Origin of the sequence: Aeromonas sp. 602200, from assembly GCF_049173895.1 — a bacterium.
GTDB classification, from domain to species: Bacteria; Pseudomonadota; Gammaproteobacteria; order Enterobacterales; family Aeromonadaceae; genus Aeromonas; species Aeromonas veronii_A.
In genome coordinates this window covers 115,343-163,720 of record NZ_JAAKSL010000009.1, presented here as the reverse complement: position 1 = coordinate 163,720, position 48,378 = coordinate 115,343, and the positions used below count along the sequence as shown (strand labels likewise).

Here is a 48,378-nt window from a genome sequence, read left to right as displayed (position 1 = left end):
GCAGTTGAGGCAGTTGAGGCAGTTGAGGCAGTTGAGGCAGTTGAGGCAGTTGAGGCAGTTGAGGCAGTTGAGGCAGTATCAAAATCTCTTAAAAGAAAAGCCGGGACAAGCCCGGCTTTTTCTTTATCACTCAGCAGCTGCTTCAGCAGCGGCCGGGCGGTCTACCAGCTCAATATAAGCCATAGGGGCGTTGTCGCCAGCACGGAAACCGCATTTCAGAATGCGAGTATAACCGCCGGCGCGCTCCAGGTAGCGCGGGCCCAGTTCATTGAACAGCTTAGCCACGATCGCGTTATCGCGAGTGCGGGCAAATGCCAGACGACGATTAGCAACGCTATCAGTCTTGGCAAGGGTGATCAGCGGTTCAACTACACGACGCAGCTCTTTTGCCTTAGGCAGAGTCGTCTTGATGATCTCATGACGAACCAGGGAGCTGGCCATGTTGCGGAACATAGCCTGACGATGGCTGCTGTTCCGGTTCAGTTGACGACCACTCAAACGATGGCGCATGACCTTATCCTTCTAACTAAATCTGTGAAACCCGTAATCTGGATTACTCGTCAGCGATGCTGGCGGGCGGCCAGTTCTCAAGGCGCATGCCAAGAGACAGACCACGGGAGGCCAACACGTCCTTGATCTCAGTCAGGGACTTCTTACCGAGGTTAGGAGTTTTAAGCAACTCAACTTCGGTACGCTGTACCAGATCACCAATATAGTGGATAGCTTCTGCCTTCAGACAGTTCGCAGAACGAACTGTCAGCTCCAAATCATCGACAGGACGCAGCAGAATCGGATCAAACTCGGGTTTCTCTTCTTTCTTCTCGGGCACGCTGACATCGCGCAGATCCACGAAGGCTTCCAGTTGCTCAGCCAAGATAGTGGCAGAACGACGGATGGCTTCTTCAGGATCCAGAGTACCATTGGTCTCCATGTCGATAACCAGCTTGTCCAAGTCGGTACGCTGTTCCACACGTGCTGCCTCAACATTGTAGGCAATACGAACGATGGGGCTGAACGCAGAGTCCAGCAGCAGGCGACCAATAGGACGCTCTTCATCATCGTTGTGAACACGAGCAGAAGCAGGCACATAACCACGACCGCGCTGAACTTTCAGGCGCATGCTGATTTCAGCATTGGCACCAGTCAGGTGGCAGATTACGTGCTCCGGGTTTACGATCTCGACTTCATCACCGTGAGTGATATCACCTGCGGTAACGGGGCCTGTTCCAGACTTGGTCAGGGACAGAGTTACCTCGTCCTTGCCTTCCAGCTTCACAGCGATACCTTTCAGGTTGAGCAGGATTTCAAGAATGTCTTCCTGTACACCTTCTTTGCTGCTGTACTCATGCAGTACACCGTCAATTTCGACTTCAGTAACTGCACAACCGGGCATAGAAGACAGCAAAATACGACGCAGGGCGTTACCCAGCGTGTGACCAAAGCCACGCTCAAGTGGCTCAAGAGTCACTTTCGCATGAGTCGGGCTAACTTGCTCGATGTCAACTAGCCGCGGTTTAAGAAAATCTGTTACAGAACCCAGCATTGTGTCCTCTCTTTAGAAGCTAGCTTTACTTGGAGTAAAGCTCGACGATCAGCTGTTCGTTAATGTCGGCAGACAGGTCGGAACGCTCCGGCAGGCGCTTGAAGGCACCTTCCATTTTAGCGGCATCAACCTCTACCCAAGTCGGCTTCTCGCGCTGACCAGCAACCTCAAGGGCAGCTTTGATACGCGCTTGCTTCTTAGCCTTCTCACGAACGCAGATCACGTCCTCAGGGGAAACCTGGAAAGAAGGAATGTTCACAACGCGGCCGTTTACCATGATGGCCTTATGGCTCACCAGCTGACGAGATTCAGCGCGGGTAGCACCGAAGCCCATGCGGTATACGACGTTGTCCAGACGACCTTCCAGCAGCTGCAACAGGTTTTCACCGGTGTTACCCTTTTGACGGGCAGCGTCGCGGTAGTAGTTGCGGAACTGTTTTTCCAATACGCCGTAAATACGACGAACTTTTTGTTTCTCGCGCAGTTGTACACCGTAGTCGGACAGGCGGGGCTTACGAGCGCCGTGCTGACCAGGAGCGGTGTCAATCTTGCACTTAGAATCAATCGCGCGAACACCAGACTTCAGGAAGAGGTCTGTGCCCTCACGACGGCTAAGCTTAAGCTTAGGACCGATATATCTTGCCATCTTCTTTCTCCAACAATCCTAGACCAAGTAGCTACCAGCGTTACACGCGGCGCTTCTTGGGAGGACGACAACCGTTGTGCGGGATCGGAGTCACATCAGTAATGTTAGTGATGCGGAAACCAGCCGCGTTCAGGGCGCGGATGGAAGACTCACGACCGGGACCCGGACCTTTGACCATGACTTCCAGGTTCTTGACGCCATATTCTTTGGCCATCTCACCAGCGCGTTCAGCAGCTACCTGAGCAGCGAACGGGGTGGACTTACGAGAACCACGGAAACCGGAACCACCAGAAGTAGCCCAAGACAGAGCGTTGCCCTGACGGTCAGTAATGGTCACGATTGTGTTGTTGAAAGATGCATGAACGTGCGCAATACCGTCGCTCACTTGCTTTTTAACGCGCTTGCGAGCACGAGTCGGAGTTTTAGCCATTTTCTACCTTCCCGTTACTTCTTGATAGCCTTGCGCGGACCCTTACGGGTACGAGCGTTGGTCTTGGTACGTTGACCACGAACAGGCAGGCTACGACGGTGACGCAAACCACGGTAGCAACCCAGATCCATCAAACGCTTGATGTTCATGGAAATCTGACGACGCAGGTCACCTTCAACGGTGAATTTACCTACTTGTTCACGCAGACTCTCGATCTGAGCTTCGTCCAGGTCTTTAATTTTCACATTCTCAGCGATACCGGCTGCGGCACAGATGGCCTTGGAGCGGGTACGACCGACGCCATAAATAGCAGTCAAAGCGATGACTGCATGCTTATGGTCAGGAATGTTAATGCCAGCGATACGGGCCACTATTCACTCCTACATATAGTAGATTACGACCACCACAAAGCCCGTGAGCGGATACGTGGCGGTCAACCAATACACAACAAAAGTTGGCTGGCTATAGTAGCCAGCACAACTATTTGTTGCAAGTACTAACCGTAAAAAATTAGCCTTGGCGCTGTTTATGCTTTGGCTCGCTGCAAATCACACGCACCACACCGTGACGCTTGATGATTTTGCAGTTACGGCAGATTGCCTTAACGGAAGCACGAACTTTCATTGCTTAACTCCGTAACTACGCCGACCTTTAGCGGCCGTAGCCCTTCAGGTTGGCCTTCCTCAGGACGTCACCATATTGATGAGACATCATATGGGTTTGTACCTGAGCCATGAAGTCCATGATAACCACCACAATAATCAGCAGCGAAGTGCCACCGAAGTAGAACTGTACGTTCCAGGCAGTCATCAGGAACTGGGGTACCAGACAGATAAAGGTTATATAGAGCGCACCTGCCAATGTCAGGCGAGTCATAACCTTATCGATATAACGTGCTGTCTGCTCGCCCGGGCGGATCCCCGGGATAAAGGCTCCACTCTTCTTCAGGTTATCTGCTGTCTCGCGGGGGTTGAACACCAGCGCGGTATAGAAGAAACAGAAAAAGATAATGGCTGCTGCATACAGCATCTCGTAAAGCGGCTGACCCGGCTGCAGGACCATAGAGACCTGTTGCAGGATATCAGCGACTTTACCCTCACCCTGACCAAACCAGGAGGTAATGGTCCCCGGGAAGAGGATGATACTGGATGCGAAAATCGCAGGAATCACACCAGCCATATTCACTTTCAACGGCAGGTGTGTGCTTTGCGCAGCAAATACCTGGCGGCCTTGTTGACGCTTGGCATAGTTAACGACGATACGACGCTGACCACGCTCCACGAACACCACAAAGTAAGTCACTGCGAAAACAATCAAGCCCAGCAACAACAACAGCAGGATGTGCAATTCCCCTTGACGTGCCTGTTCGGCCGTAGCGCCAATGGCATGCGGCAGACCAGCAACGATACCTGTGAAAATAATCAACGAGATACCATTACCAATCCCACGCTCGGTAATCTGCTCACCCAACCACATCAAGAACATGGTACCGGTGACCAGACTCACAACCGCTGTGAAATAGAAGCCCAAACCCGGATGAGTCACGAGTCCTTGCATCATATTCGGCAGACCGGTTGCAATACCAATGGCCTGGAAAGTTCCCAAAACCAGCGTGCCCCAACGGGTATATTGGCTAATCTTGCGACGGCCGGATTCACCCTCTTTCTTGAGTTCAGCAAGAGCAGGATGAACCACTGTCAGCAGCTGGATAATGATCGACGCCGAAATGTACGGCATGATCCCCAACGCAAGAATAGAAGCACGCGATAGTGCACCACCACTGAACATGTTGAACATCTCAATGATGGTGCCCTTCTGTTGCTGGAACAACTCGGCCAGTACGGCGGCGTCAATACCAGGAATCGGCACATAAGAGCCTGCACGGAAAACGATAATCGCCCCGAGAACGAAGAGCAGACGGCTCTTTAGTTCACTCAGACCACCCTGTGCTTTAACATCCAATCCTGGTTTCTTAGCCATTGTACTGATTATTCCTCGATTTTACCGCCAGCGGCCTCGATGGCTGCACGTGCACCTTTGGTGACGGACAGACCACGAACGGTCACAGCACGGTCAATGTTGCCAGACAGAACAACTTTAGCGAACACGATGTTCTTGGTCAGAACGCCGGCTTGCTTCAGAGTGCTCACGTCGACTACATCACCTTCTACCAGGGCGATTTCGTTCAGGCGCACTTCGGCAGATACCAAAGATTTGCGAGAGAAGAAACCGAACTTCGGCAGACGGATTTTCAAAGGCATCTGGCCGCCTTCGAAACCGTTGCGGACTTTACCGCCACCGGAACGAGAGGTTTGACCTTTAACACCACGACCACCGGTCTTGCCCAGACCAGAACCGATACCACGGCCCGGACGGTGCTTAACGCGCTTGGAACCAGCGGCCGGAGACAGAGTATTCAGACGCATGCTTAGCCCTCCACCTTAACCATGTAATAAACCTGGTTGATCATACCACGTACGCAAGGAGTATCTTCCAGCTCAACGGTGTGACCAATGCGACGCAGACCCAGACCACGCAGAGTCGCCTTGTGCTTTGGCAGACGGCCGATAGAGCTGCGAGTTTGAGTTACTTTTACAGTGTTAGCCATGTCGCATTACCCCAGAATTTCTTCAACGCGCAGACCACGCTTGGCAGCGATCTGTTCCGGTGACTGACCGTGAACCAGAGCGTCTACAGTTGCGCGAACAACGTTGATTGGGTTGGTGGAACCGTAGGTCTTAGCCAGCACGTTGTGGATACCAGCAACTTCCAGAACGGCACGCATGGCGCCGCCTGCGATGATACCAGTACCTTGAGAGGCCGGCTTCATGAACACGGTGGAACCGGAGTGAACACCTTTCACCGGGTGGTGCAGGGTGCCGTTGTTCAGTTCAACCTTGTTCAGGTTACGCTTGGCCTGTTCCATTGCTTTTTGAATAGCAGCCGGAACTTCACGGGCTTTACCGTAACCGTAACCTACACGGCCGTTACCATCACCCACCACGGTCAACGCGGTGAAGGACATGATACGACCACCTTTAACAGTTTTCGAAACACGGTTTACTGCAATGAGCTTTTCTTGCAGTTCGCCGGCTTGAGATTCGACTTTAGCCATCTTCGACTCCTAGCTTAGAACTGAAGACCAGCGTCACGTGCGGCAGCTGCCAGGGCAGCGATGCGACCGTGATACTTGAAACCGGAACGATCGAAAGATACGTTCTGAACGCCTTTGGCAATAGCACGCTCAGCGATAGCTTTACCTACAGCGGTAGCCGCATCTGCGTTACCGGTGTATTTCAGAGCTTCACTGATGGCTTTCTCTACTGTGGAAGCAGAGGCCAGAACTTCGGAACCGTTGGCTGCAATAACCTGCGCATAGATATGACGCGGGGTACGGTGAACAACCAGACGGGTAGCTCCCAGTTCCTGCATCTTTTTCCGAGCACGAGTAGCACGACGGAGACGAGCTGCTTTCTTGTCCATAGTGTTACCTTACTTCTTCTTAGCTTCTTTAGTACGCACTTGCTCGTTGGCATAGCGTACACCCTTGCCCTTGTAGGGCTCCGGAGCGCGGTAAGCACGGATATCGGCGGCGACTTGGCCAACCAGCTGCTTGTCGACACCACGCAGAACGATTTCTGTGGCAGTCGGGCACTCAGCGGTCACACCAGCCGGCAGCGCATGCTCTACCGGGTGAGAGAAGCCCAGAGCCAGCGCAACAGCATTGCCCTTGATGGAGGCTTTATAACCTACACCAACCAGCTGCAGCTTGCGCTCGAAGCCTTGGGTAACACCGATTACCATGTTGTTGACCAATGCACGGGCAGTACCGGCCTGAGCGTCAGCACCAGCGATGCCGTCGCGCGGGGCGAACTTCAGTACATTGTCTTCTTTGGTCACTTCTACACCGGCGTGAATAGAGCGAACCAGGGAACCTTTACCACCTTTGATGGACAGTTCCTGGCCGTTCAGAGTCACCTCTACGCCAGCAGGAATAGTGACGGGTGCCTTAGCAACACGAGACATTTCCTACCTCCTATTAAGCGACGTAGCAGATGATCTCACCGCCCATGCTTGCTTTACGGGCAGCACGGTCAGTCATCACACCTTTAGACGTGGACACGATAGCAACACCGAGACCGCCCATAACTTTCGGCAGATCAGTAGTGCGCTTGTAAATACGCAGGCCGGGACGGCTCACGCGTTGGATCAGTTCTACAACTGGCTTGCCCTGGAAATATTTCAGTTCAATTTCCAGTTCCGGCTTCACGTCACCAGCTACGGAGTAGCCAGCGATGTAACCTTCTTCTTTCAGCACTTTGGCGATAGCCACTTTCAGCTTGGAAGAAGGCATGGAAACCGCAACTTTGCTCGCCGCCTGACCGTTACGGATGCGGGTCAGCATGTCCGCGATCGGATCTTGCATGCTCATAAGTCTAACTCCCGAGATTCGTTACCAAGAAGCCTTCTTCAGGCCCGGAATTTCGCCCTTCATGGCATGCTCACGCACCTTGATGCGAGACAGGCCAAACTTGCGCAGGAAACCGTGCGGACGACCAGTAATATTGCAACGGTTACGCTGGCGGGACGGACTGGAATCACGGGGCAGCTGTTGCAGTTGCAGTACAGCATCCCAACGCGCTTCTTCAGAAGCGTTCATGTCAACGATGATAGCTTTCAGCTCGGCACGCTTGGTCGCGTACTTGGCTACCAGCTTGGCACGCTTTGCTTCGCGCGCTTTCATGGATGTTTTAGCCATAACCCTAACCTTACTTGCGGAATGGGAAGTTAAAGGCAGCCAGCAGAGCACGGCCTTCTTCATCGGTATTCGCGGAAGTGGTGATGGTGATATCCAGACCACGGACGCGATCGACTTTGTCATAGTCGATTTCCGGGAAGATGATCTGCTCACGCACGCCCATGGAGTAGTTACCACGACCGTCGAACGCTTTAGCATTCAGGCCACGGAAGTCACGGATACGCGGTACGGAGATGCAGATCAGCCGTTCCAGGAACTCCCACATACGCTCGCCACGCAGGGTTACTTTACAACCTATCGGGTAGCCTTCACGAATCTTGAAGCCCGCAACAGATTTGCGAGCTTTGGTGATCAGCGGCTTCTGACCGGAAATGGCAGCCATATCGGCAGCAGCATTTTCCAGCAACTTCTTGTCAGAGATCGCTTCACCAACACCCATGTTCAGGGTGATTTTCTCGATCCGAGGGACTTGCATGATAGTCTTGTAACCGAACTGCTTTGACAGTTCATTTACTACATCGGATTTGTAGTAATCATGCAGTTTCGCCATCGTTAAACTCCAATTACTTCACAAGTTCGCCGGTGGATTTGAAGAAACGAACTTTTTTGCCGTCTTCAATCCGGAAACCAACGCGGTCAGCTTTGCCAGTGGCAGAGTTGAACAGCGCTACGTTTGATACATCGATGGGGGCTTCTTTGGTGACGATACCGCCAGCCTGACCCAGTGCGGGTACCGGCTTCTGGTGTTTCTTCACCTGATTGATGCCTTCCACGATTACCTTACCTTTAGCAATCAGAACCTGAGTGACTTTGCCACGCTTGCCCTTGTCTTTGCCGGTAAGAACAATCACTTCGTCTTCGCGACGGATTTTAGCTGCCATCGTTCGACTCCTTACAGTACTTCGGGTGCCAGGGACACAATCTTCATGAACTTCTCATTACGCAGTTCACGGGTCACCGGGCCAAAAATACGAGTACCGATTGGCTGTTGGTTGTTGTTAAGCAACACAGCCGCATTGTTGTCGAAACGGATGACAGAGCCGTCCGGACGACGAACGCCTTTACGGGTGCGTACGACCACCGCGTTATACACATCACCTTTCTTCACTTTACCGCGAGGAATGGCTTCCTTGATGGAAACCTTGATGATGTCGCCGATGCCGGCGTAACGGCGGTGCGAGCCACCCAGAACCTTAATACACATTACACTGCGAGCGCCGGAGTTGTCGGCAACACCCAGCATACTTTGCATCTGGATCATCTTAGTGCTCCGCTTTGTTTACTTCTTATCCCTAATGGGATCTGGCTGCCTTCAAAAGGCGCGAAACTATAACACAGGATTTTCAGAAAAGGTAGCCTAAAAAACAAACGGCCCCTGAAAGGGGCCGCTTGGACTACAAAGTACCGATTAGGCCTTTTCTACAACGGCAACCAGGGTCCAGGACTTGGTCTTGGACAGCGGGCGGCATTCGCGGATTTCCACGAGGTCGCCAGCTTTGCATTCGTTGTTTTCGTCATGCACGTGCAGCTTGGTAGTGCGCTTGATGATCTTACCGTAGATCGGGTGCTTTACCTTGCGCTCGATAGCAACAGTGATGGACTTGTCCATCTTGTCGCTGATTACACGACCTTGCAGAGTACGGATCTTGTCAGTCATTACGCACCTGCCTTCTCAGTCAGTACAGTCTTGATACGTGCGACGTCACGACGCACTTGTTTCAGAGTGTGAGTCTGAGCCAGCTGGCCGGTGGACGCTTGCATGCGCATGTTGAATTGCTCACGCAGCAGGCCCAGCAGCTCCTGGTTCAGTTCTTCGACGCTCTTTTGACGCAGATCTTGGGCTTTCATCACATCACCGTCTTAATTACGAAAGTGGTCTGAACAGACAGCTTAGCTGCGGCCAGGGCAAACGCTTCACGCGCCAGAGCCTCAGGTACACCGTCCATCTCGTACAGAACCTTGCCAGGCTGGATCGGGCAAACCCAGTATTCCACGTTACCCTTACCTTTACCCATACGAACTTCGAGGGGCTTTTCGGTGATGGGCTTGTCCGGGAACACACGGATCCAGATCTTACCTTGACGCTTAACGTGACGGGTCATGGCACGACGGGCTGCTTCGATTTGACGAGCAGTCAGTTGACCACGGGATGTCGCCTTCAGGCCAAAGGTACCGAAGGATACTTCGTTACCAGAGGTGGCCAGACCGCGGTTACGACCCTTGTGGGTCTTGCGGAATTTAGTACGCTTAGGTTGCAACATTTACCGAATCTCCTTACTTAGCAGCGCGGCGCTTGTTGTCACGCTTGGGCTTTGCAGGAGCTTGCTCTTGAGCAGCGGCAGCGTTAACAGCAGCCAGACCGCCCAGAACTTCGCCCTTGAAGATCCAAACTTTAACGCCGATCACACCGTAAGTGGTGTGGGCTTCAGAAGTTGCGTAGTCGATGTCGGCACGCAGGGTGTGCAACGGCACACGACCTTCACGGTACCATTCGGTACGCGCGATTTCAGCGCCGCCCAGACGACCGGAAACTTCCACTTTGATGCCCTTGGCACCCAGGCGCATTGCGTTCTGTACGGCGCGCTTCATAGCACGACGGAACATTACACGACGCTCCAGCTGGGAAGTGATGCTGTCGGCAACGAGTTTGCCATCCAGCTCCGGCTTGCGGACTTCGGAAATGTTGATCTGAGCAGGCACGCCAGCAATAGTGGCTACAGCTTTGCGCAGCTTCTCAACGTCTTCGCCTTTCTTACCGATTACAACACCCGGACGAGCGGTGTGAATGGTCACACGGATGCTCTTGGCCGGACGCTCAATGGTGATCTTGGACAAGGACGCGTTTTTCAGTTCCTTGGTCAGGAACTGGCGTACTTGAAAATCGCTGTACAGGTTGTCAGCGAAGTCTTTGGTGTTCGCGAACCAGGTAGAATTCCAAGGCTTGGTAATACCCAGGCGAATGCCATTAGGATGTACTTTCTGACCCATTGCTTATCTCCCAGCCTTAGCGTCGGATACCACTACAGTGATGTGAGCGGTACGCTTGAGGATACGATCCGCACGACCTTTGGCACGCGGACGGATGCGCTTCATGGAGGGACCTTCGTCGACCATGATAGTAGCAACACGCAGCGCGTCGATATCGGCGCCTTCGTTGTGCTCAGCGTTTGCAATGGCAGATTCCAGCACTTTCTTAACCAGCACTGCAGCCTTTTTCGGGCTGAAGGTCAGGATATTCAGAGCCTTGTCTACGGACAGACCACGTACTTGATCGGCTACCAGACGAGCTTTCTGGGCAGAAGTACGGGCATAACGGTGTTTAGCGATAGCTTCCATCATTTATCCCTTAGCGCTTCTTAGCCTTCTTATCAGCAGCATGGCCGCGATAAGTACGAGTCGGTGCGAATTCACCCAGTTTGTGACCGATCATTTCTTCGGTAACGAAAACCGGAACGTGCTGACGACCATTATGGACAGCGATGGTCAAACCGATCATGTTCGGGATGATCATTGAACGACGGGACCAGGTTTTAACCGGCTTTTTATCCCCGCTTTCCACCGCTTTCTCTACCTTCTTCAGCAAGTGCAGGTCAATAAATGGACCCTTCTTGAGAGAACGTGGCATGGTGATTCCTCTATGTTAACAATTACTTGTTACGACGACGTACGATGTACTTGTCGGTACGCTTGTTCTTACGGGTCTTGAAGCCTTTAGCCTTCTGGCCCCATGGGGACACAGGCTGCATGCCCTTGTTACGACCCTCACCACCACCGTGCGGGTGGTCAACCGGGTTCATCGCCATACCGCGAACGGTCGGACGAATACCACGCCAGCGGTTTGCACCGGCTTTACCCAGTTGACGCAACATGTGCTCGGAGTTACCGACTTCACCGATGGTAGCGCGGCACTCGGCCAGAACTTTACGCACTTCGCCGGAACGCAGACGCAGAGTTACATAGTTACCTTCACGAGCCAGGATCTGGATGAAAGTACCAGCGGAACGAGCCAGCTGGGCACCTTTACCAGGCTTCATCTCTACAGCGTGAACGGTAGAACCAACCGGGATGTTGCGCATCGGCAGGGCATTACCTACCTTGATGGCTGCATCAGCACCAGAAGCGATCGCGTCACCAGCTTTCAGGCCTTTCGGAGCCAGGATGTAACGACGCTCACCGTCTGCATACAACACCAGAGCGATGTTAGCGGTACGGTTAGGATCGTATTCCAGGCGCTCTACTTTAGCCGGGATACCGTCTTTGTCGCGCTTGAAGTCGACGATACGGTAGTGCTGCTTGTGACCACCACCGATATGACGGGTAGTGATACGGCCGTTGTTGTTACGACCACCGGACTTGCTTTTGCTGTCCAGCAGAGCGGCGAAGGGCTTGCCCTTGTACAGCTCTTGATTGACGATCTTGACGACGTGGCGGCGGCCCGGAGAAGTAGGCTTGCACTTAACGATTGCCATTTTTGAGAACTCCTCTTACTCGGCTGCGCCCATGAAGTCGATGTCCTGACCAGCTTTCAGGGTCACATAAGCCTTTTTCCAATCGGAACGACGGCCTACGCGTGCACCTGCGCGCTTGGTCTTACCCTTCATGTTCAGGGTACGGACGGTCTCAACTTCGACCTCGAACAGTTTCGCAACTGCAGCTTTGACTTCCGCCTTGGTAGCATCAACAGCAACTTTGAACACGATAGTGTTCTGCTTTTCTGCAACCATGGTGCTCTTTTCAGAGATGTGCGGAGCCTTCAGAACTTTCAGCAGACGCTCTTCACGGATCATGCCAGCATCTCCTCGATTTGCTTAACTGCGTCAGCAGTCATCAGAACCTTGTCGAAAGCGATCAGGCTGACCGGGTCGATACCGGCAACGTCACGCACGTCAACTTTGTACAGGTTGCGAGCAGCCAGGAACAGGTTCTCATCGACTTCAGCAGTCACGATCAGAACGTCAGTCAGTTCCATTTCTTTCAGCTTGGCGATCAGTTCTTTGGTCTTCGGAGCTTCGATGCCGAACTTCTCAACAACGATCAGGCGCTCTTGACGTACCAGCTCGGACAGAATGCTACGGATAGCGCCGCGGTACATCTTCTTGTTTACTTTCTGGCTGTGATCTTGCGGCTTAGCAGCAAAAGTCACACCACCGGAACGCCAGATGGGCGAACGGATGGAGCCAGCACGGGCACGACCAGTACCCTTCTGACGCCACGGCTTTTTGCCGCCACCAGACACTTCAGAGCGAGTCAGCTGCGCACGAGTACCCTGACGGGCACCAGCGGCATATGCAACGACGACCTGGTGAACCAGAGCTTCGTTGAATTCGCGCCCGAAGGTAGTCTCGGAAACTTCAAGAGCGCTCTTGGCGTCTTTCATTACCAATTCCATTACTATCTCCTCAGACGTTACGCTTTGACGGCAGGTTTGACGATCACGTTGCCGTTGGTTGCACCCGGTACTGCACCTTTGATGAGCAGCAGGTTGCGTTCAGCGTCAACACGAACCAGTTCCAGGTTCTGAGTCGTTACACGCTCAGCACCCATGTGACCAGCCATCTTTTTGCCCTTGAATACACGACCCGGAGTCTGGTTCTGACCGATAGAACCCGGAACGCGGTGAGACAAGGAGTTACCGTGGGTCATATCCTGGGTGCGGAAGTTGTGGCGCTTAACAGTACCAGCAAAGCCCTTACCTTTGGATGTGCCGGTAACGTCTACCAGCTTAACGTCAGCGAGAAGATCTACTTTCAGCTCGCTACCAACAGTGAAAGTTTCACCGTTGTTCAGACGGAATTCCCACAGACCGCGACCGGCTTCTACACCAGCTTTGGCGAAGTGGCCAGCTTCCGGCTTGGTCACACGGCTGGCTTTCTTGGCGCCAGTGGTAACCTGAATAGCGTTGTAGCCGTCGGTTTCTACAGATTTGACCTGAGTTACACGGTTAGCTTCAACTTCGATAACAGTCACCGGGATAGAAACGCCATCTTCAGTGAAGATGCGAGTCATACCCACTTTGCGACCTACAAGACCGATTGTCATTGTTATCAACCTCTTTCCGTAATTAACCCAGGCTGATCTGGACGTCTACACCAGCTGCCAGATCCAGACGCATCAGGGCGTCTACGGTCTTGTCAGTCGGCTCAACGATGTCTACCAGACGCTTGTGAGTGCGGATCTCGTACTGATCACGCGCATCTTTGTTGACGTGCGGGGAGATCAGGACGGTGAAGCGCTCTTTGCGAGTCGGCAGCGGAATAGGACCGCGAACCTGCGCGCCAGTGCGCTTAGCAGTTTCAACGATTTCCGCAGTGGATTGATCAATCAGGCGATGATCAAAAGCCTTCAGGCGGATACGGATTCTTTGGTTCTGCATTGACAGAGCTCCAATAGATAAAAGAACATAAATCAACACCGCCCGACCGAGATTTCTCCCGCCAGAGGTGTGATTTTTCACGTTTCCCCCCATATCGGGAGGACTGTATGGCTGGCTCCTGTAAACAGGAAACTCAGCAGCAGACATATCGTCTGGCTTACCTCATGGGTAAGCGGAGGGGATTATACGGATTTTTCAAATTTGCGCAAGGGAGAACGAACAGATTATGCGCAGTTTTATGTGACAGATGGATCTCGCCTACGGCAACACACTCTGCTGCCGACACCAGGGTAACGACAATGTTACAAGCAGGCTGGTAGACTGTTCGCTTGCCTCTGTCAGTGGAACGACATCCCATGCTCAAAGATCAAAAGAAAGCCTATCAGTATGGCCTTTGCGCCGTTGCCCTCTGGTCGACGGTCGCCACAGCCTTCAAGATCTCCCTCGCCTATTTCGAACCTGTGCAACTGTTGCTTGTGGCCGCCTTCACCTCAACTCTCACGCTGACAGCCGTCGTCGCCAAACAGGGCAAACTGCCGCTGCTGAGGAGCTACATCAAAGCCCGCCCTTTCTACTACCTGACTCTGGGCGTGCTGAATCCCTTTCTCTATTATCTGTTGCTGTTCAAAGCCTATGATCTGCTGCCTGCCCAGCAGGCACAGACCCTCAACTACACCTGGGCCATTACCCTCAGTCTGCTGGCCGTTCCCTTCCTCGGCCAGAAGCTGCGTCGGCGCGATGGCGTCGCTATCGTGCTGGGGTATTTTGGCGCACTGGTGATCGCCACCAGAGGGGATGTATTCGGCCTCCATTTCGACAGCCCCCTCGGCGTGACGCTGGCGCTGGTCTCGACCCTCATCTGGGCCAGCTACTGGATCCTCAACACCCGCAATCAGGGCGATCCTATTGTCAGCCTGTTGCTCGGCTTTATGATCAGCCTGCCTTTTATCGTCGTGGCGACCTGGTTGCTCTCCGATTTTGCCATGACCGCCTGGCAGGGATGGGCTGGAGCCATCTATGTGGGACTGTTCGAAATGGGTTTCGGTTTCGTGCTCTGGCTGATGGCGCTGCGCCATGCCACCAACACGGCCCCCATCAGCAACCTCATCTTTATCTCGCCGTTTGCCTCACTGGTGCTGCTCAATCTGCTGATCGGCGAAGCCATCCATCCGGCCACCCCCATCGGGTTGGCGCTCATCGTTGCCGCCCTGCTGATCCAGCAGCTCAAGTACGGCAAACGCTATCGAGCATCAGTCGAAACCAAGAGCTGACCATGCAAAAGGGCGTATCCACGGATACGCCCTTCTCTCAATCCATCCACTCCTGTGGCTGATGTTTCGGCAGCCGCATCTCGACCAGCAGGCCGCCGAGATCCGAGCTTCCCAACCGGATAGTGCCGTGGTGCTGGGCGACTATCTTGGCCACGATGGCCAACCCCAGCCCACTACCGCCGACGGTCCGCGCCACATTCCCCTGAGTAAAAGGCTTGAGCACCCGGGAATAGTCCTGCTCCGGAATGCCGGGGCCATCATCGGAGAGGCGCAAGCGCACCCAGTGCCCATCGTCCTTGAGCTCGGCATGCAAGCGGCTCGCCCCATAACGCTGCGAGTTGCTTGATAGGTTGTTCAACACCCGCCGGATACTGACCGGATTGCAGGCCACCCGCACCGCCTCTTGCGGCAGCGCCAGATCGACCTCCAGCCCCTGCTCCGAGTAGATCAGCAAGGTATCATGCACCAGCTGGGTCAGGTCGATAGGCTCAAAATCCTGCCCCTCGTCCGGGCGGATGTAGTCGATGAACTGATCGATGATGGCATTGGACTCATCAATGTCGGCGTTGATGCTCTCCTTGAGGTACTCGTCACCGGAGGACATCATCTCGGTGGCCAGCCGGATACGGGTCAGCGGGGTTCGCAGATCGTGGGAGACCCCCGCCATCATCAGGTTACGCTCTTCGATCAGGCTCTTGATGGAGTGCGACATATGGTTGAAGGTGCGGGTCAGCCGCCGCACCTCCCTTGAGCCCAGCTCCCCCAGCGCCTCGGGGAAATGGCCCCTGGCAACAGCAACGGCACCAGCCTCGAGATCCTCGAGCGGGCGCACCAGCTGCCGGGCAAAGCGCCAGGCCGCAAACAGGGTGATCACCAGCAGCACGCTCAGATAAATGATGAGGGGTTCGATATCGTCATCTTCAATCTCGGTCAGCGGGATCCGCACCCAGATTTTGCTGGCCTGCGGCGGCTGGATCCAGATGATGTAGTGATCCTGGATCTCGACCCGCACCTTGGCCGGGCCACCCAGTTCGCGGCTGATATTCTCCTCCAGATAGGGGTACGGCTTGGCATCGTTGAAGCCATGCTGCACCGCCTCGCTCTGGGTATAGATGTCGGTACCGGTCGTCACATAGACCAGCGCCTCGGCATCTTCACTCAGCGCCAGTTGTTCGGTGTTGACCGGAAAGATCAGCTTGACCTGATTGGCCAGCAAGTGACTGATCTGCTTGACGGTCGGCGCCAGCAGATAGTTGTAGAAGGTGACGTAGGAGACCGCTTGATAGACCACCAGGACGGCGGCCAGAAACCAGAGCATGCGGGAAAACATGCTGCCGACTTTTTTCATGCACCGTCACCATCTGGCACGAACACATACCCCAGACCCCAAACGGTCTGCAGGTAGCGGGGCTGGGCCGGATCCTGTTCCAGCAGGCGGCGCAGGCGAGAGACCTGCACGTCGATGCTGCGCTCGGTGGCGGTGTATTCGCGGCCACGGGCCAGATTCATCAGCTTGTCGCGGGAGAGCGGCTCGCGCGGATGGCTGACCAGCACCTTGAGCACCGCAAATTCACCGCTGGTGAGCGCCATCGGCTCGCCATCCCGGCTCAGCTCGCGGGTCGCGAGATTGAGTTGAAAAGCTCCGAAGTTGACCACCTTTTCTGCAGCAGAGGGAGCCCCCGGCAGCTCGACGGTATGGCGGCGCAGTACGGCACGGATCCGCGCCAGCAGTTCGCGGGGGTTAAACGGCTTGGGCAGATAGTCATCAGCCCCCATCTCGAGCCCGACGATGCGATCCACTTCATCCCCCTTGGCGGTGAGCATCAGCACCGGGATCTGGTTGCCCGCTTCCCGCAGACGGCGGCAGATGGAGAGCCCATCCTCCCCCGGCAACATCAGGTCGAGCACCATCAGGCTGAAGTTTTCACGAGTCAGCAAGCGATCGGCCTGCTCGCCATTGGCCACGCCGCGCACTACGAATCCCTGCTCGGTGAGATAGCGTTCCAACAGGGAACGTAATTTCAGGTCATCGTCCACGACCAGGACCTTGTATTGCTGCTGACTCATTGCTTTGCCTCTTCATTCTTTAGCTGCCCCCAATACTAGGGGGGGATATAGCGGGAGCAAAGCACAAATATGTTACCGGTTATTACCCATCCCGAGAGCGTGACGGCCATCAAGTCACCGTGCTGGCCATCCACTCCCTGAATGGCGCCAGCCGAGCCATCACGATTTCCCTCGACAGCAAGAGGACAAAAGCTAATATTCCCGAGCAGTTAGCGATGAATACCCCTCTTTGACCAGGTCCGCATCACCATGAAGACAAAGCTGATCACCCGCGAAGGCTACAACAAGCTGAAAGAAGAGCTCGATTTCCTCTGGCGTCAGGAGCGCCCCGAGGTCACCAGGAAGGTGGCATGGGCCGCCAGTCTGGGGGATCGCAGCGAAAATGCCGATTACCAGTACAACAAGAAGCGGCTGCGGGAGATCGATCGGCGGGTGCGCTACCTGCGCAAGTGCCTCGAAGAGCTGGGGATCGTCGACTATGCCCCCGCGCAGGAGGGCAAAGTCTTCTTCGGCGCCTGGGTCGAGGTGGAAAACGAAGAGGGCGAGACCAAGCGCTTTCGCATCGTCGGCTATGACGAGATCTTCGAGCGCAAGGATTACATCTCCATCGACTCCCCCATGGCCCGCGCCCTGCTCAAGAAAGAGGTCGGTGATGAAGCCATCGTCCGTACGCCAGTTGGTGACGTCTGCTGGTATATCAACGAGATCAGCTACCCCAAATAGCCGGACTACTGGTGAGCTGCTTGCCACAGGCACATCCTGAGTCACAGGTGCAATGGCAAGATAAACGCCCTCCCCTGCAACTTTATCAGTCTGACGGGTGCAGACCCCGGCGCAGGGTGGCATCCCGCAACACGACCCCATATAGTGCTCACACTTGGCGCCTGATGGCGCGGACTCGACCACAGAGGCCCTCAACAACATCATGATGCAAACCATAGAGAGACAGATTGCCGGTGAGCTCAATGCTCGCCCCGAGCAGGTGCAGGCCGCAGTGCGCCTGCTGGATGAAGGCTCGACCGTGCCCTTTATCGCCCGTTACCGTAAAGAGGTGACCGGCGGTCTGGACGACAGCCAGCTACGTACTCTGGAGAGCCGCCTCGGCTATCTGCGTGAACTGGAAGATCGCCGTCAGGTGATCATTCGCTCCATCGAAGAGCAGGGCAAACTGACCCCCGAGCTGATGCGCGAATTGAATGGCGCCGACAGCAAGACCCGACTGGAAGACCTCTACCTCCCCTACAAGCCCAAGCGCCGCACCAAGGGGCAGATGGCGATCGAAGCCGGGTTGGAGCCGCTTGCCAACCTGCTGCTCAGCGACCCGATGCAGGATCCCGAGCAAGCGGCTGCCACCTTCCTCAATCCCGAACAGGGCATTGCCGACAGCAAGGCGGCCCTCGACGGCGCCCGCTATATCCTGATGGAGCGCTTCGCCGAGCAGGCCGACCTGCTGGAGAAGCTGCGCGACTACCTGTGGCAAAATGCCACCCTGCGCGCCCGCGTGGTGGCAGGCAAGGAGCAGGAAGGGGCCAAGTTCAAGGACTATTTCGAACACGACGAACCCCTGCACAAGGCCCCCTCCCACCGGGTGCTGGCCATGCTGCGCGGCCGCAATGAAGGGATCCTCAATCTGGCTCTGGTCACCGGTGACGATGAGAGTGCCAGCCCCTGCGAAGGGATCATTGCCCACCACCTCAATCTCAATCTGCAGAACCGCCCGGCCGACAAATGGCTGCAAGGGGTGGTGAGCTGGACCTGGAAGATCAAGTTGTCGCTTCAGATGGAGACCGAGCTGATCGGCCGTATCCGCGAGTCGGCAGAGGAGGAGGCAATCAAGGTGTTCGCCATGAACCTCAAGGATCTGCTGATGGCGGCCCCGGCCGGCATGCGCTGCACCATGGGGCTGGATCCGGGCATCCGCACCGGGGTCAAGGTTGCCGTGGTGGATGCCACCGGCAAGCTGGTCGATCACGCCACCATCTATCCGTTCGAACCAAAACGCCAGATTGATCAAAGCCTCAAGACCCTGAGCGAGCTGTGCCAGAAACACAAGGTCGAGCTCATCAGCATCGGCAACGGCACCGCCTCGCGGGAGACCGACCGCCTGGTGAGCGACCTGTTCGAGCGCTACCCCGCCGCCAAGGCGCAGAAGATAGTGGTGAGCGAAGCGGGGGCCTCGGTCTACTCCGCCTCCGAACTCGCCTCTCAGGAGTTCCCGGATCTCGACGTCTCGATCCGTGGCGCCGTCTCCATCGCCCGCCGCCTGCAAGACCCGTTGGCCGAACTGGTCAAAATCGATCCCAAGAGTATCGGGGTCGGCCAGTATCAGCACGACGTCGGCCAGAGCCAGCTGGCCCGCCGGCTGGATGCCGTGGTTGAGGATTGCGTGAACGCGGTCGGGGTCGATGTGAACACCGCCTCGGTCGCCCTGCTCAACCGGGTTTCCGGCCTCTCCCAGACGCTGGCCCAGAACATCGTCGCCTATCGGGATGAGCACGGCGCTTTCAAGAGCCGTCAGCAGTTGCTGAAAGTGAGCCGACTCGGCCCCAAAGCCTTCGAACAGTGTGCTGGCTTCCTGCGCATTCGCGGCGGCAGCAATCCCCTCGACAGCTCGGCGGTACACCCGGAGTCCTATCCGGTCGTGGAGCGGATCCTCGCCAAGCTGGAGCAGACTGTGGAGAGCCTGCTCGGCAACAGCAGCCTGCTGCGCAGCCTGAAACCGGCCGATTACACCGATGAGCAATTCGGCGTGCCCACCATCACCGACATCATCGGCGAGCTGGACAAGCCGGGCCGCGACCCGCGCCCCGAGTTCAAAACCGCGACCTTCAAGGAAGGTGTGGAGCAGATCAGCGACCTGGTGCCAGAGATGGTACTGGAAGGGGTAGTCACCAACGTCACCAACTTCGGCGCCTTCGTCGATATCGGTGTTCATCAGGACGGTCTGGTGCACATCTCCTCCCTGACCGACCGTTTCGTCAAGGATCCCCGTGAGGTGGTCAAGGCCGGCGACATTGTGCGGGTCAAGGTGCTGGAAGTGGACGCCCCGCGCAAGCGGATCAGCCTCACCATGCGCCTTGACGAGAAAGCGGGGCAAGCTTCCCGCAAGCCGGCTGAAGCGCGCAACAGCAGTGCCGGCAACACCAAGCCAAGAAATGAGCCGCGGCAAAGCCCCCCTATGGGTGGTGCCATGGGCAACGCCTTTGCGGCAGCACTATCCAAAGCGAAAAAGTAACGACACCGTCCGGAACGCCTCTGAATGCAAAAAGCCCCGCAAGGGGCTTTTTTACACGCGAAGCTCAGGATCACTGCGCCAGGGCAGCAAGAATGCTCTCGGGCTCTCCATGCTGGGCCAGCACCTCCCGCAGTCGGTTGAATGCCTTGCAGGCCTCTTGCGGATACTTGCCGTAAGAGACGACGCCGGTGTGACTCCAGCCAGCCGCCAGCATCACTTTCTTCTTGAAACTGGTTCCTTCAGTTCCCCCTCCCCCGAGCTGCATCAGAAACTGCTCCATCTGCAGGTGGGGAGGCGGTACACGGGAGAAGGTGGTGAAATCTTCCGCTTTGACTTCATCGAAATGCATGACAGCTCCTGTGAAATTGGAATGGGCCTGATCTTCAGGTTAGTTGCAAAACAGGCAAAGCAGCTGAAAGTTTGGCGAGGGTGATTCAGATATGCAGACTGAGGGACTGGGTAGAAGCCGGGCTGACAGCCTGTTGATAGTGGCCCGCGATGACGCTGTTGCGTTTGTCCATATAGGCACTCAGCACACCGCCCGATTTCGCGCTCTGCTCGGCCATCAGCTCTTTGCGCGCCTTGGCTTCACTGGCGGCGGCGCTGCGCGCGACGGCCAGATCTTGCGCGGAAGGCTCAGCGGGCGCCAGCGCTGCAGCGCGGATCTGCTGCATCTTGGCGATGGTAGCGGCAGGGTCACCGGGTACGACACTGGTATCGATCTGGACTTCGCCACCCGTCGCATAACGCTTGCCATCCGGCCCTTGCGTAAACTGATAGGTGGGCGAGCTGGCGTACTCTCCACCCGCAGACTGGTGCGCCTGCTCGTGAGTGCGCACCTCCTTGTCACGCTCGGCAAGATCCTGAACCTGCTGCTCTTGCCGCTGTTGCTGCTCCTGCTGTTTGGGATCTTGCTGCTTGCGCTGCCCATCCTCACCGGTGGCCTCGACAAAGCGATTGTCTAGCAGTGTCGTCGGGGCTAATTGCCCGGTTTCACGGCTGTTCTGGGAGGTCTGATTGCTGGAGGCCTGACCGGCTTTGGATTTCTCTTTTTGGGAGCCGACTTCGGATTCGGCAACGGAGGCTTGGCCCGCTCGGGCCTGCGGGATCAGTTCTGCCCGGCGATTATCCGTCCTCGCCGCTTCCACCTGAGGTTGCAGCTGTGTCGGGATAAGGGGGGGCAGACTGACATTGATGTTCATCTCACACCCGGATGTCGATCAGGGTTCCCATCATCTCGCTGGCGGTCTGCACTACCTTGGCTGAAGCGCCAGCCTGCTGCTCGGCCACCTTGAGATTGACAAGCTCATCGGTCACTTGCACCTGATCCCCGCTGGGGGTGTTGAGGCGGGCGATCTGATTGGATGCCTTGTCGGCAATCTGCTCGGCTCGCTGAAATCCCTGTACCCCGCTGTTGAAAGCAGAATCAATACGCATGATGTTACTCCTCTGGTCACAGCTTAATTATCCGCCAGACCAGAGGATTAATGAAGCTTGCCGGCTGTTTTTTAGCCAACAAAATCTCGAACGATTTCAATGAATTCGTCAGGGTGGGAGATAAAAGGTGCGTGTGAGGCCTTATTAAGGGTCACGCTGCGGCTGACAGGGTAGAGATCATCCAGCAGGGGAATGGCCGCCTTGGGCACCAATGAATCCAGTCGACCATAGATCCGCAACCAGGGCAGATCCAGCTCCCGCAGCGGTTCGCGCAGGTCAATGTCGGCCAACAGCGTCAGCCCGGCCTCGAGTGCAGCAAACTGGGGCGCCGGGCGCTCGGCCAGCCAGTGACGCAACTGGCGGATATCGTCCCGGGCATGTTCACTGCCCATTGCCTGGATCGCCAGAAAGCGCTCTATGGTCTGGCGAAAATCCCCCGCCAGCATCTGGTTGAAGCCGGTAAGCACCTTGGGGGCAATTCCGGGCCACTCGTCCCGCCCCATAAAGCAGGGAGAGCTGGCTACCGTGATCAGGGAGTGCAACCGCTCGGGATGAGCCAGCGCCAACTGGCTTGCCACCAGACCGCCGAGCGACCAGCCAAGCAGATGGCACTTCTGCGGCAAGATGGCGGCCACCTGCTCGGCAAGCCAGGGCAGGCTGTAATCCACCTCGTCTGCCAGCGGGCTGTTGCCAAAGCCGGGCAAATCCACCAGATGAACCCGATAGTGGGACGCCAACTGTTGGGCAACACCATGCCAGACCGCACCGTTCATCCCCCACCCGTGCAACAGCACCAGATCGGGCCCCTGGCCAAACTGCTCTACCGATATGCTCATCTAGACTCAAGATCCCTGTTCATGCTCTTGGGGTCAGCATGTTAAAGCGACTGCTCGCTAAAGCAAGCCCGCTGCTCGGCAGCCACGGTGACTGGCAAGGGAGTTGCCTGCTCTGTCATCAGCCTTGTGACAACGAGCCCCTGCTCTGCAGCTGGTGTCGGCAGGCGCTGCACCAGTCACAGCCGAGATGCCACCTCTGCGCCGCACCGCTGACTGACTATATAGAAGAGAGCATACCGGTCTGTGGTCGCTGCCAGCGCAGACCTCCCCCCTGGGAGCGGTTGCAGGTGATTGGCGACTACCAAACCCCCTACCCCATGCTGATCCCCCGGCTTAAATATTCCGGCCAGATCCTGCTGGCGCCGCTACTGGCACGCCTCTTGGCCGATCATCTGGATGGCAGCGAGCCGCCGGAGGCGATCATTCCGGTTCCCCTGCACTGGTGGCGGCAGTGGCGGCGCGGGTTCAACCAGGCGGAAGAGATCGCACAAGCCCTTGGCGAGTTCACCGGCATTCCCTGCGACAACACCCTGTTGCAGCGCATCAAGGCAACACCGCAGCAAACAACCCTGAGCGCCGGGCAGCGGCGGCGCAATCTGCGCGGGGCATTCCGGATCCGTCCCCACCACTATCGCCATGTCGCCCTGCTCGATGACGTCGTGACCACAGGCGCCACCGCCGGTCAGCTCAGCCGTCTGCTCCATGAGAGCGGCATCACAAAGGTAGAAGTGTGGGCAATCTGTCGTACCCTGCGGCACAGCAAGTAGCCATCGGCATGCTACCCAAGCATTAATAACCGCGTTATCATGAATACCCTAGTCGTACACTCAGGTTTATGAGGATAGTGATGATCAGCATTTCCGACGCCGCCCAGGCCCATTTCCGTAAACTGCTGGAAAAACAGCCTGATGGCACCAATATCCGGGTGTTTGTGGTCAATCCGGGAACCCAGAATGCCGAGTGTGGCGTATCTTATTGCCCGCCCGATGCCGTGGACCCGGAAGATCAACACCTGCCCTTCAGCGGCTTCGACTGCATGGTCGATCCCCTGAGCGCCCCCTTCCTGGTGGATGCCACCATCGACTTCGTGACCGATCAGATGGGCTCCCAGCTCACCCTGAAAGCACCGAACGCCAAGATGCGTAAAGTGGCCGACGACGCGCCGCTGATCGAGCGCATCGAGTACGTGTTGATGTCCGAAGTGAACCCCATGCTGGCCGGTCACGGTGGCAAGGTCACCCTAGTCGAGCTGACTGAAGACAAACTGGCCATCCTGCAGTTTGGCGGCGGTTGCAACGGTTGCTCCATGGTCGATTACACCCTGAAAGAGGGGATCGAAAAGCAACTGCTGGAGAAGTTCCCGGGTGAACTCAACGGTGTGAAAGATGCCACCGAGCACCAGCGCGGCGACCACTCTTACTACTGATTTGCTGCCCTTGCAGCAAAGAAAAGGCCCCGCCATCTGGCGGGGCCTTTTGCATGGGCAATCGGCAGATTACTCGTCCTTCTTGTCTCGCGACAGCAGGGCGATGGCCGCCTCTTTCGGGTTCTTACCCTCGTAAAGCACCTTGAAGATCTGCTCGCAGATGGGCATCTCGACGCCGCAGCGGGCCGCCAGCAGATGCACCTCTTTGGTGTTGCGATATCCCTCCACCACCTGACCGATCTCGGTCATGGCGGTGTTCACATCCTTGCCAGCCCCGAGGGCCAGCCCGAAGCGACGGTTGCGCGACTGGTTGTCGGTACAGGTGAGCACCAGATCCCCGAGCCCCGCCATCCCCATAAAGGTTTTGACATCGGCACCCAGCGCCGCACCCAGACGCTGCATCTCCACCAGACCCCGGGTGATGAGCGCGGTTCTGGCATTGGCGCCAAACCCGAGCCCGTCGGAGAGACCGGCACCGATGGCGATGACGTTCTTCACCGCCCCACCCAGCTGTAGACCGACGAAGTCCGGATTGGTATAGACCCGGAACGAGCGGCCACAGTGCAGTAGGTGGGAGAGATCGTCGGCGAACTCGTCGTGAGTCGAGGCGACCGAGATGGCGGTCGGCAAACCGGCGGCCAGCTCCTTGGCGAAGGTGGGGCCGGAGATGACCGCCAGCGGCATCTCGTCACCCAGCACTTCACGAGCCACATCCTGCAGCAGACGGCCACTGTCCGGCTCCAGACCCTTGGTGGCCCAGGCGATACGGGTATCGGGGCGCAGGAAGGGCTTGATCCGGGTCAGCACATCGCCAAATACATGGCTCGGCACGACAAGCAGCAGCACGGGGGCAGCCTGTACCGCACGTTGCAGATCCGCAGTTAGCTGCAGATCGGCAGGAAAAGGGACATCAGGCAGAAAAGCCTTGTTGCAGCGGTCTTGTTCCAGCTCGGCGACATGAGCAGGGTCGTGACCCCACAGCAGGGTCGGATGACCGTTGCGCGCCAGAGAAATGGCAAGGGCGGAGCCATAAGACCCCGCCCCCAAGACCGAGATAGCGATCTGGTCAGCCATTATCAGGCTTCCGCAGTCGCCTGCTGGGCCTGTGCTTGCGCCATGTGCTGGGCAAACAGGGCATCGAAGTTGACCGGTGCCAGGTTCAGCTGCGGGAAGGAACCCTTGCTCACCATGTTGGCCACGGCTTCGCGGGCATACGGGAACAGGATGTTCGGGCAGAAGGCAGCCAGGCAGTGAGCCAGTTGCGGCTCCGGCAGGTTACCGATGGTGAAGATACCGGCTTGCTGTACTTCGCACAGGAAGGCAGTTTCGGTTTCCAGTTTGCAAGTTACGGTCAGGGTCAGGACAACCTCGTACACGTTCTCAGCCAGGATGTTGGTCTTGGTATCCATATCCAGCTTGACGTCCGGCTGCCACTCTTTCTGGAAGATGTGCGGGGTGTTCGGCGCTTCGAAAGAGACATCCTTGGTGTAAACACGCTGGATGTGGAATTCCGGTTGTACTTCCTGGTTGTTGATCTCGTCAGCCATTTCGTTTGATTCCTTGTTATATGGATAAGTGGGCTCAGGCCCTGCTTAAATCAGCGTTTCTTGGTTACCGGCAGATTTTCTGCACGCCATTGGGCCATGCCACCGCCGAGCACATAAACCTGCTTGAAGCCAGCTTTGCTCAGCTGACGGCCCGCGCCGCCCGCAGTCATTCCCGACTCGCACACCACTATGATGGGGGCATCTTTATGCTTTTCAACCGGGCCCAGATTATTGCTCTGGATCTGGGTCAGCGGCAGGTGCTGGGCACCGGCCAGATGGCCCTTGGCGTACTCTTCCTGACTGCGAATATCCACCACGGTGGCATTCTCGCGGTTGATCAGCAGGGTCGCGGTGTGGTTGTTGACGGTTTTTACCGGGGACAAACGGGCACGCACAGTGGTGTAAACCAGGGTGCCAGCCAGACCCAACCAGGCTGCGGTCAGCAGCGGGTTACGGGCCGCAAAATCCAAATACTCTTGCATCTTCTACTATCCAGGGACCAAGACAAGGGCCCGAGTATACATGGGGGTATTGATAAGATCAGCCATCTTGGCGGCAAAGCGCGAGCAGGCTCCCATCATCATTGGGCAGCGAGCATGGCAGGAAGGGCATGGCTTGCGGGGCCGCGGGAGCGCCCCTTGGCTATCAGGTGACTATTTCGGCAGATGTAGTAATATTACGCTAGTTTCATTTCCCGCATTTTTTCCAATCCGAGAGGACATAGTCTTATGTCAACAGCTAAGAAACCTTTGGTTCTGGTCATCATGGACGGTTGGGGCTACAGCACCAAGCAAGAGTACAACGCCGTCGCTGCCGCCAAGACTCCCAACCTCGATCGCCTGGCCCGTGACTACACCAGCACCCTGATCTCCGGCTCCGGTCTGGACGTCGGTCTGCCGGATGGCCAGATGGGCAACTCCGAAGTGGGCCACGTCAACATCGGTGCCGGTCGCATCGTCTATCAGGAGCTGACCCGCATCTCCAAAGACATCCAGGATGGCGAATTCTTCCAGAACGTCGAGCTGGCCAAGGCTGTTGACGCTGCCGTCACCAACGGCAAAGCCGTTCACATCATGGGCCTGATGTCCCCGGGTGGCGTACACAGCCACGAAGAGCACATCATGGGCATGATCGAAATGGCCGCCAAGCGTGGCGCCGAGAAGATCTACCTGCACGCCTTCCTGGATGGCCGCGACGTTCCGCCGCGCTCCGCCCAGTCCTCCATCGAGCTGTTCGATGCCCTGTTCGCCAAGCTCGGCAAGGGTCGTTTCGCCTCCATGATCGGCCGTTACTTCGCCATGGACCGTGACAACCGCTGGGATCGCGTGCAGCAGGCCTATGACCTGATGACCCAGGGCAAGGGCGAGTTCACCGCCAATAGCGCCACCGAAGCGCTGGCTGCCGCCTATGCTCGCGACGAGAACGACGAGTTCGTCAAAGCCACCCGCATCGGCGAAGCTGCACCGATGGAAGATGGCGATGCGCTGATTTTCATGAACTTCCGTGCCGACCGTGCCCGTGAAATCACCCGCGCCTTCGTTGACACCGACTTCACCGGCTTCGCCCGTGCAGTCGAGCCGAAGCTGAACTTCGTGATGCTGACCGAATACGCGGCCGACATCAAAACTGCCTGTGCCTACCCGCCGACCGCTCTGGTCAACACCCTGGGTGAGTGGCTGGCCAAGCAGGGCAAGACCCAGCTGCGCATCTCCGAAACCGAGAAGTATGCTCACGTCACCTTCTTCTTCAACGGTGGCGAAGAGTCCTGCTTCACCGGCGAAGATCGCGAGATCGTGGCCAGCCCGAAAGTGGCGACCTATGACCTGCAGCCGGAGATGAGCTCCGAAGAGCTGACCGACAAGCTGGTTGCGGCCATCAAGAGCGGCAAGTACGACGTCATCATCTGTAACTACCCGAATGGCGACATGGTTGGTCACACCGGTGTATTCGATGCCGCCGTCAAAGCGTGCGAAGCCGTTGACCACTGCATCGGTCGCGTCACCGACGCCCTGGCCGAAGTGGGTGGCGAGTGCCTGATCACTGCCGACCACGGTAACGCCGAGAAGATGCTGGACGAAGAGACTGGTCAGGCCCACACCGCCCACACCAATCTGCCGGTTCCGCTCATCTATTTCGGTCGCAAAGCCGAGGTAGTTGAAGGTGGCAAACTGTCCGATCTGGCCCCCACCATGCTGACCCTGATGGGTCTGCCTGTGCCACCGGAAATGACTGGCAAGCCCCTGATGATTCTGAAATAATCCTTCCCCATGCGGGGATGCGAAGTTATTTCACAGAAAACCAGTCGCGTCGGCCTGTTGGCCGGCGCGCTGTTTTTTTACCTGTCATTTGGCGCCAGCACACCGGCTTTGGCCGCCAATCAGCAGCTGGGCACCATGCAGTCCCAGATCAAAGAGCAACAGAAGACCATCAAGCTCAGCAAGCAGGAGCTTGCCAAGCTCAATACCCAGCTCAAGGCTGACGAGCAGGCCATCTCGGCCGCCGCCGCCAAACTCAACCAGACCAGGCAGCAGTTGAAGCAGAACCAGCAGAAGCTGGCGACCCTGCAAAAAGACAAGCTGGCGCTGGAAGTTCAAGCCAAACATCAAAAGCAGTTGCTGGCCAAACAGGCGGAGAGCGCCTTTCAAGCGGGCAACCACGACTACCTCAAACTGCTGCTCAATCAGCAGGATCCGGCCAAACTGAGCCGCTCACTCGACTACTACGACTACCTCAACAAGGCGCGCATCGAGGCCATCGACGCCCTGCGCGCCACCCGCGACAAGCTGGCGAAAAACCAGCAGGCCACCAAAGAGACCGAGACCAGACTGCAAACCCTGCTTGCCGAACAGCAAGAGCATCACCAGACCCTGCTGGCCAGCCAGCAGAGCCGGGCCAAGGTGCGCAACCAGTTGCAGCAGTCGGTACAGGATGACGAGCAGAAGCTCACCAAGCTGGTCAAGGCGGAGAAGGCGCTGAAAGCCCGGCTGGAAGAGCTGCGTCGCAAGCGGGAAGAGCAGGAGCGCCGTGAACGGGCCGAGCGGGAACGGCTGGCCAAGCTGAAAGCAGAGCAGGAGCGTCAGCGCAAGCTGGCCGAACAGCGCCGCGCCGAGCAACAACGACTCGCTGCCCAGCAGAACAAAACCGTCAAACCGGTAGAACCTGCCGAAGAGGTGGCCAGCAGCAAACCGGAGCGCGGCTCGGGCATCAGCAGTGCTGGCCACTATAGCGGCCTCAAGACCAATGGCAGCCTGCGCTGGCCGGTGCAGGGACCGATCCTCATCTCCTATGGCTCGCCCCGTACCGCCCAGCTCAAGTGGAAAGGCACCCTGATCGGCGCCAGCGAAGGAACCCAGGTCAAGGCGGTTGCACCGGGACAAGTGGTCTACGCCGACTGGCTCGACGGCTTCGGTATGCTGCTGGTGATCGACCACGGTAAAGGCTATATGAGCCTCTACGGTCACAATCAGTCGCTGCTGCGCCAGGTTGGCCAGAATGTGGAACAGGGTGAACCGGTGGCACTGGTCGGTGACAGTGGCGGTCAGGACAGACCTGGCCTCTACTTCGAAATTCGCTATCAGGGCGAGGCGATCAACCCGACCAAATGGCTGGCCAAGGGTTGAGTCAACCCGGCCGACAAACGCGTCACACGCTCACTAGCAAAAGCCTGCCTCACGCAGGCTTTTGTTGTTTCAGGAGCGCCCTCCCTACTGTCGGTCCCATTTGATGAAAAATTACCTAATTTTCGATCGGCTCAGGGGAAGACAACCAGACCGATCTGCTCCAGCAAGGTCTGCTGCTGATCCTCGTTAATCTGCACCCCTTGCAGATCGACCCGGCGCAGATCCAACCCCGGCAGATCGCACTGGCGCAGATCGCAGCCCTGCAGCTTGAAGCTGGTCCAGTCGATCTGGCCAAACTCGGAGCCGCTGAGATCGGAACCCGCCAGCGAGGCACCAAACAGGTTGGCCCCCTGCCAGCGGTTTCCGGTCAGCTCGCACTTCTCCAGCAGACAGCCCTCGAAGCTGGCGTAGCTGAAGTTGTTGCCGGTCAGATGGGCCTCGCAGAAGTAGCTTTTGGCGGTGATCTGGTTGGCGAAGCTGGCGTGGCCGAAGTTGATGCCGACCGCCTGACAGTCGCGCATCTCCAGCCCCAGACACAGGCTGCGGCTGCAATCGGCCATGGTGAGATCGCAGCGCAGGAAGCTGGCCTCGCGCAGCTCGCAACCCTGCAACAGGCAGCCCCGTTCACTCTCCCGATCGTAGAAGCTGCAGTCAATGAAGCGGCTATCGCTCAGATCCAGCCAGGAGAAGTTGCAGCCGATAAAGCGGCACTCCGAGAACTGTTCCCCCTCCACATCCTGTTGCTCGAACCGGACATCCACGAACTGCTTGCCTCTGATCATCGGAAAACTCCTGCAAAAACGGCTTCATATGCTGACTTTATCCGCCAAAAACGGTAATGTTACATGTAACATCCACGCTGGACACCCCTATGAGCCCCACCCGCAAGCGCCGCCCCACCCTGCAAGATATCGCCGACCAGACCGGCGTGACCAAGATGACTGTCAGCCGCTATCTGCGCGACCCGCAGACCGTAGCGGAGGGGACCCGCGAGCGGATCGCAGCTGTAGTGGAAGAGCTGGGTTATATCCCCAACCGGGCGCCAGATATTCTCTCCAACGCGACCAGCAAGGCGATCGGCATCCTGATCCCCTCCCTCTCCAACCAGGTTTTCTCGGCGGTGATCCATGGCATCGAGTCGGTGACCCGACCGGCCGGTTACCAGACCCTGCTGGCCCACTACGGCTACAGCCCGGAGCGGGAGGAGGAGCAAGTCGCGTCCCTGCTCTCCTATCACGTGGATGGGCTGATCCTCTCCGACAGCCAGCACACCGAACGCACCCGCAAGATGATCGCCACCGCCGGCATTCCGGTGGTGGAGACCATGGATCTACCGCAAACCCCCATCGACATGGTGGTCGGGATGGACCATAGAGCCGCGGCCCGGGCCATGGTAACAGAGATGCTGCGACGGGGCCGACGCAAGGTGGTCTATCTGGGGGCGCGGCTCGACGTGCGTACCCAGCTGCGGATGGAGGGTTACTATCAGGCGATGACCGACTTCGGCCTCACCGGCCAGCATCTGCTGACCGAACAATCCTCCAGCTTCACTCTGGGGGGCGAGCTGCTGGATCAGGCGCTGGTGCGCTATCCCGACCTCGATGGCCTGTTCTGCACCAACGATGACCTGGCGGTGGGTGCTCTGCTGCAGTGTCAGGCCAAGTGGATCCCGGTGCCCCAGCAGATCGCCATCGCCGGTTGCAACGCCCTCGACATTGGCCACGCCATGACCCCCAAGCTGGCCAGTATCGCCACCCCGCGGGAAGCGATCGGTCGGGAGGCGGCCACCATGCTGCTGGCACGTCTCAACGGCCAATCTCAACCCGACCCCCGCAAGGATATCGGCTTCTCCCTCTATGTCGGGGAGAGTCTGGGGTAATCCCTTCCCTCACCCACTTAAGTCACGCTGATAACAAACAGGCCACCCGAGGGTGGCCTGTTTGGTTTTCTGCACAACTGATGCTTAGCGTTTAACCAGCTCAACCGCTTCGCGGGAGAGGCGGGTCACCTCCTCCCAGTTGCCGCTCTTGACCGCATCGGCCGGCAGCATCCAGGAGCCGCCGACGGTGGCGACGCACTTGAGCGCCAGATAGTCGGCCACGTTTTTCGGGCCGATACCGCCGGTCGGGCAGAACTTCACCTGGGGCAGCGGCGCGGCAATGGCGGAGAGCGCCTTGGTGCCGCCGTTCGCTTCGGCCGGGAAGAACTTCAGATGGTCATAACCCGCTTCCAGCGCCTGCATCACTTCAGACGGGGTAGCGACGCCCGGGATCAGCGGTGCAGTGCTCTTGGCCGCGTGGGCCAGCAGGGCCGGGGTCATCCCCGGGGAGATGACGAAGCGGGCACCGGCAGCGACGGCTGCGTCAAACTGCTCGCAGTTGAGCACGGTACCGGCACCGACCATGGCATCCGGCATCGCCTTGGCGATGAGGGCGATGGCATCGAGGGCCACCGGGGTGCGCAGGGTGATTTCGAAAACGGAGATGCCGCCGTCGAGCAGCGCCTTGGCCATCGGCAGGGCCTGATCCAGCTCGTTGATAACCATCACGGGTACCAGCGGGGAGGCGGCAAACACCTCGGCCGGGGTCACTTTCCAGTTCTGCATAGCTCTTCCTTAGTCAAAGATGGTAGCGCCACACTCGGCGCTCGATACCGCGCGACGCATCACGCTGAACAGTTCACGGCCCCACCCCTCTTGTTCCAGAGTGAGGTCAATCTCGGCCTGGGTACGGCCACTCAAATCGGTCAGGCAGTCGAGGCTGCCGTTTACCGCATCAACCCGCAGCAGGTCGCCGTCAGCAAGCAGGCCGATGGCCCCGCCGTGCAGCGCTTCCGGGGTGACGTGGATGGCGGCCGGGATCTTGCCGGAGGCGCCGGAGAGACGGCCATCGGTGACCAGCGCCACCTTGTAGCCCGCCTTCTGCAGGTTGCCGAGCACCGGCATCAGCTTGTGCAGCTCCGGCATGCCGTTGGCGGCCGGACCATTGTGGCGCACCACGATCACGGCATCCTGATTAAGATCGCCCGCCTTGTAGGCCGCTTCCACCGCATGCTGGGAGGAGAAGACCCGCGCCGGGGCTTCAATCACTCGATACTCGGGAGCCACGGCGGAGACCTTGACCACGGCGCGGCCCAGATTGCCCGCCAGCAGCTTGGTGCCGCCGGTAGCCTGGAACACGCTGCCGGAAGGTGAAAGCACGCTCGCATCGCCGCTTTCGCCCACCGGCTGCCATACCAGCTGGCCATCGACCAGTGCCGGACGGCTGAGGTAATCCTGCATCTCGCCAAAGACCGGAGTGGCATCCATGTGGATCAGCCCCTCTTGCGCCAGACGGCGCATCAGGCCGGGCACGCCGCCTGCCTGTTCGAAGGCGTTGACGTCGGCCGGGCCGTTCGGGTACATGCGAACCAGCAGCGGCACCACGTCGGAGAGATCGCTGATGTCATCCCAGGTCAGTACCAGACCGGCCGCGCGGGCCAGCGCCACCATGTGGATGCTGTGGTTGGTGCTGCCGCCGGAGGCGAGCAGGGCCACCAGACCGTTGACCAGCGAGCGCTCATCCAGCACCTCGCTCAACGGGCGATAGGCCGGAGAGCCCGGGATCATGGCGCTGATGCGGCGGGCCGCTTCGGCGGTCAGGGCGCGGCGCAACTCGCTATGCGGGTGCACAAAGGCGGAGCCCGGCAGCATCAGGCCCATAGCCTCGAATACCAGCTGGTTGGTGTTGGCGGTGCCGTAGAAGGTGCAGGTGCCTGCCGCGTGGTAGGCGCCGCACTCCATCTCCAGCAGGGCATCGCGACCCACTTCACCGGCGGCGTACTTCTGACGCACCTTCACTTTCTCGTCATTGCTGATGCCGCTCGCCATGGGGCCCGCCGGTACGAATGCAGTCGGCAGGTGAGCGTGGGAGAGGGCCCCCATGATCTGGCCCGGGGCGATCTTGTCGCAGATACCGAGCAGCAGGGTGGCATCGAAGGTGTTGTGAGAGAGCGACAGCGCGGTTGCCTGAGCGATCAGGTCGCGGGAGAAGAGGGACATGTCCATCCCCGGCTGACCCTGAGTCACGCCGTCGCACATGGCGGGCACGCCGCCGGCGACCTGAGCGCTGTGGCCCAGTTCGGCCAAGGCACCCTTGATGATATCCGGATAGCCCTGATAGGGCTGATGGGCGCTCAGCATGTCGTTGTAGGCGGTGACGATGCCGACGTTGGCACGGGTCATATCGAGAATGCGACCCTTCTCGTCACTGCTGCAGGCGGCCACGGCGTGAGCCAGGTTGCCACAGGCCAGCGCGGCGCGGGTCTTGCCCTGCTCTGCCTGACGCTGGATGCGAGCCAGAAATGTCTGACGACGGGCGGCACTGCGCTCGCGGATGCGGGCGGTGACGTCGGAAATTACCTGATGAATCATTGGGCTTGCTCCAATGCTGTGACGGCGCGGTCAACCACCTGTTCGAAGGTGCCGTCTATATCAATGTGGAATACACCGGCTTCGCCATCCGGGCGCTCCAGAGTATCGAACTGACTTTGTACCATGCTTTCGCGCATGAAGTGGCCCTTGCGGGCACGCATCCGCTCGAGGATCAGCGGCTGGCTGCCATCGAGGAAAATGAAGCTGACCGACTCGTTGCCTTCGCGGATCTGGTCGCGGTACTTCTTTTTGAGGGCGGAACAGACAATGATGCCGGTCTCGTTCTTCTGCTCGAGACTGTAGGCGGCGTCGCGGATCCGCTCCAGCCAGGGGGCTCGATCCTCATCGTTGAGGGGGTTGCCGCCAGCCATCTTCTGGATGTTGGCCTTGGGGTGCAGGTCATCACCATCGATGAACTTGGCGCCCAGCGCTTCGGCCACTTTCAGACCCACGCTGGATTTGCCGCTACCACACACACCCATCACGATAATGCACTTACCCGCCATAATTTGACCTCTGTCCCACTTTTCAAAAAACCAGCTGTTGATGGGTTCTAATCTAACACGTTACCGGTAACATGTTACCGGTAACGATTGAAAATGTGAAGTCTGCCACAGACTGAGCAAACCCATAGTCACCTGGGCATATGATGTTGAGCCCTTGCCATAAATCTAAATAAATCATAAAGATATGGTTTGCCGACGGATCGGCAAGGTGTCACGACTGAACTTGGAAAAAGGAACGCATAACAATGTCTGACCTCTCCCTGATCATGACAGCCGCCGGCTCGATTGTGCTGCTGCTCTTCCTGGTGATGAAGGCCCGGCTCCACGCCGTGGTAGCCCTGATCCTGGTCTCCATGGTGGCGGGTCTCGCCGCTGGCATGAACCCGGCCGATATCGCCGCCACCATCCAGAAAGGGATGGGTGGCACCCTCGGTTTCGTCGCGGTAGTGGTGGCGCTGGGCGCCATGTTCGGCAAGGTGATGGAAGTGACCGGTGCCCTCGACCGGGTGGCTCACACTCTGCTCGGCAAGTTTGGCGTCAAGCGCGCCAACTGGGCCATGGCCCTGACCGGCTTTGTCTGCGCCCTGCCGCTCTTCTTTGACGTGGCCGTGGTGCTGCTAATCGGCGTCGCCTTCGCCATCGTCCGTCGTGGCGGCGGCAGCGTGGTTAAGATCGGTATCGCCCTGCTGGCCGGTATCGCCACTTGCCAGGCCTTCCTTATTCCGGCGCCGGGCCCGATCCTGGTGGCATCCCAACTGGGTGCCGACTTCGGCTACATGATCCTGTTCGGCCTGATCGCCGCCGTGCCGGCGCTGATCCTGGCGGGCCCGCTGTTCGGTGACTTCATCAGCAAGATCGTCGATGTGCCGCTGCCTGCCGATGCCCAGAACAGTGTCCACGATGACAGCGAATCCCTGCCCTCCTTCGGGCTGGCCATGGGCCTCATCGGTCTGCCACTGCTGCTGATCGGCCTCAAGACCATCGTCGGTCGCTTCGTCGAGGCGGGTTCCACCCTGCATAACTGGCTGGAGTTCATCGGCCACCCCTTCACCGCCATCATGGTCGCCTGTCTGGCCGCCTTCTACCTGCTGGGTATTCGCCGCGGCATGTCCCGTGACGAGGTGATGAGCGTTTGCAACAGCGCCATCCAGCCGGCGGGCGTCATCATTCTGGTGACCGGTGCCGGTGGCGTCTTCAAGCAGGTGCTGGTTGATTCAGGCGTGGGGGCCGCGCTGGGCAATATGCTGGCCGACTCCGGTCTGCCCATCGTCGCACTGGCCTTCATTCTGGCCGCTGCGGTACGGGTGATTCAGGGCTCCGCCACCGTCGCCATGCTGACCGCCTGCGGTCTGGTGCTGCCGATGCTGGAGCCGCTCGGTCTGAACGGCGCCCAGCTGGCGGCCGTCACCATCGCCATCGGCGGCGGTGCCATCGTGCTCTCCCACGTCAACGACTCCGGTTTCTGGCTGGCGAACCGCTACCTCGGCCTGACCGAGAAGCAAACCCTGCAGACCTGGACCGTGATGGAGACCATCATCGGCACCACCGGCGGCGTGATGGCGATGATCATCTACAGCTTCCTCTGACAAGGGCGAAATGCTGACAAAAAGGCCTCACTCGTGAGGCCTTTTTCATCTTTCTGATGATTCTTTCTTTGGCTGAGAGGGCGAGATTGCTAGAATCGCCTATTCATCGCTCCGAGTGGAACGCTTAACCCCGTGATTTCAGGTTTATCTATGCATTCATCGGCCCATTATCGACAACTGCTGGCGCGCCTGCCCCAGATCGCCGTCGCAGCGGATCAGTTTGAAGTGCTCTACAGCGCCCAGGATTTCAAACGCCGCATTCTTGCGCTTATCGCCAGTGCCACCCGGCGCATCTATCTGGTCGCGCTCTATCTGCAGGATGACGAAGCAGGCCGGGAGATCCTCGCCGCCCTCTACGCCGCCAAGCAGCGCAATCCGGCCCTCGACATCAAGCTGTTCGTCGACTTCCACCGTGCTCAGCGCGGCCTGATCGGCAAAGGCAAGCAGGGCGGCAACCACCTGATGTATCAGGCCATGGCTGCCGAACACGAGCACCAGATCGAAATCTACGGCGTACCGGTCAAGGGGCGCGAGCTGCTCGGCGTGCTCCACCTCAAGGGCTTCATCTTCGATGATGTGGTGCTCTACTCCGGCGCCAGCCTCAACGACATCTACCTGCACCAGCAGGATCGCTACCGCTTCGACCGCTATCACCAGATCACCAGCCCGGAGCTGGCCCGCAGCATGGTCAACTACGTGGATGATCTGTTCGTGAAGAGCGACGCGGTGCAGCGACTGGATCGCAGCGACATCCCCAGCGCCAAGCAGCTGAAGGGGCCAATCCGCCGCTTCAAGCAGAGCCTGCGCCAGAGCCAGTACCGCTTCAGCACCATGCCGGTCAACACTCAGGAAGTGGCCGTCACCCCCATGGTGGGTCTGGGCAAGCGCAACAATCAGCTCAACCTGATGATCCGCAATCTGGTGCGCGCCACCGAGCGGGAGATCTTCATCTGCACCCCTTACTTCAACCCCCCCAAGGAGTTGAGCAAGGATATCGAGGATCTGCTGCAGCGCGGTTGCAAAGTCACCATCGTAGTGGGCGACAAGACCGCCAACGACTTCTTCATTCCGCCGGAAGAGAAGTTCTCCACCATCGGTGGCCTGCCCTATCTCTACGAGACCAACCTGCGCAAGTTTGCCGAGCGCAACCAGCGCCACATCGACGACGGTCGCCTCAACCTGATGCTCTGGTGCTGCGAGCGCAACTCCTACCATCTCAAGGGGATCTTCGTGGATGACGAGTGGGCCCTGCTCACCGGCAACAACCTCAACCCCCGCGCTTGGGCGCTGGATCTGGAGAATGGCCTGCTGGTGCACGATCGTCGCCACCTGCTGCGTCCCCAGTTCAACGCGGAGCGGGAGAACATCCTGACCAACACCAAGCGGATCAGCCACTTCGATCAGGTGGAGCAGATCCAGGACTACCCGGAACAGGTGCGCAAGCTGCTGGGACGGATCCATCGGGTCAAGGCCCATCTGCTGCTCAAGCGGATTATCTGACCTTGGGCGCCATGCGCCCGCACCTTGCCTGTTGGCAGCCGCACAAAGGCCTCCCGTTTTCGGCAGGCCTTTGTTATATGCGCCGTATCCCCCGCCTTGACAGCCCTGCCAGCAGCAACTCGGCTTGCATCGGCCCCTCAACAACCCCTATCATCTGGACATATTTACAGTGTTTTCGGGCATCTAATTGATGAAATTGGATAAAATTCCTCTCGATAGCCTCAAGGGTGTCGGCAGCAAGATGCTGGAGAAGCTCGAGCGGCTGGGGCTGGCCACGGTACAGGATCTGCTGTTCCACCTCCCCCTGCGCTACGAGGACCGCACCCAGGTGTGGCCCATCGGCGATCTGCCGCCCGGCCTGCACGGCGCCGTCGAGGGCGAAATCCAGGACACTCAGCTGGTGATGGGGCGCCGCCGCATGATGGTCTGTCGCATCAGCGACGGTACCGGCACCCTCACCCTGCGCTTCTTCAACTTCACCGCCGCCCAGAAAAATAGTCTGGCGGCGGGCCGCCTGATCCGCTGTTTTGGCGAGGTTCGTCCCGGCAAATACGGGCTGGAGATGGCCCACCCCGAGTACAAGCTGCTCGGCGAGGAACAGGCCGGTCAGACCGAAGAGGCGCTCACCCCCGTCTACCCGACGACCGAAGGGCTGCGCCAGCTCACCCTGCGCAACCTCACCGATCAGGCGCTGGCCCAGCTCGACCTCTACGGCGTGGAGGAGCTGTTGCCCGCCGGACTCTATCCCCATCAGATTGAACTGGCCGCAGCCCTGAAGCTGCTGCATCGCCCGCCTCCCTCGGTGGCGCTGCCGCTGCTCGAAAGCGGCCAGCATCCGGCCCAGCAGCGACTGGTACTGGAGGAGCTGCTGGCGCACAACCTCTCGGTACTCAAGGTGCGTGCTCAGGCACAAACCCAGCTGGCTCGCGCTCTCAAACCGGCGCCCGAGCTGGTCGAACAGCTGCTCGGCGCCCTGCCGTTCAAGCCCACCGGCGCCCAGAGCCGGGTAGTGGCCGAGATAAGTAAGGATCTGCAACAGAGCCACCCCATGATGCGGCTGGTGCAGGGTGACGTGGGTTCCGGCAAGACGCTGGTCGCGGCGCTGGCGGCCCTGCAGGCTATCGGCAACGGCTGTCAGGTGGGGCTGATGGCGCCGACCGAGCTGCTGGCGGAACAACACGCCATCAACTTCGCCAAGTGGCTGGAGCCGCTCGGCATCGGAGTCGGCTGGCTGGCTGGCAAACAGAAAGGCAAGGCGCGGGAAGAGTCGCTGGCCGCGATCAAAGATGGCAGCGTCAAGATGGTGGTGGGCACCCACGCCATCTTTCAGGAGCAGGTGGTGTTCCAGCGCCTCGCCTTGGTCATCATCGATGAACAGCACAGATTCGGGGTGCATCAGCGCCTCGCCCTGCGTGAGAAAGGGGAGCGTGAAGGGGTACATCCTCATCAACTCATCATGACCGCCACCCCCATCCCCCGCACCCTTGCGATGACCGCCTATGCCGACCTCGACACCTCGGTCATCGACGAACTGCCGCCGGGCCGTACCCCCATCACCACAGTGGCGCTGCCCGACAGCCGTCGCGGCGACGTGATCGAGCGGGTCAAGCTCGCCTGCACCGAGGGCAAGCAGGCCTACTGGGTCTGCACCCTGATCGAGGAGTCGGAGGTGCTGGAGTGCCAAGCCGCCGAGGATACCGCCGCCGAACTGCAGAACCTGCTGCCCGGCCTGCACATCGGGCTGGTGCACGGTCGGATGCGGCCGGTGGAGAAACAGCGGGTGATGGAGGAGTTCAAGGCAGGCATACTGCAACTGCTGGTCGCCACCACCGTCATCGAGGTGGGGGTGGACGTGCCCAACGCCAGCCTGATGATCATCGAGAATCCGGAACGGCTCGGGCTGGCGCAGTTGCACCAGTTGCGCGGCCGAGTTGGCCGAGGTGCGGTGGCCTCTCACTGCGTGCTGCTCTATCATGCCCCCTTGTCCAAGACGGCCCAGAGCCGGCTCGGGGTGCTGCGGGAGACCAACGACGGCTTCCTCATCGCCCAGCGCGATCTGGAACTGCGCGGCCCGGGGGAACTGCTCGGCACTCGCCAGACCGGTCTGGCCGACCTCAAGATCGCCGATCTGGTGCGGGATCAGCCGCTTATTCCACAGGTACAGAAGATGGCACGCTTCCTCATGGATAGGCATCCGAGTCATGTCGAACCCTTGATACGGCGCTGGCTCGGCTTACGGGATCACTATTCCAATGCCTGACCGAGGTAGATGCAGAAGATGGGTACATGTCCTTATGGATAGGCATCCGAGTCATGTCGAACCCTTGATACGGCGCTAGCTCGGTCTGCGAGATCACTACTCAAACACCTGACAACACACCCCAAAACAGGAGGAAAGCAACCATGAATTCCTGGCTACGCGGCCTGCTCTACACCTTCGCCTTCCTGCTGCTGTTTGTCTGGGTTGCCCTCGGCCTGTTCGACGCCGAGCGCGCCAAAGGCCCCATCGCCAGCTGGATCAGCCAGCAGACCGGCGTGCCGGTCACCATAGGGCGACTGGTGTTCAACCCGCTGCACCCCTACACCCTGCTGGCTGAGCAGGTGCGTTACGGCGATGCAGTCTCACTCGACAAGATCTATCTGGAGATCGAGAGCATCGACTGGCTGAGCCGCGACGTGCGCATCGCCCATCTCGATCTCATTCGTCCCGCCATCAAGCTGCCGCTGCCCAACCAGCTGCCGAACCTGCCGGTGCACTCCCTCACCATCAGTGACAGCACCATAGACCGACTCAGTCTGGAGAGCCCCGAGCTGACCCTGCGCGGCCTCAATGCCACCCTGAGCGACTGGGAGCTGATCGACCCGAAACGGCAACCACAGGCCAACCTGAGCCTCAATATCGGCCAGCTGGAGACTCCGCAGTTCACCTTCGCCCGTCTCAACCTGCAAGGACGGCTGGAAGGGGAAGTGCTGCGCACCGACAAGCTGGTGACCAACCTGTTTGACGGTCTGCTGGAGACCGGCATGGTGCTGGACTGGCCCGCTCGCACCCTGCAACTGCACGATCTCAAGGCGCGCGGCATGCGGGTGGAGCTGGGGGATCTGACACAGCAAGGCTTCCCGCAGCGCTTCCCGTTGCAAAGCGTATCGCTGGATCGCGGTCAGCTGGACGGCGTCAGCCTCAACGACATCAATCAGGAGCTTTCCTTCAACAACTTCAGCGGCCAGCTCACCGCCTTCAACTGGCAGGCGGGCAGCCAGCCCACCGGCTATCTGAGCGGCACCCTGGGCGACATGGGTCGTGGTCTGTTCCAGCTGGAGGAGATCAAGGGCAAGCTCGCCTTCTCGCCCCAGCAGATCGACGGTGAACTGCGGGGCAAAGCCTATGAAGGGGAGTTCAATGTCGAGCTCTCCCTCGATAGCCAGCAGCAGAAGCTGACCCTGAAAGACGTGGCGCTGAGCGGCATGGATATCAGCCTGCCACAAGGGTGGTGGCAGGATTGGCAGAGCTGGCGCCCGCAGCAGGTCGATATCCGCAAGCTGGCGTTCGACAAGCTCAAGGTGCTCTCCTTCGACGATACCCTGCCCCTGTCGCTGACCGGCTGGCAGCTCTATCTGAGTGATCTCGCCCTGCGTGGCAATCAGCCCGGCCCGCTGCTTGGCCGTGCCCGTATCGAGAGCAAGTGGTTCGAGCTGGTGTGGGATGGACTCAGCGCCCGCAACGGCGAGCTGGATGGGGAACTGACCCCCAGCTCCTGGCAACTGGGCAAACTCACCAGCTCGCTGCCGGATGAGGGCACCCTCAGTCTGAGTGGTCAGTGGGGCCGCGAACCGGGCCAGAGCAGCCGCCTGCAGTTGCAGGCAACCAAGCTGGATCTGCAGCAGTGGGGCAAGATATTCCACTCCCCTGTCTCGTTCGCTGGCAAGGCGGACGTGAGCGCCGATCTGCAAGCCGAACATGGCAAAACGGCGGGCGAGTGGCGCCAAACCCTGCAGGGCAGCTTTGCCCTCGATGCCGACGAGCCGTTCTGGGACAAGGTGAAGATAGATCCGCTGCTGGATGAGTGGTTCAAGGGAGCGACCCCGCCCACCCTGACGCCGGAACAGCTGTGGCAGGCGATGCAGGAGGGTGACACCCCCTTCTACCGCATCAAGCTGCAGGGCAAGATCGACAAGGGGCAACTACAAGTCGAGCAGGCTGGCGCCTCCACCATCACCCATCTACTGGCGCTGCAAGGTGGGATCGATCTGGTCAACGAGCAGTGGCAGCTGGATCTGGGGATCCTCAACGGCAACCGCTGCGCCGAGCTGCTCGGCCAGTGGCGCGGGCCGTTGACGGAACCCACGCTGGCCTGGAGCTTCCCGCAGAAGCAGGACTCTTGCGGCTGGGAAGTGGGAGTACGCTATCCGCCGCAAGGCAACAGCGCCCCGCTCTGGCGACCGGCTCCCGCAACGAAAGCCCAAAACCAGGCCCAAGTGCAGACCCAAGCCGGGCAGACAAGCGACAGCCAACAAGGGTAAAAACAGACAAGGCCTCATGATGAGGCCTTGTTGTTTGATGGGGAAACGACGCGGTTACTGGCCCGGACGGCGGGGCGGCTGCACCACATAGTGACCGCAGAACTCCGCCGCCAGCTTGCTGCCGCTGAACAGCTGGATCTTGAGGCTGAAGGTGGCAGGCTCCCCCCGTTTGAGCGGCTGCAGCACAGCGGGCATCCCCTCGCGGGCTACTCGCGCCTCGGGCTCCTCATCGACCGGGCCATGATATTTGATGGAGCTCTCGGCCAGCACCGGCTCGCCCACCAGCCCCTCCTCTTTAAGCTGCAACCAGATCAACCCCCAGCCTGCCAGCACGCACTGGCTGTAGACACTGCCGGCGAACATGCTGCCATGCACGTTGAAATTGGCCGCCAGATTGGCCTTGAGGTGGAAAGCCTGGCCATCGTAGTGGCTGATGTGCATCCCCATCTTCTCGCTGATGGGTACCCCGCGCGACCAGCGGGTGGTGAGATCCTGACACCACTCCGGCCGGTACTGGATAGTCTGCAACGGGCTCAGGGATTTGATCATCTGGCGATGGGGAATCCGACCAAAGGAGACGGGGCCGCCCCCCACTTCGAGAAAGCCGCACTTGCGATAGAACTCCACCGCCTCCTGACGGGCGTTCATCACCAGCCGTTTCACCTTCTCGCTGCGGGCCAGCTGCTCGAGATCCTCCACCATTTTGGCACCCAGCCCCTGACCGCGATATTCCGGACGCAGCGCCATAAAGCGGATCTGCGCCTCGTCACCGCCGATAAAGAGGCGGCCTACCGCGATGGGAGTGCCATCGGGTGCCAGCATCAACCGGTGAATGGCGACCGTGTCGTACTCGTCCCGCTCGGAACCGACGGGCAGATTGAAGGGCTTACGCAGAAGCTCCCAGCGCAACTGGTAGTAGGCATCCAGCTCGGCGACTGTCTGAGGGGTGACTACCCGGTACATAGTTTCATCCTTGAGTTACACTGGTCGGAAACCATCTTGCCGTGCAAATTCATGGACTTCAATCTGCAAGCGTACCAAGCCGATCACTTGTTGCACCTCAGCGTCAAACCCCAGCGCCGCCTCACGGTACAGGAAAATGACCAGCACCGCTGGCTGGAGATAGACGGCGTGGTGCAATCCGCCATGTCGCTCGCCAACCCCGCGACCCTCTGTCTGCCCCATCAACGGGTCATCGCATGCCTGCTGCCGGAGCAGGCCACCCGGATCCTAGAACTGGGTCTGGGTGGCGGCGATCTCACCCGCCATCTCTGCCAACGCTGGCCAGATGCCCGCCACGAGTGCGTCGACCTCGACGAAGAGGTGCTGACCGTTTATCAGCAGTTTTTCCAGCATCAGGAGAGCGATGAACACGCCGCTCCGGCACTCCATCAGGCCGATGCCCTCGCCTTTCTCGAGCAGAGCGAGCAGCAGTACGACCTCATCCTGCTCGATCTCTTCAGTCAGGATGGCAACCCGCTGCTGCTGTTTCAGGAGCGGCTCTACCGGGCGCTGGCACCCCGGCTGAACGGCACTCTGGTCATCAACCTGTTGCCACGCACCGAACTGGAGCTAACCCACGCCCTGACGCTGATCGAACAGTGGATTGGCCCCGCCACCCCCTATCCGGTCGCGGGGCTCATCAACGTGATCGTCCACGTCACACCGCGGGACGAAACATCCTCAGACCTGTAGCCAGAAGGTCGTCGGCCCCTCGTTGACCAGCGCCACCTTCATGTCGGCGGCAAAACGCCCGGTTGCAGTCGGGATGCCGCTGGCGGCGGCCCTGGCCACGAAGTAGTCATAGAGGCGTTCGGCCTCGCTCGGGTGGGCACCGCAGGAGAAGCTCGGGCGCATCCCACTCTTGGTATCGGCCGCCAGGGTAAACTGGGAGACCACCAGCAGGCTGCCGCCGATCTGGCCGACATTGAGGTTCATCTTGCCGTTCTCGTCACTGAAGACCCGATAGCCGCTCACCTTGTGCAGCAGTTTGTCGGCCTTGGCCTCATCATCCCCCTGCTCCACCCCGAGCAGTACCAGCAGCCCCTGACCGATGGCGCCGGTCACCTCCCCCTCGACAGTCACGCTGGCCTCGCTGACCCGCTGAATCAATGCAATCACATCCCTCTCCTTTGAAAACAGAACGACCGCCCCCTCGCAGGGGCGGTCGTCGATGCTACCAATAAACCGGTGGCCAAGGCGATGGCTTAGCCCAGCTCCTCACTCGCCGGTTTCTCGTATTCGCCGAGGCAGGCCGTGGTTTCAGCCCCCAGCAGCACCACCAGCCAGCTGAGATAGACCCAGACAAACAGGATCGGGATGGTGGCCAGCGCGCCGTAGATGGCCTGATAGGAGGGGAAGTTGGTGATGTAGATGGCAAAGCCGCGCTTGGCCAGCTCGAACAGGGTCGCAGCTACCAGCGCACCGATAAAGGCGTGGATCAGCCGCACCTTGCAGTTCGGCACCACGGTATAGACCAGCAGGAAGGTGAGCACCGAGAAGAGGAACGGCAAACCGCGCAACAGCAGATAACCGATACCGAACAGGCTCTCGGCGCCAAACAGCCGCAGCGAGAAGATATAGGAGGAGATGGCGATACTGGCCCCGATAAGCACAGGCCCCAGGGTCAGGATCATCCAGTACATGGCAAAGGCCTGCGCCAGCGGGCGGCCCTGGGTCGAACGCCAGATGTAGTTGAGGTTCTTGTCGATGGCGGAGATCAGCATCAGCGCCACCACCACCAGCGCCCCGATCCCCACAGCCGTGGTGTTGGTGGCATTGGCGACGAAGCCGTCGATGTACTCCTTGAGCATATCGCCCGCAGTCGGCACAAAGTTGTGGTAGACGAACTGCTCCATCGCCTGCTTGAGGCTCTGGAACACCGGGAAGGCGGACATCATGCCAAAGACCACGGCGATCATCGGCACCAGCGAAAGCAGGGTGACATAGGCCAGATAACCGGCGGTGACCGTCAATCTGTCCTGTTGGAAACGGCCCCAGACAAACTGGGCAAAGTGGCGACCATCATGGCGCAAGAAGGAGAGGGCGTGGGCCAAACGGCCGCTGACAGGCTGCTGCATCTTGATTCTCGTTAGCGTCATAGTGGCAATATTGTGTCAGAGGAGAGCGCTGTTTGACCACCTTTGAACCCGATTTGCCTCCATCTGCCCCAACCTGTCACCCGGCTGGCGTCTCTGGCTGTCGTCAGAAACAGAAATAAAAACGGCCCCGCTATGGGGCCGTTTGCAACACCGGATTACAGCATGTAGTCCGCGGGCAGCTCGATGCGGGCAACGCCGGAGGCCACCGCCGCCAGCGCCACGGCGCGGGCTACGCGCGGCAGCAGACGGGCATCCATCGGCTTGGGAATGACGTAATCCTTGCCGAAGGCCAGCTCGCTCACCCCGGCGGCGGTCAGCACTTCGGCCGGCACCGGCTCCTTGGCCAGCGCGCGGATCGCCTCGACCGCAGCAATCTTCATGGCATCGTTGATGCGGCTGGCGCGGGCATCGAGGGCACCGCGGAAGATGAAGGGGAAGCAGAGCACGTTGTTGATCTGGTTCGGGTAGTCGGAGCGACCGGTCCCCATGATGAGGTCGCTGCGCACCCCGTGGGCCAGCGCAGGCTTGATCTCCGGATCCGGGTTGGAGCAGGCGAAGATCACCGGATTGGGCGCCATCAGGGCGACCGCTTCGGCGGGCAGCACATCGGGGCCGGAAACACCGACAAACACATCCGCCCCTTCGATGACATCCATCAGGGTGCGCAGCGGGGTCTCGTTGGCGAAGCGCTGCTTGTACTTGTTGAGATCGCTGCGGCCGGTGTGGATAACACCCTGACGATCCAGCATGAAGATGTTGTGCACCCTGGCGCCACACTTGATCAGCAGGTCCATGCAGGCGGTAGCGGCTGCCCCCGCCCCCATGCAGACGATGCGGCTGTCGCTGATGAGCTTGCCCTGGATCTCCAGCGCATTGAGCAGACCGGCGGCGGTGACGATGGCGGTACCGTGCTGGTCATCGTGGAACACCGGAATGTCGCAGCGCGCGATCAGCTCTTCTTCAATCTCGAAACACTCCGGCGCCTTGATATCTTCCAGATTGATGCCACCGAAGGTATCGGCGATGGCCGCCACCGTGTCGATAAACTGCTGGCTGGTCTCGTGCTTCACCTCGATGTCGATGGCGTCGATGCCGGCAAAGCGCTTGAACAGCAGGGCCTTGCCCTCCATCACCGGCTTGGAAGCCAGCGGCCCCAGATTGCCCAGACCCAGAATGGCGGTGCCGTTGGAGATGACGGCCACCAGATTGCCCTTGCCGGTATAGCGATAGGCATCGGCCGGGTTGGCGGCGATCTCGCGCACCGGCTCGGCAACACCCGGGCTGTAGGCCAGCGCCAGATCGCGGGCGGTTTCGGCAGGCTTGGTCAGGGCGATGGCAATTTTGCCCGGTACGGGCTGGGCGTGGTAATCGAGTGCTTCTTGACGCAGATCGGACATGGGGGACCCCGATGTGGTTGGTGCAAATGAGGTGCCGACAGGGGGCACGCAGAAGGGCGGGGATCATAAAAGAAAGCGGTGGGCATGCCCAGCAGATCATGCTGCCGCCAGCCAGATCAGACCAGTTCTTTCAGCACCTTACCCCACCCACACCTACCACTTTAGTTATAGATCCTGCCATGTGGGGTAAAAATGGCGCAAAAAGGGCGGCAAGTTGGCCTTGCCGCCCTTTCTGTCAGTGCTGTAGACCTGACTCAGTTGCCCAGATAGACCGGCAACAGATTTGCCATCGACAGGAAGTGGAACAGCGCGGTCGCCAATCCGAACAGGATCAGCAACCAGGCCATCAACTTGCCGCCGGGGGTAACGAAGTGGGGTGTCACTTCGCCCCGCTCGGCCCGTGCCCGGGTGCGCAACACCAGCAGTGCCGGGATGATGCAGGTCCAGATGGTGGCGGCGGCACCGGCATAGCCGATGGCCAGCAGGAAGCCAAACGGGAAGAGCAGGGAGAGCAGCAGCGGCGGCAGGAAGGTGACCGCCCAGGTCTTGCAGCGACCGGCGCGGCTGTTATCGAACTTGAACAGATCAGCCAGATAGTCGAACACCCCGAGCCCCACTCCGATAAAGGAGGAGAGGATGGCCGCCATGGAGAAGCCGTTGATGGCGCTGGCCACCTTCTCTGATTCGATCACCCCTGAAAGCGCAGAGAGCAGCACGCTCACGTCTCCTCCCTTGGCAATCACGGGAGCAAAATCCTGACGGGGCAGGTTGCCGAAGATCCCCAGCAGCCAGAGCACGTAGAGCGCCAGCGCGATCAGGGTTCCCCCCAGAATGGCCCATCTGGCCTGCTGCTCGTTCTGGTAATAGGCACGCAGGGAGGCGACCGAGTGGTGATAGCCGAACGAGGTGAGCGCCACCGGCAACATCGCCATGGCATAGGGGGCGTAGCGACTCTCGCTGCCCGCCAGATCGAGCAGGGTCGGCAGCTTGATACTGCCGAGCAGACCGGCCACACCGAGAGCGAAGCTGAGGATCATGAAGGCGATCAGCACCACCGAAATACGGTCAACGGCGCGGGTCGAGTGCCACACCACCGCAGAGAAGAGCGCCACAAACAGCACGGATGCAAGCTTGCTGTCGATCCCCAGAATGCCCTGCAGGATGGCACCGGAGGAGGTGATATAGGCGTAGAGCAGAATGCCGCCAACAAAGTAGACCGAGAGGTTGTTGAGGAGATTGAGCTTCTCCCCCAGCAGCTCGCGAGTCACGGTATTGAAGGAGACCCGCATATCGTGGTGCTGGAAGGATTCCAGCAACATCCAGCCGGAGAGGGTCATCATCACCATGGTGACAGTCAGCGCCAGCACCGACCAGAGGGTCCAGGCCCCCGCCCCCGAACTTGGCAGACCGAGCATGCCGGCTCCCACGCAGACGCTGGCAATGATGCAGGCGCCCCCCAAAATTGACGGTTTTTTCTTCATAATCCCTTCTTTTTCTGACTGATTATCTATCCGCGGTAAACAAGACCGCGGCATGATGCCAGCCTTTGCCATGAGACGCCTACCACTATCTGCCATAACCGGGCATGGCCGCCGCATAAAAAGTGCCCCAAACGGGGCACTTTTTATGCGGGAATGATGTGAAGAGGGTTAATCCATCACCGAGATACCTGCCCTCGCTTCGGCCTGGCGGGCGATGGCTTCTGTCATCCCCTGAAAAATGAAGAGGTGGAACGGCAGCATGGCGAGCCAGTAGGCCAACCCCCAGGCGCCCTGCGGGTGCCAGTGAGCGGTGACCCGGATGCGGGTCAGACCCGACTCCTCCGGCAGTATGTTGAACTCCAGCCGCCCGACGCCCGGAGCCTTCATGTTGAACAAGAGATCGAGCCTGCGCCCCTCATCCACCCCAAGGATCTGCCAGGAGTCAAGCATGTCCCCCTTCACAAAGCGATCGGGATTGCTGCGGCCACGGGTACGGGCCGGACCGCCGATCAGGTGATCCATCCATTCGCGCACCACCCACAACTCGTTCATGTAGAAATAGCGCTGCTCACCCCCCAGCTGCTGCAACACCTGCCACACCACCTCGGGAGAGGCAAGGCAGATGGCCTCGCCGCTGGCGGTACGGTCATAGAAACCATATTCGGGATGGCGCCAGCGCAGGCCG

60 protein-coding genes (1 of these 60 running past the window's edge) are annotated in these 48,378 nt (G+C 59.0%); 13 read left to right on the top strand and 47 right to left on the bottom strand.

Annotation, left to right across the window (positions count from 1 at the left end; translation table 11 throughout):
* Nucleotides 1-126: 126 nt before the first annotated feature.
* From rplQ to rpsJ, 28 genes are all read right to left on the bottom strand, one after another.
* Nucleotides 127-510 carry a 50S ribosomal protein L17 gene (gene rplQ / locus G5221_RS12775; RefSeq protein WP_005307999.1) on the bottom strand — a complete coding sequence of 128 codons (384 nt, stop codon included), beginning with the start codon at nucleotides 508-510 and terminating at the stop codon, nucleotides 127-129.
* Between the two features lie 43 nt (nucleotides 511-553).
* A complete protein-coding gene (locus G5221_RS12770; RefSeq protein ID WP_005307997.1) occupies nucleotides 554-1,543 on the bottom strand; it encodes a DNA-directed RNA polymerase subunit alpha in 990 nt (329 codons plus the stop codon).
* A gap of 25 nt (nucleotides 1,544-1,568) precedes the next feature.
* Nucleotides 1,569-2,189, bottom strand: coding sequence for a 30S ribosomal protein S4 (gene rpsD / locus G5221_RS12765; protein ID WP_005342696.1), 621 nt, complete (start codon nucleotides 2,187-2,189; stop codon nucleotides 1,569-1,571).
* 40 nt (nucleotides 2,190-2,229) lie between these two features.
* Complete coding sequence (gene rpsK, locus G5221_RS12760; protein ID WP_005307993.1) at nucleotides 2,230-2,619, bottom strand: 30S ribosomal protein S11; 390 nt, start codon at nucleotides 2,617-2,619, stop codon at nucleotides 2,230-2,232.
* A gap of 14 nt (nucleotides 2,620-2,633) precedes the next feature.
* Nucleotides 2,634-2,990, bottom strand: coding sequence for a 30S ribosomal protein S13 (gene rpsM, locus G5221_RS12755; RefSeq protein WP_005307991.1), 357 nt, complete (start codon nucleotides 2,988-2,990; stop codon nucleotides 2,634-2,636).
* Between the two features lie 139 nt (nucleotides 2,991-3,129).
* A complete protein-coding gene (gene rpmJ, locus G5221_RS12750) occupies nucleotides 3,130-3,243 on the bottom strand; it encodes a 50S ribosomal protein L36 (RefSeq protein ID WP_005319705.1) in 114 nt (37 codons plus the stop codon).
* Nucleotides 3,244-3,270: 27 nt separating this feature from the next.
* Nucleotides 3,271-4,599: a preprotein translocase subunit SecY gene (secY, locus tag G5221_RS12745; protein WP_005307989.1), complete on the bottom strand. Its 1,329-nt coding sequence runs from the start codon at nucleotides 4,597-4,599 to the stop codon at nucleotides 3,271-3,273.
* Nucleotides 4,600-4,607: 8 nt separating this feature from the next.
* Entirely contained in the window at nucleotides 4,608-5,045 is a 438-nt protein-coding gene (gene rplO / locus G5221_RS12740; RefSeq protein WP_005342691.1) for a 50S ribosomal protein L15, read from the bottom strand.
* Nucleotides 5,046-5,047: 2 nt separating this feature from the next.
* On the bottom strand, nucleotides 5,048-5,227 hold the full coding sequence (gene rpmD / locus G5221_RS12735) for a 50S ribosomal protein L30 (protein ID WP_005307985.1): 180 nt from the start codon (nucleotides 5,225-5,227) through the stop codon (nucleotides 5,048-5,050).
* A 6-nt stretch (nucleotides 5,228-5,233) separates the two neighbouring features.
* Nucleotides 5,234-5,734: a 30S ribosomal protein S5 gene (rpsE, locus tag G5221_RS12730; RefSeq protein WP_005342686.1), complete on the bottom strand. Its 501-nt coding sequence runs from the start codon at nucleotides 5,732-5,734 to the stop codon at nucleotides 5,234-5,236.
* A gap of 14 nt (nucleotides 5,735-5,748) precedes the next feature.
* Nucleotides 5,749-6,102, bottom strand: coding sequence for a 50S ribosomal protein L18 (rplR, locus tag G5221_RS12725; protein ID WP_005340606.1), 354 nt, complete (start codon nucleotides 6,100-6,102; stop codon nucleotides 5,749-5,751).
* A gap of 9 nt (nucleotides 6,103-6,111) precedes the next feature.
* Nucleotides 6,112-6,645, bottom strand: coding sequence for a 50S ribosomal protein L6 (gene rplF, locus G5221_RS12720; RefSeq protein ID WP_005307981.1), 534 nt, complete (start codon nucleotides 6,643-6,645; stop codon nucleotides 6,112-6,114).
* 13 nt (nucleotides 6,646-6,658) lie between these two features.
* Nucleotides 6,659-7,051: a 30S ribosomal protein S8 gene (gene rpsH, locus G5221_RS12715; RefSeq protein ID WP_005307980.1), complete on the bottom strand. Its 393-nt coding sequence runs from the start codon at nucleotides 7,049-7,051 to the stop codon at nucleotides 6,659-6,661.
* A 21-nt stretch (nucleotides 7,052-7,072) separates the two neighbouring features.
* Entirely contained in the window at nucleotides 7,073-7,378 is a 306-nt protein-coding gene (gene rpsN / locus G5221_RS12710) for a 30S ribosomal protein S14 (RefSeq protein ID WP_005340609.1), read from the bottom strand.
* Nucleotides 7,379-7,388: 10 nt separating this feature from the next.
* Nucleotides 7,389-7,928 carry a 50S ribosomal protein L5 gene (gene rplE / locus G5221_RS12705; protein WP_005331162.1) on the bottom strand — a complete coding sequence of 180 codons (540 nt, stop codon included), beginning with the start codon at nucleotides 7,926-7,928 and terminating at the stop codon, nucleotides 7,389-7,391.
* Between the two features lie 13 nt (nucleotides 7,929-7,941).
* Nucleotides 7,942-8,259 carry a 50S ribosomal protein L24 gene (rplX, locus tag G5221_RS12700; protein ID WP_005307977.1) on the bottom strand — a complete coding sequence of 106 codons (318 nt, stop codon included), beginning with the start codon at nucleotides 8,257-8,259 and terminating at the stop codon, nucleotides 7,942-7,944.
* A gap of 11 nt (nucleotides 8,260-8,270) precedes the next feature.
* A complete protein-coding gene (gene rplN / locus G5221_RS12695; protein ID WP_005307975.1) occupies nucleotides 8,271-8,639 on the bottom strand; it encodes a 50S ribosomal protein L14 in 369 nt (122 codons plus the stop codon).
* Between the two features lie 147 nt (nucleotides 8,640-8,786).
* On the bottom strand, nucleotides 8,787-9,035 hold the full coding sequence (gene rpsQ, locus G5221_RS12690) for a 30S ribosomal protein S17 (protein ID WP_005307966.1): 249 nt from the start codon (nucleotides 9,033-9,035) through the stop codon (nucleotides 8,787-8,789).
* Entirely contained in the window at nucleotides 9,035-9,226 is a 192-nt protein-coding gene (rpmC, locus tag G5221_RS12685; RefSeq protein ID WP_005307965.1) for a 50S ribosomal protein L29, read from the bottom strand. The genes rpsQ and rpmC overlap by 1 nt, the downstream gene beginning before the upstream one ends.
* Nucleotides 9,226-9,639 carry a 50S ribosomal protein L16 gene (gene rplP / locus G5221_RS12680; RefSeq protein WP_005340612.1) on the bottom strand — a complete coding sequence of 138 codons (414 nt, stop codon included), beginning with the start codon at nucleotides 9,637-9,639 and terminating at the stop codon, nucleotides 9,226-9,228. The genes rpmC and rplP overlap by 1 nt, the downstream gene beginning before the upstream one ends.
* Before the next feature lie 13 nt (nucleotides 9,640-9,652).
* Nucleotides 9,653-10,366: a 30S ribosomal protein S3 gene (rpsC, locus tag G5221_RS12675; RefSeq protein ID WP_005307962.1), complete on the bottom strand. Its 714-nt coding sequence runs from the start codon at nucleotides 10,364-10,366 to the stop codon at nucleotides 9,653-9,655.
* Between the two features lie 3 nt (nucleotides 10,367-10,369).
* Nucleotides 10,370-10,714 carry a 50S ribosomal protein L22 gene (rplV, locus tag G5221_RS12670; protein WP_005319741.1) on the bottom strand — a complete coding sequence of 115 codons (345 nt, stop codon included), beginning with the start codon at nucleotides 10,712-10,714 and terminating at the stop codon, nucleotides 10,370-10,372.
* A 10-nt stretch (nucleotides 10,715-10,724) separates the two neighbouring features.
* Nucleotides 10,725-11,003 carry a 30S ribosomal protein S19 gene (gene rpsS / locus G5221_RS12665; protein ID WP_005307960.1) on the bottom strand — a complete coding sequence of 93 codons (279 nt, stop codon included), beginning with the start codon at nucleotides 11,001-11,003 and terminating at the stop codon, nucleotides 10,725-10,727.
* 22 nt (nucleotides 11,004-11,025) lie between these two features.
* A complete protein-coding gene (gene rplB, locus G5221_RS12660; RefSeq protein WP_005340614.1) occupies nucleotides 11,026-11,847 on the bottom strand; it encodes a 50S ribosomal protein L2 in 822 nt (273 codons plus the stop codon).
* 15 nt (nucleotides 11,848-11,862) lie between these two features.
* Entirely contained in the window at nucleotides 11,863-12,165 is a 303-nt protein-coding gene (rplW, locus tag G5221_RS12655) for a 50S ribosomal protein L23 (protein ID WP_005307955.1), read from the bottom strand.
* Nucleotides 12,162-12,767 carry a 50S ribosomal protein L4 gene (gene rplD / locus G5221_RS12650; RefSeq protein ID WP_005340616.1) on the bottom strand — a complete coding sequence of 202 codons (606 nt, stop codon included), beginning with the start codon at nucleotides 12,765-12,767 and terminating at the stop codon, nucleotides 12,162-12,164. Before rplD ends, rplW begins: the two co-directional genes overlap by 4 nt.
* A gap of 17 nt (nucleotides 12,768-12,784) precedes the next feature.
* On the bottom strand, nucleotides 12,785-13,417 hold the full coding sequence (gene rplC / locus G5221_RS12645) for a 50S ribosomal protein L3 (protein WP_005340620.1): 633 nt from the start codon (nucleotides 13,415-13,417) through the stop codon (nucleotides 12,785-12,787).
* Nucleotides 13,418-13,439: 22 nt separating this feature from the next.
* Nucleotides 13,440-13,751 (bottom strand): 30S ribosomal protein S10, encoded by a 312-nt coding sequence (gene rpsJ / locus G5221_RS12640; protein WP_005307944.1) that lies wholly within the window; start codon nucleotides 13,749-13,751, stop codon nucleotides 13,440-13,442.
* A gap of 356 nt (nucleotides 13,752-14,107) precedes the next feature.
* Between rpsJ and G5221_RS12635 the strand changes: the two genes are divergently transcribed.
* Entirely contained in the window at nucleotides 14,108-15,022 is a 915-nt protein-coding gene (locus G5221_RS12635; RefSeq protein WP_421263346.1) for a DMT family transporter, read from the top strand.
* 37 nt (nucleotides 15,023-15,059) lie between these two features.
* On the opposite strand, the gene envZ is transcribed toward G5221_RS12635, so the two are convergent.
* Nucleotides 15,060-16,370 (bottom strand): two-component system sensor histidine kinase EnvZ, encoded by a 1,311-nt coding sequence (envZ, locus tag G5221_RS12630; protein WP_100644841.1) that lies wholly within the window; start codon nucleotides 16,368-16,370, stop codon nucleotides 15,060-15,062.
* Nucleotides 16,367-17,089, bottom strand: coding sequence for a two-component system response regulator OmpR (ompR, locus tag G5221_RS12625; RefSeq protein ID WP_005340625.1), 723 nt, complete (start codon nucleotides 17,087-17,089; stop codon nucleotides 16,367-16,369). Before ompR ends, envZ begins: the two co-directional genes overlap by 4 nt.
* 249 nt (nucleotides 17,090-17,338) lie before the next feature.
* On the opposite strand from ompR, the gene greB reads away from it, so the two are divergent.
* Nucleotides 17,339-17,812, top strand: coding sequence for a transcription elongation factor GreB (gene greB, locus G5221_RS12620; protein ID WP_005355349.1), 474 nt, complete (start codon nucleotides 17,339-17,341; stop codon nucleotides 17,810-17,812).
* A 202-nt stretch (nucleotides 17,813-18,014) separates the two neighbouring features.
* Nucleotides 18,015-20,324, top strand: a complete 2,310-nt coding sequence (locus G5221_RS12615; RefSeq protein WP_421263345.1) for a Tex family protein — start codon at nucleotides 18,015-18,017, stop codon at nucleotides 20,322-20,324.
* Nucleotides 20,325-20,394: 70 nt separating this feature from the next.
* Here the strand turns inward: G5221_RS12615 and G5221_RS12610 are convergent, their stop codons facing one another.
* From G5221_RS12610 to bioH, 4 genes are all read right to left on the bottom strand, one after another.
* Nucleotides 20,395-20,673, bottom strand: coding sequence for a hypothetical protein (locus G5221_RS12610; RefSeq protein ID WP_005340630.1), 279 nt, complete (start codon nucleotides 20,671-20,673; stop codon nucleotides 20,395-20,397).
* Between the two features lie 85 nt (nucleotides 20,674-20,758).
* Nucleotides 20,759-21,526, bottom strand: coding sequence for a putative metalloprotease CJM1_0395 family protein (locus G5221_RS12605; protein WP_421263344.1), 768 nt, complete (start codon nucleotides 21,524-21,526; stop codon nucleotides 20,759-20,761).
* A 1-nt stretch (nucleotide 21,527) separates the two neighbouring features.
* Nucleotides 21,528-21,761, bottom strand: a complete 234-nt coding sequence (locus G5221_RS12600; protein ID WP_005342675.1) for a flagellar basal body rod C-terminal domain-containing protein — start codon at nucleotides 21,759-21,761, stop codon at nucleotides 21,528-21,530.
* Between the two features lie 71 nt (nucleotides 21,762-21,832).
* Nucleotides 21,833-22,597 carry a pimeloyl-ACP methyl ester esterase BioH gene (gene bioH / locus G5221_RS12595; RefSeq protein ID WP_421263343.1) on the bottom strand — a complete coding sequence of 255 codons (765 nt, stop codon included), beginning with the start codon at nucleotides 22,595-22,597 and terminating at the stop codon, nucleotides 21,833-21,835.
* A gap of 38 nt (nucleotides 22,598-22,635) precedes the next feature.
* On the opposite strand from bioH, the gene G5221_RS12590 reads away from it, so the two are divergent.
* Nucleotides 22,636-23,364 (top strand): ComF family protein, encoded by a 729-nt coding sequence (locus G5221_RS12590; protein WP_421263342.1) that lies wholly within the window; start codon nucleotides 22,636-22,638, stop codon nucleotides 23,362-23,364.
* A gap of 80 nt (nucleotides 23,365-23,444) precedes the next feature.
* Nucleotides 23,445-24,023, top strand: coding sequence for a Fe-S biogenesis protein NfuA (nfuA, locus tag G5221_RS12585; RefSeq protein WP_005340636.1), 579 nt, complete (start codon nucleotides 23,445-23,447; stop codon nucleotides 24,021-24,023).
* Between the two features lie 69 nt (nucleotides 24,024-24,092).
* Here nfuA and gpsA read toward each other — a convergent pair whose 3' ends face one another.
* Genes gpsA through G5221_RS12570 form a run of 3 tightly spaced genes read right to left on the bottom strand, consistent with a single transcriptional unit; the run spans nucleotide 24,093 to nucleotide 26,052 of the window.
* Nucleotides 24,093-25,097: an NAD(P)H-dependent glycerol-3-phosphate dehydrogenase gene (gene gpsA, locus G5221_RS12580; protein WP_421263341.1), complete on the bottom strand. Its 1,005-nt coding sequence runs from the start codon at nucleotides 25,095-25,097 to the stop codon at nucleotides 24,093-24,095.
* 2 nt (nucleotides 25,098-25,099) lie between these two features.
* Nucleotides 25,100-25,570, bottom strand: coding sequence for a protein-export chaperone SecB (gene secB / locus G5221_RS12575; RefSeq protein WP_005340639.1), 471 nt, complete (start codon nucleotides 25,568-25,570; stop codon nucleotides 25,100-25,102).
* Between the two features lie 50 nt (nucleotides 25,571-25,620).
* Nucleotides 25,621-26,052 (bottom strand): rhodanese-like domain-containing protein, encoded by a 432-nt coding sequence (locus G5221_RS12570; protein WP_005340640.1) that lies wholly within the window; start codon nucleotides 26,050-26,052, stop codon nucleotides 25,621-25,623.
* A gap of 246 nt (nucleotides 26,053-26,298) precedes the next feature.
* Here G5221_RS12570 and gpmM point away from each other — a divergent pair, with 246 nt between their 5' ends.
* Both gpmM and envC read left to right on the top strand, forming a co-directional pair.
* Nucleotides 26,299-27,828 carry a 2,3-bisphosphoglycerate-independent phosphoglycerate mutase gene (gene gpmM / locus G5221_RS12565; RefSeq protein WP_421263340.1) on the top strand — a complete coding sequence of 510 codons (1,530 nt, stop codon included), beginning with the start codon at nucleotides 26,299-26,301 and terminating at the stop codon, nucleotides 27,826-27,828.
* A gap of 9 nt (nucleotides 27,829-27,837) precedes the next feature.
* Nucleotides 27,838-29,190 (top strand): murein hydrolase activator EnvC, encoded by a 1,353-nt coding sequence (gene envC, locus G5221_RS12560; protein WP_421263339.1) that lies wholly within the window; start codon nucleotides 27,838-27,840, stop codon nucleotides 29,188-29,190.
* 131 nt (nucleotides 29,191-29,321) lie between these two features.
* Here envC and G5221_RS12555 read toward each other — a convergent pair whose 3' ends face one another.
* Nucleotides 29,322-29,972 carry a Qnr family pentapeptide repeat protein gene (locus G5221_RS12555; RefSeq protein ID WP_421258699.1) on the bottom strand — a complete coding sequence of 217 codons (651 nt, stop codon included), beginning with the start codon at nucleotides 29,970-29,972 and terminating at the stop codon, nucleotides 29,322-29,324.
* Nucleotides 29,973-30,061: 89 nt separating this feature from the next.
* Here G5221_RS12555 and G5221_RS12550 point away from each other — a divergent pair, with 89 nt between their 5' ends.
* Nucleotides 30,062-31,069: a substrate-binding domain-containing protein gene (locus G5221_RS12550; protein WP_421258700.1), complete on the top strand. Its 1,008-nt coding sequence runs from the start codon at nucleotides 30,062-30,064 to the stop codon at nucleotides 31,067-31,069.
* An 84-nt stretch (nucleotides 31,070-31,153) separates the two neighbouring features.
* On the opposite strand, the gene G5221_RS12545 is transcribed toward G5221_RS12550, so the two are convergent.
* The 3 genes from G5221_RS12545 to G5221_RS12535 are packed head-to-tail and all read right to left on the bottom strand — an operon-like array spanning nucleotide 31,154 to nucleotide 34,107.
* On the bottom strand, nucleotides 31,154-31,795 hold the full coding sequence (locus tag G5221_RS12545; RefSeq protein ID WP_005342660.1) for a bifunctional 4-hydroxy-2-oxoglutarate aldolase/2-dehydro-3-deoxy-phosphogluconate aldolase: 642 nt from the start codon (nucleotides 31,793-31,795) through the stop codon (nucleotides 31,154-31,156).
* Between the two features lie 9 nt (nucleotides 31,796-31,804).
* Complete coding sequence (gene edd, locus G5221_RS12540) at nucleotides 31,805-33,601, bottom strand: phosphogluconate dehydratase (protein ID WP_421263338.1); 1,797 nt, start codon at nucleotides 33,599-33,601, stop codon at nucleotides 31,805-31,807.
* The gene (locus G5221_RS12535; protein WP_005340649.1) at nucleotides 33,598-34,107 is read right to left on the bottom strand and encodes a gluconokinase; all 510 of its coding nucleotides are present in this window, start codon (nucleotides 34,105-34,107) and stop codon (nucleotides 33,598-33,600) included. Before G5221_RS12535 ends, edd begins: the two co-directional genes overlap by 4 nt.
* A 245-nt stretch (nucleotides 34,108-34,352) precedes the next feature.
* On the opposite strand from G5221_RS12535, the gene gntU reads away from it, so the two are divergent.
* From gntU to G5221_RS12515, 4 genes are all read left to right on the top strand, one after another.
* Nucleotides 34,353-35,693, top strand: coding sequence for a gluconate transporter (gntU, locus tag G5221_RS12530; protein WP_421263337.1), 1,341 nt, complete (start codon nucleotides 34,353-34,355; stop codon nucleotides 35,691-35,693).
* A gap of 150 nt (nucleotides 35,694-35,843) precedes the next feature.
* A complete protein-coding gene (gene pssA / locus G5221_RS12525; protein ID WP_421263336.1) occupies nucleotides 35,844-37,193 on the top strand; it encodes a CDP-diacylglycerol--serine O-phosphatidyltransferase in 1,350 nt (449 codons plus the stop codon).
* 190 nt (nucleotides 37,194-37,383) lie between these two features.
* Entirely contained in the window at nucleotides 37,384-39,453 is a 2,070-nt protein-coding gene (gene recG, locus G5221_RS12520) for an ATP-dependent DNA helicase RecG (protein WP_204380495.1), read from the top strand.
* A 143-nt stretch (nucleotides 39,454-39,596) separates the two neighbouring features.
* The gene (locus tag G5221_RS12515) at nucleotides 39,597-41,714 is read left to right on the top strand and encodes an AsmA family protein (protein ID WP_421263335.1); all 2,118 of its coding nucleotides are present in this window, start codon (nucleotides 39,597-39,599) and stop codon (nucleotides 41,712-41,714) included.
* A gap of 54 nt (nucleotides 41,715-41,768) precedes the next feature.
* On the opposite strand, the gene G5221_RS12510 is transcribed toward G5221_RS12515, so the two are convergent.
* Nucleotides 41,769-42,677: a YiiD C-terminal domain-containing protein gene (locus G5221_RS12510; RefSeq protein WP_421263334.1), complete on the bottom strand. Its 909-nt coding sequence runs from the start codon at nucleotides 42,675-42,677 to the stop codon at nucleotides 41,769-41,771.
* 51 nt (nucleotides 42,678-42,728) lie between these two features.
* Between G5221_RS12510 and G5221_RS12505 the strand changes: the two genes are divergently transcribed.
* Entirely contained in the window at nucleotides 42,729-43,409 is a 681-nt protein-coding gene (locus G5221_RS12505) for a spermidine synthase (protein ID WP_421263347.1), read from the top strand.
* Here the strand turns inward: G5221_RS12505 and dtd are convergent.
* From dtd to G5221_RS12480, 5 genes are all read right to left on the bottom strand, one after another.
* The gene (dtd, locus tag G5221_RS12500; protein WP_421263333.1) at nucleotides 43,398-43,835 is read right to left on the bottom strand and encodes a D-aminoacyl-tRNA deacylase; all 438 of its coding nucleotides are present in this window, start codon (nucleotides 43,833-43,835) and stop codon (nucleotides 43,398-43,400) included. The genes G5221_RS12505 and dtd overlap by 12 nt on opposite strands.
* An 86-nt stretch (nucleotides 43,836-43,921) precedes the next feature.
* The gene (locus G5221_RS12495) at nucleotides 43,922-44,794 is read right to left on the bottom strand and encodes a virulence factor BrkB family protein (RefSeq protein ID WP_005340664.1); all 873 of its coding nucleotides are present in this window, start codon (nucleotides 44,792-44,794) and stop codon (nucleotides 43,922-43,924) included.
* A gap of 176 nt (nucleotides 44,795-44,970) precedes the next feature.
* Nucleotides 44,971-46,212, bottom strand: coding sequence for a malic enzyme-like NAD(P)-binding protein (locus tag G5221_RS12490; protein WP_337073733.1), 1,242 nt, complete (start codon nucleotides 46,210-46,212; stop codon nucleotides 44,971-44,973).
* A 254-nt stretch (nucleotides 46,213-46,466) separates the two neighbouring features.
* The gene (locus G5221_RS12485; protein ID WP_100652317.1) at nucleotides 46,467-47,693 is read right to left on the bottom strand and encodes an aromatic amino acid transporter; all 1,227 of its coding nucleotides are present in this window, start codon (nucleotides 47,691-47,693) and stop codon (nucleotides 46,467-46,469) included.
* Nucleotides 47,694-47,861: 168 nt separating this feature from the next.
* Nucleotides 47,862-48,378 carry the end of a DUF2867 domain-containing protein gene (locus tag G5221_RS12480; protein WP_421263332.1) on the bottom strand. 917 nt of this gene lie beyond the right edge of the window, so only the last 517 of its 1,434 coding nucleotides appear in the window; the start codon falls outside the window, past its right edge — the gene reads right to left on this strand; its stop codon occupies nucleotides 47,862-47,864.

Coding starts and splice junctions, on each gene's coding strand:
- rplQ (WP_005307999.1), bottom strand. CDS start 510: ATGCGCCATCGTTTGAGTGGTCGTCAACTGAACCGGAACAGCAGCCAT.
- G5221_RS12770 (WP_005307997.1), bottom strand. CDS start 1,543: ATGCTGGGTTCTGTAACAGATTTTCTTAAACCGCGGCTAGTTGACATC.
- rpsD (WP_005342696.1), bottom strand. CDS start 2,189: ATGGCAAGATATATCGGTCCTAAGCTTAAGCTTAGCCGTCGTGAGGGC.
- rpsK (WP_005307993.1), bottom strand. CDS start 2,619: ATGGCTAAAACTCCGACTCGTGCTCGCAAGCGCGTTAAAAAGCAAGTG.
- rpmJ (WP_005319705.1), bottom strand. CDS start 3,243: ATGAAAGTTCGTGCTTCCGTTAAGGCAATCTGCCGTAACTGCAAAATC.
- secY (WP_005307989.1), bottom strand. CDS start 4,599: ATGGCTAAGAAACCAGGATTGGATGTTAAAGCACAGGGTGGTCTGAGT.
- rplO (WP_005342691.1), bottom strand. CDS start 5,045: ATGCGTCTGAATACTCTGTCTCCGGCCGCTGGTTCCAAGCGCGTTAAG.
- rpmD (WP_005307985.1), bottom strand. CDS start 5,227: ATGGCTAACACTGTAAAAGTAACTCAAACTCGCAGCTCTATCGGCCGT.
- rpsE (WP_005342686.1), bottom strand. CDS start 5,734: ATGGCTAAAGTCGAATCTCAAGCCGGCGAACTGCAAGAAAAGCTCATT.
- rplR (WP_005340606.1), bottom strand. CDS start 6,102: ATGGACAAGAAAGCAGCTCGTCTCCGTCGTGCTACTCGTGCTCGGAAA.
- rplF (WP_005307981.1), bottom strand. CDS start 6,645: ATGTCTCGTGTTGCTAAGGCACCCGTCACTATTCCTGCTGGCGTAGAG.
- rpsH (WP_005307980.1), bottom strand. CDS start 7,051: ATGAGCATGCAAGATCCGATCGCGGACATGCTGACCCGCATCCGTAAC.
- rpsN (WP_005340609.1), bottom strand. CDS start 7,378: ATGGCTAAAACATCCATGAAAGCGCGCGAAGCAAAGCGTGCCAAGCTG.
- rplE (WP_005331162.1), bottom strand. CDS start 7,928: ATGGCGAAACTGCATGATTACTACAAATCCGATGTAGTAAATGAACTG.
- rplX (WP_005307977.1), bottom strand. CDS start 8,259: ATGGCAGCTAAAATCCGTCGCGAAGACGAAGTGATTGTTCTTACCGGC.
- rplN (WP_005307975.1), bottom strand. CDS start 8,639: ATGATCCAGATGCAAAGTATGCTGGGTGTTGCCGACAACTCCGGCGCT.
- rpsQ (WP_005307966.1), bottom strand. CDS start 9,035: ATGACTGACAAGATCCGTACTCTGCAAGGTCGTGTAATCAGCGACAAG.
- rpmC (WP_005307965.1), bottom strand. CDS start 9,226: ATGAAAGCCCAAGATCTGCGTCAAAAGAGCGTCGAAGAACTGAACCAG.
- rplP (WP_005340612.1), bottom strand. CDS start 9,639: ATGTTGCAACCTAAGCGTACTAAATTCCGCAAGACCCACAAGGGTCGT.
- rpsC (WP_005307962.1), bottom strand. CDS start 10,366: ATGGGTCAGAAAGTACATCCTAATGGCATTCGCCTGGGTATTACCAAG.
- rplV (WP_005319741.1), bottom strand. CDS start 10,714: ATGGAAGCTATCGCTAAACACCGTTATGCCCGTACTTCTGCCCAGAAA.
- rpsS (WP_005307960.1), bottom strand. CDS start 11,003: ATGCCACGTTCTCTCAAGAAGGGTCCATTTATTGACCTGCACTTGCTG.
- rplB (WP_005340614.1), bottom strand. CDS start 11,847: ATGGCAATCGTTAAGTGCAAGCCTACTTCTCCGGGCCGCCGCCACGTC.
- rplW (WP_005307955.1), bottom strand. CDS start 12,165: ATGATCCGTGAAGAGCGTCTGCTGAAAGTTCTGAAGGCTCCGCACATC.
- rplD (WP_005340616.1), bottom strand. CDS start 12,767: ATGGAATTGGTAATGAAAGACGCCAAGAGCGCTCTTGAAGTTTCCGAG.
- rplC (WP_005340620.1), bottom strand. CDS start 13,417: ATGACAATCGGTCTTGTAGGTCGCAAAGTGGGTATGACTCGCATCTTC.
- rpsJ (WP_005307944.1), bottom strand. CDS start 13,751: ATGCAGAACCAAAGAATCCGTATCCGCCTGAAGGCTTTTGATCATCGC.
- G5221_RS12635 (WP_421263346.1), top strand. CDS start 14,108: ATGCTCAAAGATCAAAAGAAAGCCTATCAGTATGGCCTTTGCGCCGTT.
- envZ (WP_100644841.1), bottom strand. CDS start 16,370: ATGAAAAAAGTCGGCAGCATGTTTTCCCGCATGCTCTGGTTTCTGGCC.
- ompR (WP_005340625.1), bottom strand. CDS start 17,089: ATGAGTCAGCAGCAATACAAGGTCCTGGTCGTGGACGATGACCTGAAA.
- greB (WP_005355349.1), top strand. CDS start 17,339: ATGAAGACAAAGCTGATCACCCGCGAAGGCTACAACAAGCTGAAAGAA.
- G5221_RS12615 (WP_421263345.1), top strand. CDS start 18,015: ATGATGCAAACCATAGAGAGACAGATTGCCGGTGAGCTCAATGCTCGC.
- G5221_RS12610 (WP_005340630.1), bottom strand. CDS start 20,673: ATGCATTTCGATGAAGTCAAAGCGGAAGATTTCACCACCTTCTCCCGT.
- G5221_RS12605 (WP_421263344.1), bottom strand. CDS start 21,526: ATGAACATCAATGTCAGTCTGCCCCCCCTTATCCCGACACAGCTGCAA.
- G5221_RS12600 (WP_005342675.1), bottom strand. CDS start 21,761: ATGCGTATTGATTCTGCTTTCAACAGCGGGGTACAGGGATTTCAGCGA.
- bioH (WP_421263343.1), bottom strand. CDS start 22,597: ATGAGCATATCGGTAGAGCAGTTTGGCCAGGGGCCCGATCTGGTGCTG.
- G5221_RS12590 (WP_421263342.1), top strand. CDS start 22,636: ATGTTAAAGCGACTGCTCGCTAAAGCAAGCCCGCTGCTCGGCAGCCAC.
- nfuA (WP_005340636.1), top strand. CDS start 23,445: ATGATCAGCATTTCCGACGCCGCCCAGGCCCATTTCCGTAAACTGCTG.
- gpsA (WP_421263341.1), bottom strand. CDS start 25,097: ATGGCTGACCAGATCGCTATCTCGGTCTTGGGGGCGGGGTCTTATGGC.
- secB (WP_005340639.1), bottom strand. CDS start 25,570: ATGGCTGACGAGATCAACAACCAGGAAGTACAACCGGAATTCCACATC.
- G5221_RS12570 (WP_005340640.1), bottom strand. CDS start 26,052: ATGCAAGAGTATTTGGATTTTGCGGCCCGTAACCCGCTGCTGACCGCA.
- gpmM (WP_421263340.1), top strand. CDS start 26,299: ATGTCAACAGCTAAGAAACCTTTGGTTCTGGTCATCATGGACGGTTGG.
- envC (WP_421263339.1), top strand. CDS start 27,838: ATGCGGGGATGCGAAGTTATTTCACAGAAAACCAGTCGCGTCGGCCTG.
- G5221_RS12555 (WP_421258699.1), bottom strand. CDS start 29,972: ATGATCAGAGGCAAGCAGTTCGTGGATGTCCGGTTCGAGCAACAGGAT.
- G5221_RS12550 (WP_421258700.1), top strand. CDS start 30,062: ATGAGCCCCACCCGCAAGCGCCGCCCCACCCTGCAAGATATCGCCGAC.
- G5221_RS12545 (WP_005342660.1), bottom strand. CDS start 31,795: ATGCAGAACTGGAAAGTGACCCCGGCCGAGGTGTTTGCCGCCTCCCCG.
- edd (WP_421263338.1), bottom strand. CDS start 33,601: ATGATTCATCAGGTAATTTCCGACGTCACCGCCCGCATCCGCGAGCGC.
- G5221_RS12535 (WP_005340649.1), bottom strand. CDS start 34,107: ATGGCGGGTAAGTGCATTATCGTGATGGGTGTGTGTGGTAGCGGCAAA.
- gntU (WP_421263337.1), top strand. CDS start 34,353: ATGTCTGACCTCTCCCTGATCATGACAGCCGCCGGCTCGATTGTGCTG.
- pssA (WP_421263336.1), top strand. CDS start 35,844: ATGCATTCATCGGCCCATTATCGACAACTGCTGGCGCGCCTGCCCCAG.
- recG (WP_204380495.1), top strand. CDS start 37,384: ATGAAATTGGATAAAATTCCTCTCGATAGCCTCAAGGGTGTCGGCAGC.
- G5221_RS12515 (WP_421263335.1), top strand. CDS start 39,597: ATGAATTCCTGGCTACGCGGCCTGCTCTACACCTTCGCCTTCCTGCTG.
- G5221_RS12510 (WP_421263334.1), bottom strand. CDS start 42,677: ATGTACCGGGTAGTCACCCCTCAGACAGTCGCCGAGCTGGATGCCTAC.
- G5221_RS12505 (WP_421263347.1), top strand. CDS start 42,729: ATGGACTTCAATCTGCAAGCGTACCAAGCCGATCACTTGTTGCACCTC.
- G5221_RS12495 (WP_005340664.1), bottom strand. CDS start 44,794: ATGCAGCAGCCTGTCAGCGGCCGTTTGGCCCACGCCCTCTCCTTCTTG.
- G5221_RS12490 (WP_337073733.1), bottom strand. CDS start 46,212: ATGTCCGATCTGCGTCAAGAAGCACTCGATTACCACGCCCAGCCCGTA.
- G5221_RS12485 (WP_100652317.1), bottom strand. CDS start 47,693: ATGAAGAAAAAACCGTCAATTTTGGGGGGCGCCTGCATCATTGCCAGC.